A 57,671-nucleotide genomic window follows, 5' to 3' on the forward strand; every position below is an offset into this window, starting at 1 on the left:
TTAAAATCGCTTGGATAAATTTTACGGATTCTTTTCATATATTAAAATTAAGGTTTTATGCTTAACTTTTACTCCCAACTAAGTTAGTATATCCATTAATACCAACTCCATCCTGTGCATAATTAAAGCTCAATCCAAAGAAAATTAAAAATATATTTATAAAGAAATTTTTCATTATTTTAACTATTTAGATAAGTTAGAGTTATACAATTAGTTCCATATCCTGTATATTCATTAGAGGCATTGTTTTCGTTACCTTTTTGTACAGTTACAGATATTATATCTCCTTTTTTTAATTCAATTAAACTACTTGTAGAAACACTAGCAGCAGCGGCAGAACTATTAGGTATAGAGCTTGATGTTTGCATATATTCTACCTCATTTTTCATTACTCTGTACGTGTATGTTGCTCTGTATGTAGGGCTTGATGCAGGTTTTTTTAAAGAAGACGAAAAGCTTATATGATATTTTCCTGTTTTTCCAATTGTTATTTTATTGTCTTTTACTAAAAAATTAGTTAAATCAGCAGCAGTCATTACATCAAATAAAACATCTCTTTTACTAACATCACCAGTACCTGAGTAACCTAATCCAGTAAATATATAGATAGAACTATCGGATGATCTGTCATATTTATCAATAATGAAGGATTCCCAATTAATACCATCCCAATAATAAAAACCATCCGCTAGACTAGGATTATTTTCAATAAATATCATATGACCTTTTTTTGTAGGATTAGTAGGAAAATCATTTGATTTTGGAATTAATATTCCATCTTTTTGTGATGGATTAGTTATAGAATAAGGTTCTATATGTAGCGTAGCTTTTGGATCATCTATGTTAATACCAACTTGGGAAAATAAAAAGCTTGAGATGAAAAATTGTATTAATAAAATTTTATTCATTGTATATATTTATGAGAAGTATAGTTGTATATGTTTTTTGAAATTGTAGTTTTTAAAAAAATAGGTAGAATAATTTTATTCTACCTAATAAGTATTTTTCATAGGTTAATTATGAATGTAGTAGAGGTTGCAAACTTCTATATTTATTGACAATACAACAAGAAAATAGGGATATTAATAGGTGTCTATTTTGTATCTATTTTTTTAATTTACTCAAAAAGAGTTTTTTATATATCAATAATGTAATTAAACCATATATACTAAATAGATTAAGAAGTTAAAATGGATATAAGATTTAACCATATAGGAGATAGAAGTACTATAGAAAAGTAAATTTCTATCCATATAATATTAAGCTAAACGATAAAAAAGTAAATAACCAAGCATACAAAAGTCATCCTTTGTCTTCTAAAAATAATTGTAAGTTTGTCAAGTGAAACTTTGGGCGACAAAATTAATTATATTTTTATACCTAACAACTTCAACACAATTCTCGCAATTGTATAAGTTGCCCATATTTGTGTCTCATTTTATCGAACACGCTCAGAGTGACGATTTAATTGATGAAATGGTTATATTTATTGTGCATCATTACGGTGGACACGAAGTTGATGAAGATTGGCAAACAGATCAAAAATTACCTTTTATAAACATAGAAATTGCACATATCGATCACAGTTATTTGCCAATTGTAATAGTAGAAATTCCTAAAATAGATAAAAAAGTTCTTCACGAACCTATTTCTTCATTTAATGAAGATCAAATCTACTCTTATTATTTAAATTCAATTTGGCAACCGCCAAAACAAGCGTAATATTTTAAACGATACATTTTTAAAACTGAGAATGCTCTAAATATTTTTATTTGGATCAGTTGCTTTATGCCTCATTTTTAGAATTAAAAATTATAGTTAATCATTTAAATTTTACGATGTTAAATAAAATCATTGATTTTTCAATCAAGAATAAATTCATCGTGGGCTTATTTACGTTTGCACTAATTCTTTTTGGTGCTTACGAAGTAACGCAATTGCCCATAGATGCACAACCTGATATTACATCCAATCAGGTTCAAATAATTACTGTAGCACCATCGTTCAGTGCAGAAGATATCGAACGATTGGTGACTTACCCTGTTGAGCAAGCAAACTCTAACATAGCCGGAATTACAGAAATACGAAGTTTTTCGCGCTTTGGTTTATCATTAGTAACAATTGTTTTTGATGATGATACAGACGTTTATTGGGCTAGACAACAAGTAAGTGAGCGTTTAACACAGGTAAAAGACGAAATACCAGATGGAATTGGACAACCACAATTAGGACCAATTTCTACAGGTTTAGGAGAAATTTATCAATATGTTGTACGTCCTGCCGAAGGCTACGAAGACCAATATGATGAAACCGAGCTGCGTACAATTCAAGATTGGATTGTTCGTCGTCAACTATTGGGAGTTCCTGGTGTTGCGGATGTGAGTAGTTTCGGCGGAAAATTAAAACAATATGAAATCGCTGTTGATCCACAACGATTGCACGCTTTTAATTTAACAGTAAATGATTTGTTTGACGCACTTTCATCAAACAATCAAAACACGGGTGGTGCATACATAGAAAAAGGTCCAACTTCTTTGTTTATTCGTTCCGAAGGCTTAATTGGTAAAGAGTCTGATATTGAAACTATTTTAGTAAAACGCTCTAAGAATGGAACACCAATTTTGATGAGAGATGTTGCTGAAATTAAGACTGGGCATGCTACGCGTTATGGCGCTATGACTTACAATGGAGAAGGAGAGGTTTCTGGTGCAATTGTAATGATGTTGAAAGGAGCAAATAGTAACGAAGTGGTAAAAAATGTTCAGCAACGCATCGAAGAAATTAAGAAAACATTGCCCGAAGGTGTTGTAATAGAACCTTTTTTGGACCGTAAAAAAATGGTTGATAATACCATTCACACAGTCGAAGTTAATCTTTTAGAAGGTGCTTTGATTGTTGTATTTATTTTGGTGTTATTTCTAGGAAATTTACGTGCAGGATTTATTGTTGCATCTATTATTCCGTTGTCTTTACTTTTTGCCATTATCATGATGAATCTTTTTGGTGTTGGCGGAAATTTGATGAGTTTAGGAGCTTTAGATTTTGGTTTAATTGTAGATGGCGCAGTTATTATTGTAGAAGCTGTAATGCATCAATTGGCACACAGTAAAAAATTTGGCTTAAACAATAAATTGACTCAAAACGAAATGGATAAAACCGTTGGTTCATCAGCAAAAAAGATGGTTAATTCTGCTGTTTTTGGACAAATTATCATTTTGATTGTTTATTTACCAATTTTCACTTTACAAGGAATCGAAGGGAAGATGTTTAAACCAATGGCACAAACAGTTGCTTTTGCTTTGATTGGAGCTTTTATTCTCTCATTAACGTATGTTCCAATGATGAGTAGTTTATTTTTGAGCAAAAAGAAAAAACTAAAAGAAAATATTTCAGATCGTGTAATGACGAAACTTGAAATTTTTCATCAAAAATATTTAATTAAAGCTTTAAAAGTTCGTGCCATTATTTTAGTTGTAGTGATGGCTCTTTTTGTATTCTCTGTGTTTGTAATGACGCGTTTGGGTGGTGAATTTATTCCTGCCTTAGAAGAAGGTGATTTTGCGGTTGAAGCACGAATATTACCAGGAAGTAATTTAACAACAACTATAGAGTATACAAATAAAGCAGCTAAAATCTTAAAAGAACGTTTTCCAGAAGTTGAAATGGTTGTTACAAAAATTGGTTCAGGTGAAATACCAACAGAACCAATGCCAATGGATGCAGGAGATATGATTATAGTGTTGAAACCTAAGAAAGAGTGGACGTCGGTAACTAATTTTCCTGAATTGGCGGATAAGATGACCAAAGAGTTAGAAAATATTCCAGGACTTTCTACAGGTTTTCAATTTCCGGTTCAAATGCGTTTTAATGAATTGATGACGGGTGCGCGACAAGATGTTGTTGTAAAAATATTTGGAGAAAATTTAGATAGTCTAGCTACAAATGCAGAAAAAATTGGAAAGATTATTAATACTGTAGAAGGTGCGCAAGATTTGTATATAGAACCAGTAAACGGAATACCGCAAGTCGTTATTGATTTTGACCGTGCACAATTGGCGCAATATGGTTTGTCTATTGGAGAAGCAAATCAAATTATAAACATGGCTTTTGCAGGACAATCAACAGGAAAAGTTTTTGAAGGAGAAAAACGCTTTGATTTAGTTGTTCGATTAGCAGATGATAAACGTGCTAATATTGATGATATTAAAAATCTTTTAATTTCTACGCCTTCAGGAACTCAAATCCCATTGCATCAAATTGCGAATGTTGCTTATAAAAATACACCAAATCAAATACAAAGAGAAGATGCAAAACGACGTATTGTTGTAGGTTTTAATGTGAAAAATAGAGATGTAGAAAGTGTTGTAAATGAATTACAACAAAAGGTAGATGCACAAATTAAATTACCTACTGGCTATTATACAACATACGGCGGTGCTTTTGAAAATTTAAATGAAGCCAAATCTCGTTTAGGTATTGCAGTTCCTGTGGCATTGATTCTCATTTTTGTTTTATTGTATTTTGCTTTTCATTCAATCAAAGAAAGTCTACTTATTTATACAGCGATTCCTTTGTCATCAATCGGTGGAATTTTATTTTTAGCTGCTCGAGATTTACCTTTTAGTATTAGTGCAGGTGTAGGGTTTATAGCTCTATTTGGAATTGCAGTGCTAAATGGAATTGTATTAATTTCAGAATATAATCGTTTGCGCAGCAACGGAATCAAAAACACAACCCGAATTGTTATTATGGGTACTCGAACGCGTTTGCGACCAGTTTTAATGACTGCCGCAGTAGCTTCTTTAGGTTTCCTACCAATGGCTTTAAGCAACGGTTCGGGTGCAGAAGTTCAGCGTCCTTTGGCAACTGTTGTTATTGGCGGATTGATGGGCGCAACACTTTTAACTTTATTTGTTTTACCAATATTATACGTTATGTTTGAACATATTCATATCAAGAAGCGTCGAAAAAAATCAACGCTTCCAACAACATTTATTTTAATTTTATTCTTAATTGGTTCTTTTACTCAAGCACAAGAACGTTTAACATTTGACGCTGTTCTTAAGTTAGCCGAAAACAATAATTTGGAAGTGAAACAAGCAGAATTAAATACACTTTATTATCAGAAAAATGTATTTTCAAATCGTTCGATTGGACCAACAGAAATCTCGACAGAATTTGGTCAAGTAAATTCAAATGAGTTTGATGAAAAAATATCGATTTCTCAATCGTTTCAATTTCCGATTGTTTTTAAACGTCAAAAGGCATTAAACGAACAATTTATAAAAGTATCTCAATCAAACGAACAATTAACCAAGAAAGAAATTAAACAACGTTTAGCTTCTGTTTATGTTTTGATGCAAAATTTAGAAGCTAAAACAGATTTATTAAAAGAAAATCAAGCAATTTATCAGCAATTTTTAGCAAAAGCTAATTTGCGTTTACAAAAAGGAGAATCAAATAAAAGTGAAGTTTCGACAGCAATTATTCAATTAAAATCAATTGAAAATCAATTAAAATTAGGAGAAACTGAAATTGAGAATGCGGCGCGCCAAATTCAGTATTTAACAAATTCTCCCACAAAAATTTATTCGGTAAAAGAACCAATTGATTGGAAACTTTTAAATGATTCAAATATTTCAACACAACATCCACTTTTGCAATTAGCAGAAGAAAATATCGAAACATCTTATCTTGAAGTTGAAGTGGAAAAATCGAAGAAAAGCCCAACTTTATCAGTTGGTTATTCAAATCAAAGCTTTTCTGATTTAGATAAAAATCGATACAATTCGTTTCAAGTTGGTTTGCAATTGCCTTTGTTTAATAGAGGAATTAATTCGACAATTGATGCCGCTAAAGTAAAAGTTGACTTGGCAAAACAAGCTTATCAAATTCAGACTTCAAAAATGCAGCAAGATTATGATATGCTGCGTAATCTAATTGTAACGTACGATGAAGTGGTAAATGATTTTGAACAAACACAACTTCCGGCAAGTGAAGATTTGCAAAAAACGATTAATAGACAATTGATTGAAGGTGAAATTAATTTTTTGGATTGGGTTATTTTGAATAATCAAATTATTGAAGTGAAATCAACTTATTTACAAGCCAAAAATCAACGCGAGCAAGCGTATGCATCAATTTCTTATTACATATCAGAATAACATGAAAAAATATAGTATAGTTCTTATTATAAGCTTATTTTTAGTAAGTTGTAGTAAAGATGAAAAACAAATAGAAGATCAGAAAACTGAAGAAACTTCTTCATCAATCTTAAAATTAACAGACTCGCAATTGAAAAATATGGCGATTGATACGGTTAGTTTTCGAAATGCGGTTTTGCCAACAACAATTCGTTTAAACGCAAAAACCGAAGTTACGCCACAAAATACTGTTTCTATTACAAATGCATTTGGTGGTTATGTAAAACGAATTGCTTTAATTCCGGGTAATTATGTCAAAAAAGGACAAGTTGTTGTGGTTTTAGAAGATCCACAATACATTCAAATGCAAGAAGATTATTTGACGACAAAAGCTTTATTAGAACAAGCAAATGCGGATTATTCGCGTCAAAAAGATTTGAATATAGAAAAAGCAGCAAGCGATAAAACGATGCAACAAGCAAAAGCATCTAAACAAACTTTATTTGTAAAAATGCGTGCATTAGAAGAAAAATTGAGACTTATGAATATTAATCCATCTTCTGTTTCGTTGAATAATATTCGTAGAACAATCAATGTTTATGCACCAATGAGCGGAATGGTGAGTGAAGTTTTTACCAATACAGGACAATATGTTTCTCCTGCGGACGCAATGTTAGAAATTATCAATCCATCAAGTTCTTTGCTTAATGTAAAAGTTTTTGAGAAAGATTTAGGCAATATACAAGTTGGACAAATTTTAAATGCATTTACTAATTCTAATCCAAATCAGAAATTGAATGCGCAAATTTCTGCAATCTCAAATGAAGTGAACGAAGATGGAACAGTGGATGTTTATGCTAAAATTACAAATTTGAATGGTATTCGTTTAGCGGCTAATATGTATTTTAATATAGAGTTAATTATAAATCAGCTTCGTGCAAATGTATTACCAGAAGAAGCTGTGGTTCATTTTGAAGGAAAAGATTATATTTTTGAACGAATGAATAAAAATCAATTCAAAATGATATTGGTTGAGGTTGGAGTTTCTTCTAATAAAATGGTTGAAATAAAAACAACAGTTAATACGAATAAAATTTATATTTCAAAAGGTGCTTACAATCTTTTAACTGCATTAAAAAATAGTGGAGAAGAATAAAAGAAAAATTGATTTTAATATGCAAAACAGCAACTCGTATGAGTTGTTGTTTTATTTTAAACTAAATAGGTACTTTTGTTGACAGTCTTTCTTCCTAAAAAATAAGCCTCCAATTAGAGGCTTATTTTAGGTTAATATGAAATTACTTTTCTAATACTTCTCCTTTAATTCTTAGAGATATATAATCATTTTCGGCGTTTACAGCATCTGTGTCAACAAGAAATGTTTTGCGAATAAGTCCAACAGTCATTTTGTATTTTACCACGATTTTACCTCTTTTACCAGGCATAATAGGATAATCTGGCTTAGTAAAAACTAAACAACCACAAGTAGATTTTACATTTTTAATAATCAAAGGTTGGTCACCTGTGTTTTCAAACTCAAATACACGAACTCCATCATCTTCTCCTTTTTTAATAAGTCCGTAATCGATGGTGTTGTCCTTTGCCATGAATTTTATTTTAGGACCTATTTGAGCAAAGCTTAATGTGGTTGATAATAGAAAAATAAAAACAGCTATTAATTTTTTCATTTTATAATTATTGATATTTAATATAAGGACGCAATTTATGAAAAAGTAAGTAAATTTTATCGATTACTTAAACTAATAAGTGGTATTGGTTTTTATTCATCCATCTATAAATGCAGTATTCAAGATATTTGAATACATATTTGCACTATAAATTTCTAACAGAAACAACATCATTAATTTTTTAAATTAGTATTCTATTTATTTTGAAGATATTCAGCAAGACGTTTTCGGGGCTTAGTTTAGGTACAAATAAAAATTTAACAGAAGAACTACCATTGAACTTTGTAGTTTCGCATCACTATTACAAAATCGTTTTTAACTGCTATTAGTAAATTAATGACCATTTCGTTTCAAGTATTTTTTTGGCGCATTATCAGTCAACCAAACACCATTGTCTGAAATGAGAAACTCGAAATTGTCGTTATACATTTTTTCAGCAAGTACATTAAATATAAAAGGTTTACCATGTCTTTGTGCAACCTTAATTGCTATTTTAATATCGCTTGATTGCTGGAAATAAATCGTAAAACTATTCTTCTTTTAGATTTTCTAAAATAAGAATAGTTTTATGAAGAAGTTTTATTTTTTAGATGGACGATCAAAACCAAATGTTTCGAGGCGATTATCTTTTTTATCTAAAATGATATTTTTTAAAATTTCAGCAGCAACCATAGAAAATGTAATTCCATTTCCACCATATCCCAAAGCAAATAATTTCTTTTCGCCTTTTTTCCAAGGTCCAATGTAAGGTAAGCCATCATTTGTGGAACTAAATGTTCCGCACCACGCCATTTCTGTTACAAAATCAATGTTTGGGTAAATATTTTTGAATTTTCTTTCAAGGATTTTTACTTTTTCTCGCAATAAATGATCTCTTTTTACGGGATCTTGAAAATCTTCATCTTCACCACCTACAATTAATCTGTTATCTTTTGTGGTACGCATATACAAATAAGGCTCCGCAGTTTCCCAAATCAAACTCTGATGTGGCCATACCATATTTTTATCGACAGGCGCAGATGCAATTGCATAAGTAGAAAGTAAATTCATTACTTTTTTTGGTAAAAACTGTCCTGCTTCAAAACCATTTGCGATAATAACATACTTACAAGACACAGTATGATTATGTTCGGTTAGTAGTTCGTAGCCATTTTTGGATTCTTGTATTTTTTCAATTTTAGTGTGCGTATAAATTTTAAGTTGATTTTTGGATTGATGATACTTTAATAAATTAATAGCGGCTTTATAAGCATCCATTTGTGCAGAAGTATCATTTTGTAAAGCTGCAATTCCGTCAATATTTTGATATTCTTTTAGTTGTTTTGCATCTAAAAAATTAATTGGTAACCCAACATCTTTTCGTATTTCATATTCTTTTTCTAAAAGTTCAACGCCTTGTTTATTGCTTGCTAAAAAAACGGTTGGGACACGCGTAAAATCAGCATCTAACTTTGTTTTTTTGAATACATTTTCAATTGTTGTAATTGCTTCTAAACAATTAAAATACGCATCAACTGCAATTTTTTCTGGCACAATATGTATTAGTTTTGATAAAGGTGTATCAATTTCATATTGTAATTGTGCAGTACTAGCAGCGGAACTACCTGTGGCAATCGTACGTTTATCAAATATGGTACAACTAATTCCAGCTTCGCACAATTCATGAGCAACCAAAGCACCTGTAATACCAGATCCAATTATAGCCACATCAGTTTTATAATTTTCTTGAAGCGGATGATAAAGATCAAAAAATTCATTTTTAACAATCCAAAAAGGTAAACCAGAATGTAAATCCATTTTTAAGTGTTTAGAAACTAAATATAATCAAATTAATTATTGATTATGAGTGGTTTGGTTTTTATTTGATCAAAACTTTAGGTTTTTGAAAACAGTCTTTTTGGTCTAAAATGAGTAGATTTAAGATATAATAGTAAAAACTAAAAACTACAATTATGGCAAAGTTAAAACGAAATGGTTACAAATTGAATTATGTAGATTATGGAAATAAAAATGGACAAGCCGTTATTTTGATTCACGGCTGGCCATTGAGTTTACAATCGTGGGAATACCAAATACCTAAAATTGTAGAAGCAGGTTTTCGTTGTATTGCGTATGATCGCAAAGGTTTTGGAAAATCTTGTGCCACATGGGATAATTATGATTATGATGATTTAGCTGAAGATTTAGCTGCTTTAATCACTGAATTAGAATTGAAAAATGTAGTATTGGTTGGATTTTCGATGGGTGGAGGAGAAGTAATACGTTATATTTCAAATTATGGTAACGATAATGTTGCAAAAATAGCTTTGATAAGTTCTATAATTCCATTGGTTAAACAACATGATGACAACAAAGATGGTGTTCCTCAAAAAAATTTAGATCAAATTTTGGATCAACTTCAAAATAACCGATTAGATTTTCTTCAAACTTTTCATAAAGGATTTTATAATTACTCATTACTGCATAAATCAGTTAATCAAGCCCAATTAGATTTTGATTTTTCAGTTGCATCTTCTGCTTCGCCAAATGCAACAATAAAAGCAGCATTGGCATGGATGGATACAGATTTTAGAGAAGAATGTAAAAACATTGATGTACCAACTCTAATTATTCATGGAAAAGCTGATCAAACTGTTCCAATTAGTACAGCAGGAAATCAAGCAGCTGAGTTAATTAAAAACAATATATACATCGTTTATGATGATGCGCCACATGGTTTAAACATAACACACAAAGACCAGTTGAATAAGGATTTGGTCGAATTTTTACTTTCTATATAAAATTAAGATTAGTAATAAGAAACAAGATAGATGATGAAAAAGAATAATAAAATAGTAACAAGTTTAGCTTTGGCTGGTTTGGGAGGACTTTTCTATTTATGTTTAAATAAAAGGAAAGTTAAAATACCTAATTATGTAGAAGTAATAGAAGATTTTGATACAGAAAAATACATGGGAAAATGGTACGAAATAGCCCGAATAGATTTTAAGTATGAAAAGAATTTGAAAAACGTGTCTGCTACTTATTTACTTAATAAAAATGGAATAATAGAAGTACATAATCTTGGATTTGATTATATAAATAATAAATGGAAAGATGCAAATGGTAAAGCAAATTTCAATGGAGAGATGGATAAAGGAGCGCTAAAAGTTTCCTTTTTCGGACCATTTTTCTCAGGATATAATATTGTTATGATGGAGCCTGATTATGGAACAGCATTAGTTTTTGGAGAAAATCATGATTATTTATGGATTCTTTCACGAGAAAAAACAATATCTACAGACATAAAACAAAAATACTTGAATTATGCACAAGAAAAAGGCTATAATACAGCTAATCTAACGTGGACTATCCATGATTAAAATAATGATAAACTATAATATTTGAGAAAGGTTATTTAATTTTAAATAACCTTTTTTATATGCAAATAATTCTATTATTTTCGAGTAGATTTAATTGCCAAGGCAATTAACACAGGTTGAAAAAATAAGCGTAGTAAACGTTTATTATCTGTATTTAATCCAAAACCATTGCGGCGATTTTTATATTGCGCCCAATTGCCTGGGAATACAGCTCCAAAAAAAGTAGCAGTAATATTTCCTACAATTTCTTTGTCCTTTTCAGGCGTTAAAATCAGCGAACTACCCAAAACAATTTCCGCAATACCAGAATAAACAACCGTATCATCTTTATCTAAAGGCACCCAATTAGGAACTTGTGCTTTAAATTCTTTTCTCGCGAATGTTAAATGGCTTATTCCTGCTAGTACAAGAAAACCTCCTAATGTATATCGTGCTATATTTTTTGATTTTTCTGTCATGATTAAATTTTTTATGGTTAATTATAATCATGAAGAGAAATTACCATACCAAACATTTTTTCAGTATGTTAATAATTTTTAAAAGAGTTTTATTTCAGTTAATAGATTCGTTTTTGATTGGATAAAACTAAATCTAGTTCTAAAAATTTTTCTTTCATTGTGCTTAATGCGAATGCCGCCGCAGAAGCAGTAAAAACAGAAAAATCAAAAGTTGCTTTAATACCCGTAGAAAAAGTCATAGATAAGGCAAAAATTAATAGTAGAAAACCACTAATTTTAGCAAAGGTTTCGGTTTTGTATCCTATCAAAAGAAAAACTGGTAAAACTATCTCGGCTACAGTTGCTATAATACCGACAGGTTCTATTAAGTTTTCGGGAATTACGGGATTTATTATTTTTGTATAATCTAAAAAGTTTTCCCAATTTCCCCATACGGCAACTTCTTTATTCCACATTCCAAATCGATCTGCTACAGCTGATAGAAATCCGATTGAAATAGAAAGGCGTAAAAAAAGTTTGATTATTTTTTTGCTCATCTTGATAGTTCTAATTGTTTTTTAAAGATAATATTTTATAAAAACAAAATGCACTTCTATTGAAGTGCATTTTTATTCTATTTTTAGAAATTTACTATATTACCATGGTAACATGCATTGTATATATCTTTCAGCTCTTGTACTGTTGGCGTTCTTGGATTAAAACCAGTACATGGATCTAGAAAAGCATTGTTTGCAATGTAATCTAAATTTTTATCCCAATCTTCTAAAGTAATTCCAAAATCCTTTATAGTAGCATAATTATTTACATCAGATCTTAAAGTTTCAACTGCTTGAGCTAAATCTTCGGCAGTTTCTTTTCCAATTACTTTTGCAAGATCTGGGAAACGTTTTGAAACTTTTTCATTATAACGAATCACATTTGGTAAGAAAATAGCATTAGACGCACCGTGAGGAATACCATAAAGTGCACCAACTTGATGAGATAATGAATGAACAATTCCTAACCAAGCATTATTGAATGCTAAACCAGCCATAAAAGAAGCATCGTGCATGTTTTGTCTTGCATTGATGTTTGTAGGATTTTTTACAACTTCTTTTAAGTTGTTAAAAACGATTTCTAGTCCTCCTTTTGCTAAAGCATCAGCATAATTATTTTCGATATTAGATACATAAGCTTCAACACAATGTGTTAAAACATCAAGACCAGTATTCGAAGTTACATGTGCAGGCATAGAAGCACAAATTTCACCATCTACAATTGCAATATCTGGCGTCAATTCATACGATACAATAGGATATTTAACTCCTTTCTCTCTGTCAGTAATTACAGCTAATCCTGTTGTTTCTGTACCAGTACCACTAGTTGAAGGTATTGCTATAAATTTTGCTTTGTTACGTAAAGTAGGTACAGTAAATGGTTTGATCATTTTTTCAAAATCCGCGTCAGGATATTCATAAAAAACCCACATTATTTTTGCTGCATCAATTGCAGAACAACCACCTAAACCAATTATCCAATCTGGTTGAAAATCTTGCATTAATTTTGCTCCTTTAAAACAAGTTGCAGATGAAGGATCTTCTTCAACTCCATCAAAAATAGCTGATTCTATTCCTGCTTCTTTAAGAAAATTTACTGTTTTGTCTAAAGTTCCATTATTACGCATAGAGCTACCACCAGTAACAATTACGGCTTTTTTACCATTAACGTTTTTTAATTCTTCTAAGCATCCTATTCCGTGAAATACTTCTCCTGCTATAAATAATTTACTCATTTTATTTTATTAATTTATATTGCAAAATTAGATGAGTAGAATGATGTATAGATTATAAATATAGGCCTATTGCTTGTAAATTTGAGAAAGCTCTTCTTTCAATTCGCTTGGTGTTTCTTTTAGTTTTGTATTTACAAACTTGTTTAGAGCAGATGGAGAATCGAAGCCTAAATCAAAAGCAATTTCTTTGTGATTTTTTCCAGAAAAGACAAGAAGTCGCTTAATTTCTGTCAAAAGTCTTTCGTGTATAATATTTAGTGCAGTTTTAGATGTTTTGCTTTTACAAATACTATTCAGTTTTTTAGTTGTTATATTTAATGCATTTGCATAATATGTTACGGTTCTTTTTGTTTTATAATCAGCTTCTATTAATGTTTTGAATCGTACAAAGTAATCCAGTTGATTTGTTGTTTGAGAAGTATCAATTGTTTGATGCGCCATTTCAATAATTTCCAATAACATTATTTTAATATAAAAACGTATTTGTTCTTTTTTAATGGCAGATAATTCCTTATAAAAATTCACAATTTGAATAGCGTAATCCAAAATTTTTGCATGTGCTGTATCGCTTAATTTTACATGATTTAATTTGTTAATCAAATCATCATTATAAGCAATTAATTCGTTTTTTAATAGATCTGAACAAAACAAAACTTCGTCAAATTGTATCACAATTCCCTCTGTATCTTTATTTATTGTCATTGCATTTATCTGATGAAGAAAAATTACTGATAGATAATTGGAAGTTAAATTTGTTGTTTTATGCTCTATTTGCTGAGTTAATGTTCCTTTTGTTAGAATAATAACTTGAAAATAATCACTTCTATGTAGTTTTTCTTCTTCTACACAATGTTCGCCTTGTTGTAATTCGTAAATATTAAAAGATAAACATGGACTATTTTTGGTTTTGAAATATTTTTTTAGCGAGTAGTCTAAAATTTCCATATTATTTTCTTATAAAAGTTAATTACAAAAATAGACGAAAATTAATTAATGTCTTTTTTTAATTAATACATGATAATTTTTGAAAGTGTAATATTGCTTAAACAATCAAACTGAATTTATATGATGATTTTATATTTGTTTTAATTCTTATTCATAAATGGATTGTCGGTTCTGTCGTGATTTACCCAAATTAATTTTGACGTGTCGTAACCAATTTCTGTTGCTAGTTTTAAATATTTGGTTTTAATGTCATTAGGAATTTCTTTTGTTCGAGATAAAATCCAAATATAATCTAGATTTTTACCAGCAATCAAAGCATATTGATAATTTCCGTCCAATGAAATCACATTATAACCCGAATAAAATGGTCCAAAAAAACTTACTTTTAATTCAGCGGTATTCTTATCGCCTCTGAATTTAGCAATACCTTCCGCTTTCGTCCATTCTTTTTTAATGAAATTGTAACCGCTATTTAATACGTTTACATTTCCTTTTTCGTTCAAACTATATTGAGCCGAAACATTATCCAAATCTTTCTCAAAACGGAAGTCAAACCGAGCGATTTCGTACCAAGTTCCGAGATATTGATTGACATCAAAGTTCTCAACTCCTTTTGTTTTTTTTGGAATGGAACTGCATGAATTTAAAAGAGCTACTATTCCAATTGAAAGGACTGTTATTGAAATTATATTTATTGTTTTCATGATTTGTTTGTTTTAATTTTTTTGAAAAAATAGATGACTAACAAAAATTGAGTATAACCATAGACTGCATCTTCAATAGGAATGGTTAATAGTCTAATTCCTGAAAAATCTTTGGGATTATAATTCACAATAGGTGACTCCAAACCTGTACCTGTTAATACACCATTTACAGGAAAAAAACCGAGCATCAAAACGGTATAAATAAGTGAGGCTTTGCTGATCCAATCTGCTCTGGCAATAAAATGTAAATAAATCACTGTCAACATCGTAGCTAACGCGGTTACTAATGTATATATTTTGTCGTGATGAAGTAATGCTACAAGCGCACAAACGATTACGGTCGCAAAAACAATCATATTATTAAAACCTGAAAGCCAATCTAATTTGAAAAATTTATCAAAGCAATAATACGTGAACACACACGAAAATGGAATACAGATGAAAAATAACCATTCTTCAATCGGTAATCCTGCGATCACAATTCCAAGTGTATAATCTGTATTAAACCACCAAACGCCTTTTGATGTAAACCAAACATCCCAAGCGATGAACGGAATTGCAACCAAAATGGCAGCTTTGATAAACGCTCCAAAATGTTGATTGAAAAGCAAACGTTTGTCAAATGAAGCGATGAAGCAAATGATAATGGTGAAAAACAATATCAAAGTGTAAGTATATTGAATCATTTTTTATCGGGATTAAAATACATTTTAAAATATTTGATTGGTACATATAAAAAACCAAAACATTCACCTTGTTCTTTCGTAATATGCTTGTGATGTTGCTTGTGCGCTCTTCTCAATGCTAAGAAATAAGGGTTTTTCGTTTTCGTGAAAATCTTAATTCGTTGATGAATAAAAATATCGTGAATAAAAAAATAAGCCATTCCGTAAAGCATAATTCCCAATCCTATGAAAAATATATAATTGAAGTTTTCTAACGACCCAAAATACATTAATGCAATCGTAGGAAGCGCAAAAATGACGAAGAAATAATCATTCTTTTCAAGCTCGCCTTCTTTGCTGTGATCATGATGATCTTTGTGCAAAAACCATAACAAACCATGCATAATGTACTTATGAATGAGCCAAGTAGCGCCTTCCATCAGTAAAAATGTAATTATTGTGATTAAAAAATTCATTTTATTTTTTAATAGTGTTAAACATTTTTTCTAAAACGGAATATCGAAAATCAAAAATAGCGACTAGTTTTTTGTGAACAAAAACGCGATGTGCAATGTCACCAATCATTCCAAAAGGTAATTCATAATCAACCGTATCCTTTATTAATACGCCTTTTTCATTAGGAATAAATTCATGAAAATGATTCCAATATTTATAAGGGCCTTTTTCCTGAAAATCTGTAAAACTCTTTCCTTCATCCACCTGACTGATTCTTGTTTTCCATTTCATCGGAATATTTAATATTGGAGAAACAGTATAATCTATCATCATTCCTTCAAAAATTTCTTTATCATCAACATTTGATAATACCGTAAAAGCCATGTCTGGTGGTGTTATTTTTGAGAGATTTTTGGGAGATGAGAAGAAATGCCATGCAGTTTCTACATCACAATTTAATTGTTGTTCTCTATATAATTGATAAATCATTTGTTTGATTTTAAAAGTGCATCTATATTTTTTTCTAAAATATCAGAATTAATTTTGAGTCTATTTTTTTCGATAAATGCAATATCTTCATTGATATTAGATTTATAGCCTAAAAAATGCGGAATATTTTTTTGAATAGAAAGTCTGATAAATCTTAATTCTATATTATTAGGTTCTAAAAGAATAGCTTGTTCAATGTTTTTCTTTCCTTTTTTGAATGTGCTAAATTTATTAATCGGACTAAAAACATGATTCGCCCAAATGGTTTGCACGCCGCCTAAATAAGCTAAATGAGTGGGCGAATTGTTTTTTGTTTTGACTAATTCGCTCATCATTTTTTTGCAAATTTCCTTATCTGACATGGCTTTGCTATAATTTTCTCTCAACAAATTTAAATCTGGAGTGATAAAACTTGCCATGAAAAAAAATAACAATATGCCTGAACCAAAGGATTTGATCATAAATAAGCTGTTTTGTACCTCACATAACTTTTTAAAGCCACAAATGCTTTTTCAGAATTAGGAATACGAACTCTATTAGTTAAGATATCATTTGATGATTTTCGTTTTATTTTTTGAAATAAAGACAGGTAATATTTATAGGCTAAATAGACTCCAAACATAGACGAATTTGGGAGTTTCTTAATCCCTATTAGTGCTTCTTTAAATTCTAGTTCTATTTCCTTTTCAATTTGTTTTTTTACATCATTATCAAATACACCCATATTGATATTCGGAAAATAAGTACGACCCAAAACTTTGTAATCATCTTTCAAATCTCTAAGAAAATTAATTTTCTGAAAAGCTGAACCTAATTTCATTGCATAAGGTTTTAGTTTTTCATATTTTTCCATATTTCCGTTCGTAAAAACCTGCAAACACATCAAGCCAACAACTTCGGCCGAACCAAATATGTACTCTTTATATAAATCTGAATTATAATCTATTTGGTGTAAATCCATCTCCATACTATGCAAAAACTTATGAATAAGCGTTTTGTCAATTTTGTATTGAAGTACCGTTTGTTGAAAAGAATTTAGAATTGGGTTGAGTGAAATTCCTTCTTTCAAAGCATCTTCTGTTTCTTCTTTTAGTCTATTAAGTAAGTTTTCTTTATCGTATCCATGAAAACTATCCACGATTTCATCAGCCAATCTTACATATCCATAAATCGCATAAATCGCAGTACGAATAGACGGACTTAGCGCTAGAATACCTAGGGAAAAACTTGTACTATATTTTTGTGTTGTAATCTTACTTACTGCGTAAGAAAGTTCGTCGAATAGATGCTTCATGATACTTATTTTTTACGTTTACTTATTTTGAGATTTCGTTTGCTACAATTTTACCCGATATGATGGATGGAGGCACTCCAGGTCCAGGAACAGTTAATTGACCTGTATAGAATAAGTTTTTTAATTTTTGGTTTCTTATTTTTGGTTTCAAAACAGCAGTTTGATTTAGTGTATTCGCTAATCCGTATGCATTACCAGCATAGGCGTTATAATCTGAACTAAAATCACTAACACAATAACTTCTTTTATATTCAATCATAGAAACCAAATCGTTTACACCAATTTGTTTTCCGAGTCTAGAAAGCATTTCTGCCAGATATTTTTCTCGAACAGCTTCTTCATCGTTTATTCCGGTTGCCAAAGGCATCAAGAGAAATAAGTTTTCTTTGCCTTTTGGTGCCACATTATCATCAGTTTTTGAAGGACAACAAACATAGAACAATGGTTTTTCTGGCCATTTTTTATCTTCATAAATACAATCGATATGATCGTCCAAGTCATTTTCGAAGAAAAGTGTATGATGTTTTAAATTGGGAAGCGTTTGGTTGATTCCTAAATAATAAATCAAACTTGAAGGCGCAAATGTTTTACTTTCCCAATATGCTTCTGTATAATTACGATGTTCTTTATTTAAAAGCGTTTCTGTATGATGATAATCTGAAGATGCAATTATGGTATCAAATTCATGAATATTTCCATTGATTGTTAAAGATTTAACTTTATCTTTTTCTGTATTTATATTTTCAATTGTGTGATTAAAATGAAAAATAACACCTTGTTTTTCAGCAACATTTTTCATTGCTAAAACCAATTGATAAAATCCTCCTTTTGGATAATGTGTGCCCAAAGCATAACCACCATAATTCATCAAACTATATAATGCCGGAATGTTTTTTGGAGAAGCGCCTAAAAATATGACAGGAAATTCCATCAATGTTCTCAGTTTTTCATTCTTGAAATATTTGCCTACATAACTTCTGAAATTTGATAATAAATCTAATTTTAATACATTTTTAGCTATTTTAGGAGAAATAAATTCAGACCAATTGTGGCAAGGTTTGTTCACGAAATCTTGCATTCCAACTTCATATTTGAACTTAGCAGATTTCATGAATTTATCTAATTGTAAACCTGCACCTTCTTCGGTTTCTTCAAATAAAATTTTTAAATCGGATAAATTTTCAGGTACAGCAATTTTTTCATCCTCAAAAATCATTTCGAACTGAGGGTTTAGTGAAATTAATTCAAAAAAATCAGCAGTTTTATACCCGAAATCAGTAAAAAAATTTTCTATAATATCTGGCATCCAATACCAACTTGGGCCCATGTCAAAAACAAAACCTTCGTCTGTTGTAAATTGTCTTGCTCTTCCTCCAGGTTGATTATGTTTTTCAAAAACATGTACTTCATGTCCATCTTTTGCAGCATAAGCGGCAGCAGATATACCAGAGAAACCTGAACCTATTATTGCTACTTTTTTTGTCATTTCAGCTAATTAATTTCCTCTATATGTAGAATATCCGAATGGAGATATTGTGATGGGTACATGAAAATGTTCTTGACCTTTAATAGAAAAAACGACTTCTACAAAGGGATAAAAACTGTCTACTTTTTTCTTTTCAAAATAAGGGTAGGTTTCAAATGTTAGTTTATAAATTCCATCATTATCCATTTTTGCGTAAGGTAAAAAATCAGTTACTCTTCCGTTTTTGTCCGTTTTATGCGTGCTAACAATTGTCCACGACTTGTCTTTATTCATTTTATGTAATGTTATCGAAACATCTGGTGCGGCAGTTCCTGTAGAAATATCAAGTATGTGACTAGATAATTGATACGATTTTGTTTGTGCAAACGAAATTGATGTAAATAGGAAAAAACTAAGGATATAAATTATATTTTTCATGATGTTGTTATTTTATATTTTTAGAAGCTACAGTTAATAAGTCTTCTGGTTCAATATTCATATTATAAATTGGTTGATGGAAATTGTCAAGTTTTTGAAGTAATCTGATTAATTCCATCTTTTCATTTTGTGTTAAATCACCACTAACAACTTCAGTTGCTTTTCTAATTTTATTCATTTGATTGTCTAAAACTTCAATGCCTTTCTTGTTGATTTTTATAACTTTACTTCTTTTATCAACTTCGGAATCGGTTTGATCAATCCAATCTTTTGCAATCAAACGATTAATAATTTGCATTCCGACAGGTTTTTCATGCACATTTTTTTTAATCAAATCCATTTTAGACATTTCTCCAAATGCTTTTAAATTTATTAGATAAATAAAATCTTCTTGTGAAGTAAAATCTGAGTCGAAAATTGCGGACCTAGAATATGTCTTCGCATATCTGTTCATGTGAACGAGCAATGTACTTATGACACTTTCTGGACTTCGATTATTTTCTTTTCCGCTCCAATTAGGCTCGTTTGCTTCATTAATATTATTATTCGATACAATCCAAGTTTTGAAATCATCAATAGAAACTTCAGATTTATTTAAACTTTGGTTTTCAAATTCTTCTATTAAATCAATTACATTTTTGATTAATTTAAAATTCATTCTACAAATATTAGTATACAAATATACTTTATTAAATTAAAATAAGTATTATTTTATACTAAAATTTATATTAAAATTTGAAAAATATATTAGAGGATTTTTTAAATAAAAACAATTAGTAGCTGATTTTTAAATAGATATATTTATTTTGGTTAGAAGAAATGTATCTAAAATTGAAGTCGTTTTGAATTAGATAATTTAGTTTTTAGTACTATTCTGAACTATTTATGAAAACTATAATTCGAAAATTAGTTTTTTTCTGTAATCATCTTATATATTAAAATAGCGATTTAAGCCTAAACTTTAACCGCTATTATATTAACAAAATATCTAGAAATCCTCATACAAATAAGTACTTACAGTATTATAATTACTACTGTATTTATGTTTATAGTTTTATGATTTCACCATCTTCAGGAATAATTAGTTTATCATCAGTTATTTGTAATACTTCAGCTTTATTCTTTAAAATAGTTCTAGTTGTAAAGCAATGGTCTAATGCGTCCATATGAACAGCTATTATTTTTGCTTTTCCACTTGCACCTATTAAAGCCATTGTTTGGTCTTCATCTAAAATAATTGGAATATTACCGAAGCTTCTTAACATTGCGCCACCAGAATTAACAATAATATAGTCTGGATTAAACTTTTTGATAACGTTTAAAATATTTTCTGTTAGTACCGTATCTCCAACAAGATACACAGTAGGTTGGTTTTTTGCCTGTAATACAAAACCAGAAGTTTCACCCATCTGTTTAAGAACCTCACCAGTACCATGTTGTCCATCTACACGAGTAATTTTAATATCATTCCATACTTTTTCATCTTCCAAAACGGTTGCATTTATAAAACCTTCTTTTTTAAAGAAACCCTTATCTGCAGGTTGTATAATTAATTCTGTTAATTTGTTAAGTGCTAAACTTGCTGGTTTATCAAAATGATCCTCATGCGTATGCGTTACAATAACTAAATCTACATCTTTAACAATTTCTTCTACAGGCATTTTCAATTCAACTGTTGGATTTTTTGCGATTCCAGCCCAAGAATCTATAGCTCCTTTTGGAGATAACATTGGATCTATCAGTATCTTTTTACCTGCATAATCTATAACTAATGTAGCATTTCTAACCAACTGTAATTTTGCTTCGTTTGATTTTATTTGGCCAAAAGACAAGATAGAAGACAGTGTAAATACCATCATTAAAACAACTTTTTTCATACTATTTTATTCTTTAATTAATAGTACAAATTTCAGTATTTAAGTCTGCTTATTAAATACCATTATGTAGTTAATAGATGTCATTTTGATAACTAGTAAATTTATTTTTACATTTTATTTTTAATATTATCGAAACAATTCGCCTTTGCTAAAATTTGCTTTGAGGTGTTTTATAGAATTTAAAAATATAAAAAAGACAGACTTAATAATTTTAAGTCTGTCTTTTTTATGAAAATTTCTATCTTTTTAATTCAATATAAGAAAACTGTAATACAGTAATATTGTACATCGTCTGCTTTAACTATTTTTCCGTGATTTCTTAATCTCTCGATACCGCGTCATCATCAAAAGAATTAAGACCTACCGTTTTGATAATCTATTAAAAATTCAGTGGTTGTTATACCTGTCTGATTTTTAAAAAAACGCATCAAGTGATTTGGTTCTGAAAAATTTAATTCGAATGCAATTTCATAAACTGTCATTTCTGAATGGATGAGAAAATTCTTAATTTCGAAAAGCAAACGCTGTTTAAGCAAATGAGTAGCAGTAACATTAAAATGTGCTTTAACTGCTTTGTTTAGTGTAATTCGGCTCACATTTAGCTGATCCGTATAAAATTTAATTCTTTGTTGTGTCTTAATGTGTTTTTCTAAAAGTTGTTTAAACAGAAAAGCATAATTGCCTTCGTTTTTTTCTAATGAAAGTTGATATTGTTCTGCGTATTGTCTATTTAATTTTTGTAATAAATAATAAACCAATGAACGAATAATATGTACACTATCTGGTTTTGTAGTATACAATTCAGTTTTAATTTCTGTAAGTAGTTCACAATATTTTGCAATAATTTCAGCTGTGGCTATAAAATATAATGGACATTCTAACTGATAAAAGTAAAGCAAACGGTAAGTGAATAATTTATCTGCAAAAAAATCATTCATAAATTCTTCTTGAAATACGAGAATAGTAAAATCATTACTATCGCCTTCTAATTTCCATTGTCGTTTTTGAAATGGTGAAATAAAAACAATAATATTATTCGAAATTTCAATCCGTTGTTGATTTAAAATCAAGCTTCCTTTCCCTTTTTTGAATATAATAATTTCAAAATAATCTGTATTATATGCTTCTGAATTAATATAATTATCCTTAATTCCTTCAGAAGACAATACGTTTAGAAGAAAGTCTACACCACATTCTGTTTTATGAAATTTAATTATTTTCATTGCTATTTATTATTCTTAAGCTTATCTTTTTTATTTTAAAACAGACCAACTAATAACACAATCAAGATATGAAAAATACACTTTATATTATCAATTAAATATTAATCAAATTATTTTGTTGTTGTTATTCCAAGTTCAGTTATAGCAGCAGATTTTGCTATTAAATCGTCATTTTCTGGACTTCCTCCTCCAGATACACCAATACTACCAATGATATTTCCTTTGTACCAAATCGGAACTCCTCCGCTAAGTAGCAATAATTCTGGCAAACTATTTAAGTTTTTTGTGTCTAGATTAGCATCTGCATTTCGCAACAATTCTAGAGTAGGAGTTTTTGTAGATAAAGCAGTAAAAGCTTTTCTTCTAGATGCTTCGGTATTGTGAGGACCAACTTGATCGCCGCGTGTTATCAAAATAGTAGTTCCAGAAGCATCTAGAATTGCTATGGATACGTTTTTGTGAAAAGAATTTGCAGTTTGGTTCGCACGTTTCGTTAACTCAAAGGCTGCATCTAGTGTTAAATTATCAACTGATTTCACATAATTGTCAATTGAAGGTTTCGATTTTTTTATTTCAATATTATTTTGACCATAACTAAAAGTTGAAAGAGTCATCATAAATAAGAATATAGTTTTCATGAAAAATTATTTTCGATAAAGTTAGTCCATGTATCATCATAAATAGTTGACCTATGTTAACGATTTAATAGGCGTGGAGGTAATAATTAACGAAAATCATTTTCTATTAATCAGCTTTTTTTATAAAGCTTAATAATATTTATTGATTTTAAGTATCATGCTTGAGCGTTAATATTATCATAAATCATTTTTTGTCCATTTTATTAACAATAAATTTGCAAAAAATATAATTTTGAGAAAGTATATAAGTGTAATGTTTTTAGTTGCGATTGTTGCAACTACTTTCGGACAGGGGAAAAATAATAAAGGTAAATTTTATATTTATTGGGGATGGAATCACGCGCAATATACAAAATCGGATATTCAATTTAAAGGTGATAATTACGATTTTACATTAGATAATGTAGTGGCACACGACCGTCAAACATCATTTGGATTAAAATATTTTAACCCAAGTAAAATGACAATTCCACAATATAATTTTAGATTAGGTTACTTTGTTTCGGACAATTGGAATATATCTTTTGGTATTGATCACATGAAATATGTAATGGATCAAGATCAAGTTGTAAAAATGAATGGAAACATCAATACAGGTTCTGAGTTTGATGGTACGTATAATAATCAAGACATGAAATTAACAGATGATTTCTTAACTTTTGAGCATACAGACGGTTTAAACTATGCAAATTTAGAAGTTCGTCGTTTTGATAATATTTTACATTTACCAATTACAAAAAACGGAAAAGGAATTGATGTTAACGTAACAGAAGGTATTGGAGCAGGGATTTTGTATCCACGTTCTAACGTAAAATTAATGGGTAACGAGCGTTATGATGAATTTCATTTAGCTGGTTTTGCAACCGCGGCAATGGTTGGTATTAACTTTACATTCTGGGATTATTTCTTTGTACAAGCCGAATTAAAAGGTGGTTTTGCAAATCTTAGCGACATTCGTACAACAGAAAATAAAGCAGATAAAGCAAAACAGAATATTGTCTTCTCTCAACAAAACATTGTTTTTGGAGCAATCATTCCAGTTTTTACTCATAAAAATAAGTTAAACTTTTAATTAACTCATTAAAATTAAAATAATTAGCCTAATTTTAAGAATCGATTAGACGTTTTAAAAAATTATTGGCGGAGACATCATTTATCTACAAATTGTAATAAGTGATGTCTTTTTTTATGCTCAAAATTTTCATTTACTCGACAAAGAATCCTATTTTTACAACAATTTCGAACAAAATTAACATGAATAGATTTACTATACTGGTCGCAAGTATTTTGATGACGACAACAGCAATGGGACAAAAAGTAATGACGCCTGAGTTATTATGGCAGGTAAAAAAAGTTTCTCCAATTGGAGTTACAAAAGATCAAAAGAATTTGATTTATAAAGTAACTTCAACTAACGTGAAAACGCAAGAAGATACATCTAAAACATTTATGATTTCTTTGGCAGGTGGTAAAGCTGCTGAAATTACAGATTATAAAATACTTTTGGCTGATGAATCTTTAAATAAAGATCAAAAATACAAAGCAGAAACGGAGAAAGTAAAACTTCAAAAAGTTTTTGGATCAGATTATTATCCGGAAATGGATAAATCAAATGTTCAGATTTATAATGAATTAAATTATAGACATTGGGACACTTGGAATGATGGAAATTTTGATCATTTATTGGTTTCAGAAAACAAAGAAAATTCAACTAAAATTGATGTTCTAAAAGATGAACCATATAGCGTTTCCGAATTTGTTTGGGCGCCAGATGGTAAAAAAGTATTGTATGTTTCGAAAAAGAAATTTGGTACAGATTGGGCTTTAAGCACAAATACAGACATTTTTCAGTATGATTTAGATACAAAGCAAACAACCAATATTACCGAAGGAAAAATGGGCTACGACAATACGCCAAGTTTTTCTACGCAAGGAGATTTTGCTTTTTTAAGTATGGAGCGTGATGGTTATGAAGCTGATAAAAATGACTTAATTGTTCGTCGCGGAACTGTAGAATTAAATCTTACAAAACATTGGGATGGTACTGTACAAGGTTATAAATGGAGTAATGACGGAAACAAAATTTACTTTAATGCGCCTGTAGGAGGAACAATTCAATTATTTGAAGTTGATGTTAACTTCAAAATGAAGAAAATGCCAACAATCAAACAACTTACAAAAGGTGATTTTGATATTGCTGATATCAAAGAAATTGTAGGAGGTAAGGCGATTGTAACAAAAACAGATATTAACCATGCTGCAGAAATTTATGTAGTCGATTTAAAATCTGGTGCGTTAACACAAATCACAAACGAAAACAAAGCTATTTTTGATAACATTGCGTTGAGTGATGTAAAAGCAAGAACAATCAAAACAACAGATGGTAAAGATATGTTGGCTTGGGTGGTTTATCCTCCAAATTTTGATCCAACTAAAAAATATCCAACATTATTATATTGTCAAGGTGGACCACAATCTGCTTTAACACAATTTTATTCTCCACGTTGGAATTTACAATTAATGGCTGCAGAAGGTTACATTGTAATTGCACCAAACCGTAGAGGAATGCCAGGACATGGAGTAGAATGGAACGAGCAAATTTCGAAAGATTGGGGTGGACAAGTAATGAAAGATTATTTATCTGCGATTGATGATATTTCGAAAGAATCTTATGTAGATAAAGATCGTCGTGGCGCTGTTGGTGCTTCTTACGGAGGATATTCTGTGTATTATTTAGCAGGAATTCACGAAGGTCGTTTTAAATCATTTATTGCACATAATGGTGTTTTTGATTTAAAATCGATGTACGGAACAACAGAAGAAATTTTCTTCACAAATTGGGACGCAGGTGGTGCTTGGTGGGATACAAACAACAAAGCAGCGCAAAAAACGTATTCGCAATTTGACCCAAGTAGTCCAGCATTGGTTAACAAATGGAAAACGCCTATGTTAATTTATGTTGGTGGTCACGATTTCCGCGTGCCAATGGGACAAGGACAAGAAGCGTATCAAATTTTACAATTGAAAGGAATTAAATCTAGATTCATTTATTTTCCAGAAGAAAATCACTGGGTTTTAGGACCTCAAAATTCTATTATTTGGCACACAGAATTCTTTAAATGGTTAAAAGAAACCTTATAAATAATTAATAACCAAAATATAAAAGTGCAACTTGTAAAAAGTTGCACTTTTTTTATTTCTTTGAGTATCAATGCTAATAATCAATAATAGAAATGCATTAATTTTTTAAATTTTGTAGAGTAGAATAATCGTTGTAAATTCATAAACGGAAGTCAAAACCAATTTATGAGTAAGGATAATAACAAAATATATTTTTCGAATAGCCCATTTGCAAACGGTCATAAAGTAATAGATTTTGTTTGGAGCGCTCGCTTAGATAAAAAATTCAATCTTTGGATGGATTTTCATTTAGAGACCGATAAATACGATGAAGAAGAGGAGTACAAAGATGCTTTAGATGAGATTGATGACATTTCGCAAGAAAATGCAGAACGCTCTTTATGGATAAATTATGATCATTGTATCATATCAAGTACATATTGGCACAATAAAGGAATAAAGATTGAAAATGATTCAAAATTAGATTTTGCAGATCTTAATCAAAAAACATTCGAAGTAGATCCAATTCCTGTTGATTTTGACCACGAAGAAGAATTAGCTTTCGGAATTTCGATGTTAGGAAACGACACAGTTGCGCAACACGAAATTACGTTTTTAGATAGCGAAGAATTTGGTGTTTTTGACATCAAATGGAAAGGTAAAATTGCCAATACATATTTAGGCGAAACAGAATTTAATTACGATTTTTATGTTTACATGAAGAACATAAAATTTAACGGAATTAAGATTGATTCATCTTTAGAAAAAGATAAAGTAATCGAGTTTTTTAAAACTAAATTAGTTCATTTTGATGATTTCGAATTGATTGAAACCGATGATTTAGAGTTAGAAGATTACATCTTAAAAATCAGAAAACAAGAAGATTAAATAACAGTTTGTTATAATTTATATTCAACTTCAAGAGCAATCTTGGGAAAAGTTTATTTGCGTATGAATAAGAAGATGATTGAGGAATGTCATGAAGAAAAAATTCAATATTTTAACGAGATTCAACCATTTGGATACTTGATTGGAATTGATATTTCGACGCTCAAAATTGAATTTGTTTCTGATAATATTTCACTTCTTTTTTTTGAAAATGCAGTTAATTTAATCGGTAAAAAAATAACAGATTATTTAGCAATTGATATAGATTTCGATAAAATATTATCTTTAGATGAAGGCGAATTTGATCGTGATTCTATTCAAATTAATTCGCAAACATATCATCTTACAACCTACCATAATTCGCAAATAATTTATCTCGAATTAGAGAATTTAATTGTTGTAGAAAATCGTTCATCTTATCACTATGATTCCGAACAATTGCTGTATACAAAGTCAATTGAGGATAATTGGACGTTATTAATTAATTCGATAAAAGGATTAATTGGTTATGATCGCGTGATGATTTATCAGTTTTTAGAAGACAATAGCGGAGTTGTTGTTGCTGAAAATGTAGATGCAGGTATGGATTCGTACTTAGGATTACGTTTTCCAGAATTTGATATTCCAAAACAAGCCCGTTTGTTGTATATCAAGAAGAAAAGCCGCATGGTTGCTGATATTGATGAGGAAAGAATTGGTGTAATAAGTCGGGATAATAAACCTGTCGATTTAACATATACCTCGATTAGAGCTTTTTCTTCAGCGCATTTAGAATATTTACGAAATGCAAAAGCGTTTGGTAGTTTTTCAGTTTCTATTGTGATAAATGACCGCCTTTGGGGATTGGTTGCGTGTCAAAATTCGACACCAAAATATATTCCAAATCAGGTTAGATTACAAGCAGAATTGTTAACTAGACTTGCGCGTTTAACCTATGTTAACTTTAAATCGAATGAAAGATTGCAGTTCCAAAATCATTTTAATGAAATTGCGATGCGTCTTAAAGAAAATTTGTTGGTAGAAGACAGTTTACAAAACTCTATTCACAACAATATTCACGAAATTCAAGATTTAACTGATGCAGACGGAATTGCGTTAGTAGCGCATGAAAATATATTTACGCACGGAAATACACCAGAAATTGAGGAGATTTTTAGAATTAAAAAATGGGCAAAAGAGAATGAAATAACGACTTTATTTTGTTCAAATTCATTTTTAATTGATTACGAAGAAATGCTTAATTTAACATCGGCTTCGGCTGGAGTGATGTTTTCTTTTTTAGATCAACATTATCAACATTTTATAATTTGGTTTAAAAAAGAGGAAATTTACAATGTAAATTGGGCTGGAAAACCAACTAAATTTGAGAATACAAAAATTATTGATGAGGTAGAAACTTTGTATTTTTCTCCACGTAAATCTTTTCAAATTTGGGAGCAAGAAATTGGTCGAAAGTCTTTTGTTTGGAAAGAAAAAGAAATTTTTGTAGCCAAAGAAGTGTTGAAATTAATTGTAGAAACACTTCATATTCAATCATTCAAAATTCATAGTTTGTATGAGCAATTACAAGAAATTAATGAAGAATTAGATTCGTTTTCATACACAATTTCCCACGATTTACGTACACCATTAACCGTGATGAAATTGAATTGTCAGATTTTACAAAGAACTTTAGGCGACACTGAAATGAAAGCTGATCGATTGAAAAGTGTGATTTCTGAAATTGATAGAATGACAGAAATGATGCAAGAAATTTTGACTTTAAGTAAAGCTAAAAAATCTGAAATTATTTTAAAAGAGATAGAAACTCGTCCAATAATTGATAAAATTGTACAAGATGTTTTGATGTATTATAGTGCAGAAGAAACGAATGTAGAAATTGAGAATATTGAGCATGTTTTTGCAGATAAAACAATGGTTTTCGAGGTTTTTCAGAATGTTATTGGGAATGCAGTTAAATATTCTTCAACTCAAGAATTTCCAAAAGTTTCGATAAAATCAGAGATTGTAGATGATCAAGTTATTTACCAAATTTCAGATAATGGAATTGGAATTAAAAAAGATGATCACGATAAGATGTTTAAACTTTTTAGTAGAATGTCCAATACTGGGAATATACAAGGAAATGGCGTTGGTTTATCGATTGCGCTTCGAATGATGAATCGTATGGATGGTGATATAAATTTTGAAAGTAAAGAAGGAGAAGGAACGACTTTTGTATTAAGTTTTAAAAAACCGTAACTATGTTATCAAACTATTTAAAAGAGAAAACAGCAAATTATCATAACGAAATTGAAACTAAATTAGAATCAAATAAATTGTTTGATGGCACTTTTTCTGATGGAAATTATTATAAAATGTTGCAAGTAAATCATCAGTTTTTAAAGGTTTATGAAAACGCAATTAAAAACTTTTTGACAACCAAAGATATAGATGTTTTAGCGCAAACAAATTTTGATAAAACAGCTTTAATTGAAAAGGATTTACAAGAACTTAATTTGAATAATTTAACATTCGAAACAGAAGCTAATCTTAGTAATAGAGCTGAAGCGTTTGGTGCTTTGTATGTGATAGAAGGATCGATGTTAGGCGGAAATGTAATTGCGAAAACGCTTAAAAAATACCCGAATTTAGAACATAAAAGTTTCAATTATTTTGGACATTATGGCGAAAATTTAGGTCAAAGCTGGAAAACTTTCTTGGCTTATATTAATGAAGAATTTACAACTGAAGAAGAATTAAATCAAGTATTTGAAGGAGCTAAAAAAGCTTACGAAGATTTGATAAGTTTTGCTTAGAATTATAAAAAATATATACATAAAAAAGCCTCACAAATCGTGAGGCTTTTTTTGATTTTATGTAAAATGAATTTACTTTTTATTGTCTTGTAATCTTACATAAGAGTTAATCTAAAAAAATTGAGAAAATAATAAATCACTAATTTTTGATCTTATATTAATGTAGAATATCTTCAAATCTTCCTAAATTTGGAACATGAAAAAATTAGTACTTAGTTTATTTTCTGTACTTGTATTGGCAGGTTCTGTTACTACAAATGCGCAAGAAATCGAAAATCAAATTGTGGTAGAAAATCGTGTAAATGATCCGAAGCAGTTTGATAAACCTTATGTTATTTTAATTTCTGCAGATGGTTTTCGTTATGATTATGCGAAAAAATATGAAGCAACAAATTTGCTGAATTTTGCTAAAAGTGGAATAGAAGCAAAGGCAATGTATCCATCTTTTCCTTCAATTACTTTTCCAAATCATTATACAATTGTAACAGGAATGTATCCTATTCATCACGGTTTGGTAGGAAATTCTATGTTAGATGTTGCAACTGGCGAACGTTATTCTTTGGGAAATGCAAAAGCGGTTACAAATGCGAAATGGTACGGAGGAACGCCAATTTGGAATCTTGCAGAAAAAAATAAAATGATTTCTGCTTGTTATTATTGGCCAGGTTCAGAAGCGCCGATTAACGGTATTTTACCAACTTATTCGTACAAATATTCTGAAAAATCGCCTATTGATTTTCGTATTCAACAAGTGGTAAATTGGTTAGAATTACCCGAAGACAAACGACCACATTTGATTACATTTTATTTTCCAGAAGTAGATCATGCCGGACATTCTTTTGGACCAGATTCTCAAGAAACGAAAGAAGCCGTTCATTTTATCGATCAATCAATCAAAAAATTGAATGATGAAGTTGCTAAAACAGGACTTAATGTCAATTTTGTTTTTGTATCCGATCATGGTATGACGAGAATTGATGATGAAAATCCATTAAAATTACCAATCAAAATTGATGACACAAAAGTGCAAGTGGTTTACAACGGTTCTTACGTTAGTTTATTTATAAAAGACAAAACAGATGTTGACTCGGTATATAATCAATTAAAAGTAGTTAAAACCAATCAATTTGAGGTATATAAAACGACAGATGTTCCAGCAAAATATAATTTTAATGCAAAAGATGATCGTTTAGGTAGAATTGGAGAAATTATTTTGATTGCGCATGCACCAAATTATTTTTCAAATCATACTGCTCCAAAAGGTTCGCACGGATTTTTTGTAAAAGAAACACCAGAAATGAAAGCGACTTTTATGGCTTGGGGACCAAATTTTAAGAGTGGAAAAGTGATTAAACCATTCGAAAATATACAGATTTATCCAATGTTAGCAAAAATATTAGGTTTGCCAATTGAGGATAAAATTGATGGAAATAATCAATTAGCCAATAAAATTTTGAAGAAATAAATTACATAAAATTAAAAAAAGGTGAGTAGAAATACTCACCTTTTATATTTGAAAAATAACGAATGTTATGATTTCTTAAAATTTATATTTGATATAATAATTGCAAATATAATAACCGCTATTCCTGCCCATTGTATTGCTAATACCTGTTCTTGTAAAACGATAAATGCAAGGGTTACAGAAACGGGTAATTCTAATGATGATACAATACTTCCTAAACCTAAACCTGTGTGCGGAAATCCTTTGTTTAGTAGGATAGGAGGTAATACTGTTCCGAATAAAGAAAGCATTAATCCCCATGTATAAAATATGCTCCAATTAAATGGATGAATACCGGTTACATCATCCGAAAAGTTTTTGTATAAACTTAATAATCCATCAAAATAATATGGACCAATTTGACTAAGAAATACAAATATTGCAACTACAATTCCACCTCCGTACAACATCCACAAACTTTTTTTGTAAGCTGGTAAATAATTTGCCATACTGTTTGATGTAAACATTGTTGTGGTAAAAGAGCAAGCAGCTAAAAATCCCCAGAATAAACCTTTTCCGTTTAATTCTGCATCTTGGTTAATTAAATTTGTAGCCAATACAGTTCCAAATAATACGAGAACCATAGCGATTAATTTTTTAGCCGAAGGGAATTTTCTACTCAATACACTTTCTACTAAAATACTAATCCAAACTGTTTGCATCAAAAGCACAATTGCAATTGAAACATTGATGTATTGTACCGCCAAATAATAAAACAAACTTGTAAAGCCTAAAGAAGTTCCTGCAACAATTAATTTTTTCTTGTCTTGAGGTTTAACTTCGGGTAAGTTTTTATTTTTTTGATGCATGATAAAATTAATGACCAATAAAGCCAAAATTCCTAAAACAAACTGCGAAGCTGTAACTTCTGCAGTCGTGTAGCCTTGGTCGTAAGCAACTTTAACAAAAGTGGCAAGCATTCCGTAGAAACTTGCGCCCATTGCAACGAACAAAACACCCTTCAACATATTTTTATTTTCCATATTATTTTCCATAAAAAAGGCTTGATTCATTTTCAATCAAGCCGTGCAAGTTAATCTATTTTTTAGGAACTAAAAAAGCCCATTTATTTCAGCCTCTATCTTATTAAAAATAGAACCTAAATCTTCTTTATTTTCAACAAAATCTAAATTGTCAACGTCAATTACTAACACTTTTCCTTCTTTGTAATTCGAAATCCATTTATCATATTTATCATTTAATCGGCTTAAATAATCAATACTAATTGAGTTTTCGTAATCACGACCACGTTTCTGAATTTGAGCAACCAAAGTAGGAATAGAAGCTTTTAAATAGATTAATAAATCTGGAGCTTCTACAAAACTTGTCATTAAATTAAAAACGCGCAAATAGTTGTTGTAGTCACGTGTAGACAAAAGTCCCATATCATTTAGATTGCTCGCAAAAATATGCGCATCCTCATAAATAGTACGGTCTTGGATAATATTTTTACCACTTTCTCTGATTTCTTTAACCTGATTGAAACGGCTTCCTAAGAAATAAATCTGAAGATTAAAAGCCCATTTCTCCATATCATTATAAAAATCATCTAGATAAGGGTTTGTTTCAACATCTTCAAACTGAGCTGTCCAGTTATATTGTTTTGCTAAAAGATTTGTTAGAGTAGTTTTACCTGCTCCAATATTTCCGGCGATGGCGATATGCATTTTTCCAATTATTTTAACGTCTGCAAATATACACAACCTAAAATTTCAAAACAAAATTTGGAGCGAAGCTTCATAGAAAAATCTTTTTTAGAATAAAAATTATTTGGATTCAAATCTGAATCAATAAATTATTTAGAATGAATTTTTAATTGCTTATTTTTAGATATAATAATAAAAATAAATGATTTAAGTTTTTGAATATCAGAATAAAATAATTATTTAATTCCGTAAACGTAAATATAATTGTTAGTTAAGGTGAATAAATTAGTTTCATTAAAAGCAATACTTTTTACATCAACCAAATCTAAAAAAGGTGTAGTTTGTTGATTTTCTAAATTTATAGAAAACAGTTTATTGTTTTTTATGTAAAAAAGTGCATTTTTATAAAAATGAAACGGTGAATTTTCAGTTTCTAACATAAAATTAGTTTTGAAATTTCCGTAATCATCATACACATAGATTGTTTTCGGAGCTTTTAGAAATACTAAGTTTTTGTAAACATGAATATTTTCTATGGATTGATCATTATTCTTTAAATAAACTGATTTTGAGTTTAAAATGGGTTTTTGAAGTTGATAATTGTAATAAACTAGCTTATTTCCGATAATATCATAAAACCAACAAAATTGATTGTCTACAACTTTTAGCGCTGCTGGCATAAAATCTGTAGACGAAATTGTAATTGGATCTTGAATTGGATTAAGTTGTTCATCCAAAATATCCAAACGATTAAAATTAGAATAAATATACAAACGCAATGGATTACTAGAATCTATCGAAGAAATAATATTTCTAGAATTGTACGTTTTTGTTTTTTTATTGGAAAATATCTTCTCAATTTTTGTTTCGGAAATTAAATAAAGTGATTGATTAAGATCCGTATCAATTTTTTTGATAACCTTATTTTCAATCGAAATTGAATCTTCTAAGACAAATGTTTGTGCATAAGAAAATTGTAGAAAAAATAGGTAAATAAGAAGATAAAAAATTGATTTCATTTATTTGAAAATTACTTCGTAACCAAATCTACAAATTGATAAAAGGATTACCAAAATAAATATGTAACGAATAAACTTATTTCCTTTATTTATAGCAACTTTAGCACCAATATAACCGCCAAGTGCATTAAAAAATGCCATAGGTAGAGCAATTGACCAAATTATTTTTCCTTTTATAAGAAACAAACAAATCGAACCAAAATTGGTTGCCAAGTTGATTAGTTTTGCATTGGTATTTGCTTTTAAAAAATCCATTCCTAAAAGTGTAACGAATCCTAAAATAAAAAAAGTTCCCGTTGCTGGACCTATAAAACCATCGTAAAAACCAACCACAATACTAACTATACAGCCATTGATTAAAGCAATATTGTACGGAATATCTTTCTCTTTTGCTTGACCAAAATCTTTTTTGAAAATAGTATAAATAGCCAAAGTAATTAGAATAAATAGCAAAACAGGTTTCATAAAATCATTACTAACAATAGTTAATAAATGAGAACCTAAAAATGCAGAAACAAAAGATAATGAGGCCATTATTGCAAAAAGTTTCCAATCTATTTTTACTTTTTTCAGGTATTGTATTGTAGCTAAGGCAGTTCCGCTAAATGCAGGGATTTTTAATGTTCCAATTACAGTAGAAACTGGTAATTGTGGTAAAAATGCGAGTGCTAATGGTGTTTGTATAAGTCCGCCACCGCCAACAATAGAGTCTATAAAACCTGCACAAAATGCGGCAGAGCATAAATAAAATAAAAGTTCGGTTTCCAAAAAATCTAAATTTCGGCAAAGGTAGAAAATAGAAAAGGACAAAGCTATGCTTTGTCCTTTTTATAATTATAATTTTAGTCTAAAATTATTTGATAATAAATTTAACTGTTCCAAATGCTCCGTCTGCGTAAGCTACACGAGCATAATAAACTCCTGGTTTTAAGTTTGAAACATTTACATTTTTAGAATTAACTTCAGTTAATTTTCTACCTGTCATGTCACCAACTAAAACACTTTTAACTTCTTTACTAGCAATAATATTTAAAGTATTTGCGTTAACAACTGCTTTTAATTCAACTTTAGATAAAACTTGGTCATTAACTGCTAATGAACAATTAGGTACACCACCATCTAATTTTAATAAACCACCTGTACCAGCTGCATCAGAAGTAAATTGACCAGCCCAAACTGTATTACAATCATAAGCGCCAAGAGTACCAGTTTGTGTACCAGACTCTATCACTGTCCAATTTTGTCCACCATCATTAGAATAAGCTGAACCTGTTCCTAAAGATGAACTACCATTGATACCTGTTGATATGAATGTATTAGTTGAACCAGGTACGTATTTAATATCTCCATCAAAATAACTATCAGAAGCTTTTATGTCCCAATTTTGACCTCCATCTTCAGTAAACCATAATGTTGAGCTATTGTCCACTATTAAACCGTAAGTAGCACTAGAAAATGACATACTACCATTTACTTCTTCCCCCTCAAAATCATCAATAGGTGCAAAATAAGATTTCCAAGTTAAACCTCTATCTGCTGTATGTAAAATTTTACCAGTGTTTGAAGTTAACCACATGTTTTCTCCGAAAACAACTTTTCCTCCAACATATCCATAATCATCATTTGTTTGAGAAGGAGCAGTTGTTAAAACAGACCAAGAGTTTCCACCATCAGTTGTTTTGTACATTTCATATTTACCATTTACAGGGTCACCAATAACAATTCCGTTGTTTGTGTCCCAAAAATATACAATGTTTCCAAAAGATGCATTAGAAAATACTCCAGTTACTTTAGTCCAAGATGTACCTCCGTTTTCTGTTTTCCATAACCCATTTGCAGCTCCAGAACCACTTTCTGGTGCTGTAACAATAAATGCTTTTTGTGAATCAATAGTTTGAATATCTGAGATAAGTGCATTAGTAGGAAGATTAGAAACTAATTTACTTGTCCAAGTTGTTCCTCCATTAGCAGTAACGCTAACATATTTTAAATATTGACTTGGAGCACCTGGATTTCCATTATAAAAAGATGCCCATGCAATATTTGCATCTTTAATAGATATTCTACTTAAACCTGCTCCAGAAACTGGAACTTTAGAGTTTTGTGTAGTCCATGATTGACCAAAAGAAATTGATACTATCGCTAACGATAATAAAGTTAGTAATTGTTTTTTCATAATATGTGTTAATTAATTATAACACTAAACTAAGAAAAAAAAACTAAAAAAATGAATAAAAGTGATTATAATGAGTACTCTATCGAACTTCTAGAAAAACTATTCTTATGATGTTAAGAATAAAAAAAGATAAATTAATGCATTTATTTTCAATACATTAAGTCTTGGTTGTGTGAAATTTATTAGCTTAAATTTTGAATAAAATATTTTGAAAAGAATTTTAATGAAATAGAACGTAATCAAGAAAAAACATTTTATTTATTGAAATTAGGTATCCAAATTTATTTGAAAATATATTATTTAACGTAATAGATTGATATTGTAGAGTTATTAATTGTTTTTTAAACAAAGAATTGACAAATAAATAAAGTTAGGAGAGTTTTTTATTTGTGACCATAATGAGTTATCTACCGAACACTTTGAAATAATTTTTCAGTGGATTAATCGAGTTTGTGAGTCTGCTTAAAGTATAAAATAAAACCTCATAAGTATGAGGTTTTATTTTAGTAGTTATTTTTTAAAATATAATCTTTTGATTTAAGGATATCAGTATACGTTATTTTAGTTTTTATTTTATTCATTTCTGTGATTATTCTATTCATTGCATTTTGAATATTTTCTTCTGAATAATTAAAATTTGAGCTTTCATCAACAGTTAGCCACATTAATTCTATTTTACTGTTTGAAGGTATTGAAATTCCATCTGATATGTTATTACTTCTAAGTAAAGGTTTTAAATTTGATATACTTAAATTATCTTCAATAAGCGTTCTTATATTGTTATAAGATTTGTTATTTAATTCAAAATTTGTGTTTTTTATTATCATTGGACCGATACCATTATTATGAATTTCAAGTAGTATATAATTATTAGTTAAACTATGAAATGATATAATTACACCTAAAGGTTTTACAGATTGAATTTGATTTTGTTTATTTCTTTTCTCTTCTAAATTATAAATAGTAAATGATATTTTTAGTAAAAAGAATAAGTTTGCAGCACCAAAAATTAGAGTACTAAATCCTCCTATAAAACTTCCAAAATCAGACCAAGTTTTTGTTTCTATTGATAATCCATGTTTTGCAAAAACAATTATATAAGTAATTAGAGGGAGTAAGAATAGAATGATAATCCAAATGGTATATTTTTGTAATTCTTTTTTTAGTTTTTTCTTCATTTCTTCAAAATTTATCAAATTTAGTTATTAATTACTAAAATGTCATATTGTAAATTGTATTAAAGTTTATTCGATTTTGCACAATTATTATATACCGAACACCTTTTTATTAATTCTTTATTTATATCTAATATTTTGATTTTGAATGGGGAAAATCCATTGGGTATATAAAGAAAAATGAGGATTAATTAAAATCCTCATTGTGGTGACCACGATGGGACTCGAACCCATATTATCAGAACCGGAATCTGATATTCTATCCATTAAATTACGCAGCCTAAAAAGTTTAGTAAATATAGGTAAATAGAAGGGTTTTAAGAAAATGTTTGTCTGAAATTTCGGTGTTGAGTTGCTGTAAAAAAATCTCTAAAAATTTGATTAATTTCTTCATTTAACTTTGAAGCTCTAATTCCAAGTTGTGGATAAATTTCAAGAATATAAGTTGTAAGTGCTGAAACAGTTTCTGTTCCAAATTGATGAATTTCTTCTAGAAAATCATCCTCAATAGTATGATTTTTAAGCAATAAATCTTCCACTTGTTTTGCATAATCTAAAAGTTGAAGCGTTGTTTTGTTTAAAAAAAGCTGAAGTTTTTCTTTAATTGAAAAAGTAATTATTTCTAAACTTTTTTCTAAAAAATGCTCAGTCATTCCAATATAATTAACCAATAATGTTAAATCAGCAAAAACCCGAAACGGAATTTTATCTACCAAATCATCGCTAAAAAAAGTATTGTAAACAAAACTATAATCTTGATGTACGGTTTGATTAACAACTTCAAAACTATGAGAGGATGTTGCAATCATACCCATAGATTTCCATGTTGAAATCAATTTTACTTGAGATTTGTCTAGAATAAAAGATAAAATTTTTGGTTGATTATTTTCGTCAACCAATGGTTGTCCATTTTCTAAAACCTGTGCATTAAGTGTAAAATGAGTTAAATATGGCGCGCCAGTTGCGTAATGCCATAAACCATTTATAAGATAAGTATCGTTTATTTTTTCGGCAGTTCCGCCAATCATTCCACTTCCTCCGAAGCATGTTTTTTGATTCGAAAATAGTTCGAATGCAACAGAGGGAATTAAGTTCCTCGAAAAGTAATTTGCACCACTACATAAAGTCACAAACCAGCCTAAACTTCCATCTATTTTAGATATGGTTTGTAAAATTTTGAGTCCTTCGGAAAAAGTTAAACCTAAACCATTGTATTGTTTCGGAACCCAAATATTTAACCAATTATTAGTTGCTATTAATTCGATTATTTCTGGATTAAATAACTCTACATTTAATAAATTTTCTCGAATAGATTGTACGTTATGCATTTTGGCGATTATTTAAAATTTTTCTCCAATTTAGATAACCAGAAATTGCGACACAAAATAAGATAATTGATAGAATTGCATATAAATAGAGGTCTTTATGAATCATTAATGGAATAGAGATAATGTTGCTAATGTTTAATAAAACCCAGTTTTCTAGTTTTCGTTTTGCCATTAACCACATTCCAGCCCATGCAAATGCGCTAACAATAGAATCCCAAATAGGCACATCAGAATCGGTGAAATTTGATAAAGAAAAGTAAAAGATAATAAAACTTGATAAGACAATTAAACTAACAATTCCCCATTCTTTTGTATTGGTTTTTGATATTTCGATTTCATCTTTATGTTGTCCATATTTCCAATACAATAAACCATAAATACTCATAACTAAATAGTAAATATTTAATGTAAATTCTGCATAAAGTTTAGAATTAAACATGACAACTAGCGTAAGTAAAATACCTGCAATCCCGAAAAAATAATTCTTCGGATTATTGTATCGCGCTAAAACCACTTGAAAAATTGAAAAAACCACACCTAGCCATTCTTGCCAAGTTGTTTGTAAAATAATTTCCTTCATCATTTTTATTTTTTTTGATGAGGAGATAGAAGTTATAATTAACATCAATCCCTCCGCCAGCATTATCTGGATCAGGTGTAGAACAAAATTGTTCTTGGGTATATTCTCAGCCAAAAATTAGCACCCCATTCGGTTTCAAATATCAATAGATATATCGAAATATCCTAAAAAAAATGAATAAAGTTGATTTTTTCTTTCCAATTAATAGGTTTAATTTTAATCTCAATTTTATCACATCATTCATAAAAATACAAAAGCGAAACTTGTTTAGGTTTCGCTTTTTTGAATTTATTTTATCAATCCAAATTGCTTGAAATGATGTGTAAAATGTTTTTTATGAAATCTTTTCCAATCGCTGTAATCAATTTCATCTAAAACAGGATTAACGATTTTTGCATCAGGATTATTCTCAAAAAATTGATGAAATTTATCTATTTCACTTTCTAATTTTTCTATCGCAGCTTCTAAAGATGGATAACGTAAATCTAACAAACCTTCCATACCACCAGCTTTTATTCCACGATCCATTTCTGCATCCGCATCAAGAAAAAAAGCTCTATATTTTGGCAAATGTTCTTTTGGTGTTCTGCATGGAATTACAAATCCACCGTTCGACATTTTAGTCGAAACAATCAAATGTTCTACCATATGTTGCGGTGTCATAATTCCCCATTCTGGCTGTTGGTCTACGTTTAAAGTCTGTAAACGAGCAATTAAATCTGTTTTATTTTCAAAATCTAAAAACATCTTCTCTTCTTTTATAATTTGGATGAAGTTAATTCATTTATTTTGTTAATTGATAAAACCAAACAATATAAGCATCAACAAATTTTTGTATAAAACCATACGTTCCTTTGTCTTTAAACAGACCATTTTCGTCAAAAGATTCAGTATTCAAATGCCCTAAATAAGCTTCTGGTTGTTGCATAGTTGGGATATTTACAAAAGTTAATGATTGACGTAAATGATGATTTGCCGCAAAACCAGCAATCGCACCCGACGAACTACTAATAACCGCACCTGGTTTAGCATTCCAAACATTTTTACCATACGGACGAGAGGCAACATCAATTGCATTTTTGATAACAGCTGGCACAGAGCGATTATATTCTGGCGTAATAAAAATAACACCATCTAAGTTTTCTACCTCATTTCTGAAAGTTGTATACGACGCAGGAACTTCGTTATCATCATCAAAATCTTGGTTATATAAAGGTAATTCACCAATTTCGATCACTTTAAACTCGAAATCTTCTGGTGCCATTTTAATTAAATTTTTAGCAATTTTCTTAGAATTTGCATCTTTTCGTAAACTTCCGACAAAAAGTCCTATTGTTTTTTTAGCCATATTGGGTTGATTTTAATTCTACTAAAGTTAAGTTTTTTTGTATAAAAAGAATAAAATAAAATATTAAATTTGATACAACAAACCAATCACTTATGTTAAAGATTCTATATTTTTTCTTTGCAATTATTTCGCTATTTTCTTGTGTTTCTCAGCATAATAAGAATATGAACGAAAATATTTTAACCTTAAAAGACAGTTATTGTAAAGCGCCATATCATTATAATTATGAGAATAAATTACCTTCTTATAATTCAGATTCTATTTTGACTGCGAACAATCATCTCAAGAATAATTTTTCTGATCAAAGTATTTTAATTCTCAATGCTTTAGGAAATATTGATGAGGTTGATGAAATAATTAAACTGAAAAAGGATTCGACAATCAATTCAAGATTAAAAGTTTTAGAGCTTAAAAATTCGATAAATAGTAAAATTACAATTGCTTTAACCGAGCTAGATGCTGTTGCGGCCGAGTTTGATTGCGAAGGAGAACGTGTGGCACAAATGGCAAATTTTGTTGATAATATAAATGATAATCGTACCAATAAACTGGTTATTTATTCTATTGTGGCTGGTGCTGCGGCGTCTATTGCGAGTGGAATTATAAAAAGCGATAGTTGGGGAAGTGCGGTAGATATTAGCGGTGGTGTGCTTGGTGCAGGTTTAGGATTTGCGACTTTAAACCCGAAAGGTAAAAAAGTTGAGTTTATACATAGTCGTAATTTATTACGAGATGTTTGGAATCAAAAGTTAGAATCCGAGAACTTTCCGCCATTTGTTTGGTACATGTATACCGAGAAAAAGTTTTCTAATTACAAGGGAGGTTTATCGGTTATTGCAAATATTAAACAACGTTGGCTGAATCTTAATTTTGATAATAATATTGAAGAAGCAAATAAATCGGTCAATTTTAGTAGTGGTGGAGAATATATTGCAGAAGATTTACACAATCGTACATTAATGTTAAATCAAATGCAATCGGCAACGCGTATAATTAATCAAAATATTAATTATTTATTGTTGGATTTAGATAAGTTGGTTTTAAATTAATTCAAAAGATTAATGATAATTTAATAAAAACGTATTTTTTGTAATGATACTTTAAATTTAATACAATTAAATAGCTGTAAAATTTACTTTTTTAAATTATTTTGTTTGAATGATTGATAAAAAAACAATTAATAAATTACATATCTAATAGTAAAATAGATTTCTTTTTGGTTAGAATTCAATGAAATAATTATTTTGAAGAGTTGAGGTAAAATATAAACAAAATCACATTACATTTTTTATAATAAAAACTACTTTTACTGAAGTTTTCATAATAATTAATGAGTAACATTACATTAAACCCAATTTACGAAAAGATAATTGATGATTTATTGAATCAGAAATATTCTATTTCAGACTTTTTTTTCTCTTCAGAAGAAACCAAAGAACTTCGGAATCATGTGATTCTTCAAAATACACAACAAGATTTTCATCAAGCTGCGATAGGAAACGCAGTAAACGAGCAGATTGTAAAGTCTATTCGTGGTGATAAAATTCGTTGGATTGACGAAAGTAAAAAGACCAAAATAGAAGAAATTTTCTTCGAAAAAATAAATGATTTCATTCTTTATCTTAACCAAACTTGTTATTTGGGAATAGAAGAAAGCGAGTTTCATTACGCAGTTTATCCAGAAGGAACCTTTTATCAACGCCATATTGATGCGTTTAAAAATGATGATAGACGAACGCTTTCTATCGTTTTATATTTGAATGATGAAGAATGGAATGATGATTTCGGAGGGCAATTAGCACTTTATTTACCAAACGAAAATGGTACGGAAAATGAACTAAATATTTTGCCTTTGGCTGGTCGTTTAGCCATTTTTGATAGTAAAACTATTCCGCACGAAGTAAAAAAAGTAAATAAACCGCGATATAGTATTACCGGTTGGTTAAAAACAAGATCCACAACAAGTGTTATATAACTTAAAGGCTTTTATTAAGCCTTTTTTTGTATATTAAAATTACATTAGAAAATTCAAAATCAATCGAATAGTGAAGTTTAATTTCTATTTTTGTAAAAATTACTTTTTAAATGCAAATACTTGTTATTGAGGATGATAAACGAATTAGCGACTTCTTAATCAAAGGATTAGAAGAAAATAATCATTTGGTAACCTTATGTAAAAATGCTGAATCGGTGTTGGAAAATTACTTGAACATTCAATTCGATTTAATAATCTGCGATATTATGTTACCCGGAATGGACGGAATTCAGTTGGTACAAACACTTCGTTTCAAAAAAATATTTGCACCTATTCTAATGTTAAGCGCTCTAAATTCGGTTCAAGATAAAGTTTCTGCTTTGGATTATGGTGCCGACGATTACATTACAAAACCTTTTCATTTTGATGAATTATTATCGCGAATTAAAGCCTTAACACGTCGAAATCAGTTTCGCCAAAACGAAACAATTTCTAATGTTTTGACTTTTGGCGCATTAGAAATCGATCTTAATCAATATAAAGTTTCTATTAATGAAGAAGAAATTGAATTGTCGCCGCGCGAGTTTAAATTACTGAATTATTTGATCGAAAATATAGATAAAACCGTAACACGAATTCAAATTTTAAATGCAGTTTGGGGCATCACTTTTGACAATCATACCAATGTTGTGGACGTTTATATTTCGTATTTGCGCAATAAAATAGAGAAGAATAATAGCAAATATATTTACACGGTAAAAGGTGTTGGTTATATGTTTAAAGCCTAAATTATGAAGTTAAAACATCGCCTTTCGCTGTATTCAATCATTATTTTTAGCGTTGTTATTTTAATTGTTTCTACGGTTATTTATTTCTCGTTTTACACGCAAATGGAGAAAAAAGAGATTCAATCTTTAGAAAGTAAATCGCTTTTGGCTGCAGTTTATTATTTGGAACAAGATGAATTGCCAACGTTGGAACATGAAAATATAAAAAGTCAAATGTTAAAGTCGATTTCTCGAAAAAATATTGTGATTTATGATGCATTAAACCAAAAGTTTAATGGTAATATGGATGTTGATGCAAACATTTCTCCAAAATTTTTGAACAATGTTCGTATCAATAAAAATGATTTTTTTACTTCAGAACATTTTTTTTATAACGGTATTTTTTACCATGATAATCAAGGTGATTTTGTTGTGATTACGCGTCAATCAAAAGACGAATTTAACGAGCAAATGCAGTCGTTGTTGCATATTTTAATCATCGTTTCAATCATCGGTTTGTTGTTTATTTATCTATTTTCGCAATATTTAGGTTACATTGCTTACGAGCCAATTACCAAAATTATTGAGCAAATAAAAGAACGTGATACCAAAAATTTTAACGAGCCTTTGGTCTTAAAAAAATCGTATTCAGAGATTGAAGATTTGGTCAAAACATACAATCATTTTATAGATCGGATTGCGCAAACTTTCAATGTTCAAAAGAATTTTATTGATTATGTTTCGCACGAATTACGTACGCCAATTACGGCTTTATTGGGAACTTTAGAAGTTACAAATCATAAAAAACGCACATCTGAAGAATATGAATTGGTGCTTTTGCAATTGAAACAATATACCAATGATTTGCAGGAAACTTTGGATCAAATGATGTTGCTTTCTGGTGCTAAAACTAGTTTTGAATTTAAAACGATTCGTATTGACGAGATTGTTTGGCAAGTGATAGAAAACGCTGTTTTGTACCACAATGCTAAAATAAATGTGGATATAAAAGTAGTAAATAATCAATTATTAAGCATTCAAGGAAACGAAAAATTATTGGAAGTTGCGTTGAATAATTTAATCGGAAATGCAATAAAATATTCAGATAATCAACAGATTATGATTCAGTTTTTAGAAGTGAATCAACAACTTCAAATTCATATAATCGATCAAGGAATTGGAATTTTAGAAAATGATCTTGCAAAAATTAAACAGAACTTTTTTCGAGGTCAAAACACACAATCTTATCAAGGAAAAGGCATCGGACTTTCGATGGCAAATATTATTTTTACTTTTCATCAAATTGATTTAAAAATCGAACAAAATCAACCTAAAGGCACGATTGTAAAGTTGAGTTTTAAATAAAATTTGATTATTATTTCTGTCATTCCTAATAAAAAATCTTCCCGAAAGTAACTCTAATCTACTTTTAATCTAGTTCAAAATTTACCTTAATCTTCAGTTACTAATTTTGAAATTCAAAAAAGTATTGAAGTGAAAACATTCTATTTATCGGCAATTGCCGTTTGCATGGTGTCAACTTTGCAAGCGCAATCGTACACAATTCAGGATTTAGAAACTCAATTTCTTCAGAAGAATTATTTATTGATCGCAAATAAGTTCAATATTGATAAAGCTGATGCAGAAATTGTGCAAGAAAAACTGTGGAACAATCCTACGCTTAGCATTTCTGAAGTAAATCTTTGGAAAACGTATCAAATTGAAGAGCAACCTTATTTATTCGGAAAATACGGTAAAAATCAGCAGATTTCTGTGGAATTAGAACAATTGATAGAAACTGCTGGCAAACGAAAAAAGCGTGTTGCGATTAAACAATTAGAAAAAAACAATGCGTTGTTTGATTATGAAGAATTGTTGCGCGAACTAAAAAAAGAATTGCGCCAATCGTTTTACTCGCTTTCACGTATCAATCAAGAAGAAAATCAACTTCAAAATATGCTGAATTTGTTTACGCAAATGAGCAATCAATACGAGCGACAATCGAATTTACAGAACGTACCGAAAGCTGATTTTTATAGAATTCAGACAGAATTATTGGGTTTGCAAAAAGAAGCTGTTTTACTTGAAAATGAAAAAATGGAAGTCTTGAGTAAATTGCAATTATTAACTCAAAATTCAGATTTAAAAATAGATCAACTTCAATTTTTAACTTCAAAAAAATTGCATAATCAACTTCCGTTTGATTTAAAAAATAGTGCTAAAAATCAAAATATTGGACTGAAAAGACAAGAAAATGAGTTGAATTTAGCCAAAAATCAATTGATTTTAGAAAAAGCGCAACGAACGCCCGATTTAACTTTTCAGCTAAATTATGACCGTGGCGGAAACATTATGCGCGATTTTTTTGGCGTAGGCGTTAGCGTTGATTTACCCGTTTTTAATACGAATAAAGGAAATATAAAAGCAGCGCAAATTTCGATTGAGCAGCAATTAACAAATCAAAATGCCTATCAATTAGAATTGAATCAATCGATTGATCGTTTGCAAAATCAATTAAAAAAATTAGAAGAAGGTTTGACTTTTTGGTCGTCAGAAAAAAAGGAAGAACAACTTTTAATGGTTGATAATTATAAGAAGCATTTGCAAAATAAGCAAGTCACTTTAATCGAATTTATTGATTTTACGCAGGCTTATCGCGAAGCACAACAAGCTTATTTGGAGTTGCAAGAAACGTATGAACACACGTACGAAGAGTTACAATATATCGTAGGAAAAGATTTTTAAGACATGAAAAAAAGTATTTATTTTTTAGCCATTTACAGTTTATTTTTCACAAGTTGTCAGAAAAATAAGGAAGAAAATGTTGATGAAAAGCAAACCGAAAAAACGTTTTGTATGAATGATCAGTTGAAAAAATCAACCGAGATTGTTCGTATTTCAGAGCAACCTATTTACGAACAATTAGCGTTGTCTGGTAAAATTGAGTACAACGAAAATGATTTGGTCGCCTTCAAAAGTTTATTGCAAGGTGTTGTAGATCGTGTAAATTTTGAGTTGGGCGATTTCGTAAATCAAGGTCAAGTTTTGGGCGTTGTAAAATCGACAGAAGTACAAGATTTAATGCAACAAAAACGATATCATCAAAGTCAGATTGATTTATTTCGAAAGCAAATCAAAACTAAAAAAGAATTATTGAATGACGGAATGGCGTCTTTACCCGAACTTTCGGAAGCCGAACATGAATTGCAAGCTGCACAAATAGAGTTGGATAAAATCAATACAACTTTAAAAATGTATCGCGCGGTTGGTAACGGTCAATTTCAAATTTTGGCACCAAAAAACGGTTACATTGTTCAAAAAAATATGAGCGTTGGGCAATCTATTACTTCTGATAATGACGATGCTTTGTTTTCTATTTCTAACCTAAAACAGGTGTGGGTAATGGTTAATATTTATGCGAGTAATTTGCAATATGTTAAGAAAGGCGATTTTGTAAAAGTGCGCACTGTAGCTTATCCAGACCGTATGTATGCTGGTAAAATTGATAAAATATACAATGTTTTTGACGATAATGAACACGTTTTGAAAGCACGTGTTGTGTTAGAAAACCAAGATTTAAACTTAATGCCAGGTTTAAGTGCCGACATTATTATTGATAAAAATACCACGGCAGGTAAAGCGTTTGCGATTCCAAATAATGCCAAAGTTTTTGAGAATAATAAAGAATATGTTGTGGTTTATACTTCGGATTGTAAGATGGAAACACGTAAAATAACGCCTATTGCAAGCAACGAAGAATATACATTTGTTAGCGAAAAATTTGCACCAAATGAACAAATTATCACGAAAAATGCATTGGTTATTTATGAAGAATTAAACAAATAAGAAGATGAAAAAGTTAGTACAAGCAGTCGTAACTTTTTCGTTACGCAATACAACCTTCATACTTTTTGCCACATTTGCGTTACTTTTTGGTGGAATTTATGCGTTGAAACACACTCCCATTGAAGCTTTTCCGGATGTTACCAATACGCGTGCTCGGATTATTACGCAATGGCCCGGACGAAGCGCCGAAGAAATGGAAAAATTGGTCACTTTACCCGTTTCTAAAGTAATGAATAGCATTCCGCATAAAGCAAATATTCGGTCAATTTCGTTGTTTGGTTTGTCGGTTGTAACGGTTCAGTTTGAAGATGGCGTAGATGATTTTTATGCTCAACAATATGTGTCGAATAAGTTAAGCGGAGTTGATTTACCAGATGGTGCAGATGCGGATATTGAGCCACCTTCGGGTGCAACTGGCGAAATTTATCGTTATGTGATTAAAAGTGATTTGCCGATAAAAGAAGTTACGGCGATACAAGATTGGGTTATTGAGCGCGAATTGCTTTCTGTGCCTGGCGTTGCCGATGTGGTTAGTTTTGGTGGAGAAGAAAAAACCTATGAAATAAAAATCAATCCAACAGAACTTAAAAATTATGATTTATCGTCTTTAGATGTTTACGAAGCGGTTTCAAAATCTAATATTAATGTGGGTGGAGATGTGATAGAGCAAGGCGATCAGGCGTATGTAGTGCGTGGAGTTGGTTTGTTGGATAAGATTGAAGATATCGGAAATATCACGATAAAATTAAATGGTTCAACACCTATTTTGATTAAAAATGTTGCAGATGTAGTGGTTTCAAATAAACCTCGTTTGGGGCAAGTTGGTTACAATGAACAACATGATTTGGTAGAAGGAATTGTGATTATGCTTCGAGGTGAAAATCCATCCGAAGTAATTGGAAATTTGAAGTCAAAAATTGAAGAATTAAATACGCGAACTCTTCCAGATAATGTAAAAATAGAAACGGTTGTAGATCGTACAAAATTAGTCGATAACACGGTGCATACGGTTTCTAAGAATATTGTAGAAGGAATTTTGCTGGTTTCGCTAATCGTTTTTGTGTTTTTATACAATTGGAAATCTACATTTATCGTAGCATCGGTTATTCCGTTGGCGTTTTTATTCGCGATTATTGTTCTGAAAATTCAAGGCTTACCAGCAAATTTAATTTCGATGGGATCGTTGGATTTCGGTTTGTTACTCGAAGGAACTTTGGTTATCGTAGAAACCGTTTTTGTCGCGTTGGCAACTATGCAACATCGAGTAGGAGCAGAACGTTTTGCGAAAATGAGTAAAATGGGAATCATCAAAAAAAGTGCAGGAAGCGTGGCATCGTACATTTTCTTCGCTCTAATTATTTTGATTGTTGCGTTATTACCTATTTTTTCGTTTCAAAAAGTAGAAGGAAAAATGTTTACGCCTTTAGCATTTACACTGGGTTACGCCTTGTTAGGTTCATTGATTTTGAGTTTAACTTACGTGCCCGCAATGTGTAAATTGTTGTTCACTAAAAATATTGAAGAAAAAGAAAATTTTGTAACACGTTTTTTTCAGAAAACCATTTATGGAATGTATGCGGTGGCTTTTCGTTACAAAAAAATAACGATTGCACTATTTTTAGGAATCTTGGCTTTGTGTCTTTTTAAATTCATGAATTATGGATCCGAATTTTTACCAAAGCTAAACGAAGGTGCAATTTATGTGCGCGCAACCTTGCCAAATAGTGTGAATTTGAAAGAATCTACGCGATTGACGAAAGAAATGAAAGAAATGTTGCAAAAAGATTGTGACGAAATTGATTTTATTTTAACGCAAACCGGTCGTCCAAACGATGGAACCGATCCTACAGGATTTTTTAATATCGAATTTAATATTCAATTAAAAGATGAAAAAGATTGGAATCGAAAAGTTTCTAAAGACGATATCATTCAAGAAATGCGAACTAAATTGAACAATTATCCCGGAATTAATTTTGGATTTAGTCAACCCATTCAAGATAATGTGGAAGAATATGTGGCTGGTGTAAAAAGCTCGTTAGTGATAAAAATTTTTGGAGATGATTTGTACGATTTAGAAAAATATGCCAATAAAGTAGCCGAATCTATCAATAAAGTAAACGGAATTACAGATATCAATGTGTATAAAAATATTGGTTTACCCGAATTGAAAATTCAATTGCATGATAATAAAATGGCGAAATATGGCATTAATACAGCCGATGTACAAGCGGTTATAGAAATGACAATTGGTGGACAAACAGCCACAAAATTCTATGAAAACGATCGTCAATTTGATGTAATTCTTCGTTTTCAAGAAGCTTATCGTGATACGCCCGAAAAAATTGCAAATATTTTAATTCCGACCAGTAACGGACAAAATATTCCGTTGCAAGAAATCGCAACAATTGGCTATCAAACAGGGCCAGCATTTATTTACCGAGAAGGAAACAGCCGATATATTGGTGTTGGTTTTAGTATTGAAGGGCGCGATTTGGGAAGTACAATTGCCGAAGCAAAAAAAGTGGTTGAAAAAGAAATAAAATTACCGAAAGATAATTATATGGAATGGGCGGGCGAATTTGAAAGCAAAGAGCGTGCAGCACAGCAATTGGCAATGGTTGTACCTATTTCTTTAGTCCTGATTTTATTGTTGTTGTATTTCAATTTTGGAAACATGAAAGATACCGCAATTGGTGCATTAACACTGGCTTTTGCTTTTATTGGCGGTTTTATTTCGCTATGGGCAACAGGAACTATTTTCGGAATTTCGGCCGGTATTGGCTTTATTATTTTATTTGGAGTTGCAACCATCGACGGAATCGTATTGATTGGTGTGATACGCGACAATTTAAAATATAAAATGAATTTGAAAAAAGCAATCGAAAGCGGCATACGAAGCCGAATAAGACCTGTAGTTATGATTGCATTAATGGGATCTATGGGATTATTGCCCGCAGCATTATCTACCGGAATGGGTTCTGAAATTCAGAAACCATTAGCCATTATGATTGTTGGTGGATTAATTATTTGTTTAATCTTATCGTTTACTATTCTACCTATTGTTTTTTACTTGGTTCATAAAAAAGAGTATGAAAGGTAGTTTTTTATCTACTTGTTTTAATTTGTTCCTGAAATGATAAATATACAAGTAGATGTTAATGGTCGGAAGAGAAATCTTCCGACTTTTTTATTGGATTGATTTAGGTTTTTATATTTAATTGAAATATATTATCTTGGCTTATAATCAAATTGTTATATATGACTATAAAGAATTTATTTGCTATAATTCTGAAATTAACAGGATTTTTTTTCATTATTAAAATTTTTACAATTGTAATTCCAGAACAAATTACATTGTTGTTAAATTATGATATAATTTTTCCAAGCGATATCACTTCTCAAGAAATTATTCCTTTACCTATTATATCAATTTCTGTAATTTTAATTGTTCTTTTATTTGTCTATTACATTTCGATTTATAAAACAGAAATATTGATGAAATTTCTTAGAATTGAAAACTATTTTGGAGATACGAGAATAGAAAATATAAATATTCCGATTGAAAAATACGTGCAAATTTCAATTTTAGTTATTTCAATTATTTTATTGATTTTTAATATTCCAGAACTTATAATTTCTATAAATACCTATTTTGGGATAAATAAAAATTTTGAAATAAATTTAATACCTAATCTAATTTCAAGTATCTCGATTTCTTTGTTTGCGATTATTTTAATATTATTTAGTGATAAAATTTCGAGATTGATTATTAAATAGAAATTGTGGAAAATTAGTAATATTATTCAAAAAAACTAATCCAATAACTCAGGACGTTTCGATTTTGGTAGAGTCAAAATAACAAGATTATACGAATCTTTTATCCAAGTTTTTATCAAATCATCTTTCGCATCATCGTTTATTGTAACCGTATTCCAATGCTTTTTATTCATGTGATAACCGGGATTTACAGCGTTGTAAGTTGCGCGTAATTCGAGTGCATTATCGGGATCACATTTTACATTTACAGAATTAAATTGATTGATATTTGTCAAACAAAACATTTTTCCGGCAATGAAAAAAACCAAATTAACTTGATCAAAAGGAAATTTTTCTTCGACCAAAGGCAATGATAAACAATAATCGCGTAATTCTTCGATATGCATTTTACTATTTTTATTTGACTAAATATAGAAATAAAAAAATAGTTCGGAATCAATAATTCCGAACTATAATATGAAAACATTTTATTTTTGATTCTTTTACGTAGTAAATTTTACCAGATCTGACATAAGCTTTCAAAACATTTTCTAACATTTTTTCTAGTTTAGAATCTGTTCTAATCTTTTGATTAAATCTGACATAAGAAATATCAAACGCAGCACCATAATTGTGCGAACTATCATTAGAAGAGGCATTGCTATTAACTCCTCGCAATCTGTTTTGATCACTTAATGTTCGCGTTAAAGAGGTTACAACAAAAAAATTCTGTCCAGTTTCCTTTACAAAATCATTTGCAATACTTCTCATCACATCGCGTCCTTTTGGAACTAAATATGAATGGCTGTGCGATAAATCACCAATTCGCCAACCGTAACCACGCTGTTTTATTTTTACTAATTTACCTTGATTGATGTATTTATTTAAATGCTTATCATTTTTAATCAATTCAAGATTATGCGATTTTGCAGAATTCAAATGCTGAATATATTCTTTAGACGGCTCTATAACTGCTCTTTTTTGAGCAAAACCATGTAAAGAATTACAAAATAACAATATGATTAGTAAATTTCTCATGTTTGAATTTCTTCTCTGCAAAAATAGAAAAGAAGTTCCGATTTTACATCGTTGTTGACTTAAATTGTTCTGGATTACGAACAGTTACGTGAAAACAGTGTTGTTTGTACTCTTTTATATAATAAATTTTACCATCTTCTTGCAATTCTTTCAAAATAGCTTCTAGCTTTTCGCGTTGACTTGCGCTGTAAGTATATTTATCATTAAATTTTGTGTAAGACAAATCGAAAGAAGCACCGTAATTATGAGAGCTTTCGCCTTTGGCTGCATTACTGTTTACACGGCGTAAACTGGCTTGACTTTCTTCTGAACGTGTTAACGAAGTTACCGTAATTGTGGCATTATTTTCTTCAAGAAATTTGCCTGCAATTTTTTCTAAAACGGTTTTAGCTCTTGGATTTAAAAAAGCTTTGCTGTGTGTAAGTTTTTCTATCGTATAGCCGTTTCCTTCTTCAGGAACTGCGACTAATTTTTTCAAAATAACATAACCATCAATGTCATCAAAGCTTTCTATAGCTGACATGCTAAATGATTGAGCCGCCATTAAATGGTCGTCGTACGTTACTTTTTTGGTTGCGATAGAAAAAGAAGATTTCGCAGTGTTTTCTGCTAAAGTGTAACTTTCTTGACTTTGTGCTGAACCAAATATTCCGCAAAAAAGACAAGAAAGTGCAATTAATTTTTTCATTTTTCAATATTATTACGCTGCAAAATTATAGGTTACAATTTAATAAAGACTTGTTAAAAATTATAATGTTTAGGTAAATATTATTTAAAGTTTTCTTAAAATATCAGCAGAAGTGGCATTTTTAGATAGATAATAAGGTGATTGTTTTATTTAGATACTTGGATAAAATCGTTTAAAAATTTACTTGTATTCTGTTTATCTTTTGTTTTTCCTTATTTTTGTAACACTTATTAATAATTTTTTAGACCTATTTGTAAAATGGCAAAAGTTAAAGTTGGTTTAGTACAAATGACTTGTACAAATAACAAACAAGAAAATTTAGATAAAGCGATAGCACAAGTTAAAGTTGCAGCAGCAAAAGGCGCTCAAATCGTATGTTTACAAGAATTATTTACATCATTATATTTTTGTGATGTAGAAGATTATGACAATTTTGATTTGGCAGAAGCAGTTCCAGGACCTTCTACAGATGCGTTGTCTGTTGTGGCAAAAGAATTGGGTGTTGTTATTATCGCTTCATTATTCGAGAAACGCGCACAAGGATTATATCACAATACAACAGCTATTTTAGATGCTGATGGACAATATTTAGGAAAATACCGTAAAATGCACATTCCAGATGATCCTGCGTTTTACGAGAAATTCTATTTTACACCAGGCGATTTAGGATACAAAGTTTTTGATACTAAATTTGGTAAAATTGGTGTCTTAATTTGTTGGGATCAATGGTATCCAGAAGCTTCTCGTATTACGGCTTTGATGGGTGCTGATATCTTATTTTATCCAACAGCTATTGGTTGGGATACAACGCAAGACGAGGAAACTAACGAAGATCAATACAATGCTTGGCAAACTATTCAGCGTTCGCATGCAGTTGCAAATGGTGTTCCTGTGGTTTCTGTAAACCGTGTAGGTTTTGAGCAAGATGGCGCAATGAAATTTTGGGGTGGATCTTTTGCTACAAATGCGCAAGGTAAATTGTTGTATTTAGCAACACACGATAAAGAAGAAACTGAAGTAATTGAATTAGATTTAAACGAAACAGATTTCTTCCGTAAACATTGGCCTTTTTTAAGAGATCGCAGAATTGATTCTTATCAACCAATAACAAAGCGTTTTATTGATGAAGATTAATTTAAAATATACAAATTTTAAGATGTATTGGATAGGATTATTTTTCTTATTCAGTACATTTTCTATGGCGCAAGAATCTCCATTAAAAATTGAACAAATCAACCCGAAATTATTTGTTTACACAACATACAATACATTTGATGGACAAAAATATGCAGCAAATGCAGTGTATTTAGTTACAAAAAAAGGAGTTGTAATTTTTGATACACCTTGGGATAAAACACAATATCAACCCTTGTTAGATTCTATTCAAGCAAAACATAATTTGCCTGTTTTAGCCATTTTTACATCACATTGGCACGAAGATAGAGCAGGAGGTTTTGATTTTTATAACAAAAAAGGAATTCCAACTTATGCAACAGCTCAAACAAATTCAATTTTAAAAGCAAATAATAAAGCAACTTCTACACATGAAATTGTTTTGAATAAATTATATAAAATTGGTGGAGAAAAATTTAAGATAGAATATTTTGGAGAAGGACATTCGTTGGATAATACAACAGTTTGGTTTCCGAAATACGAAATCTTGAATGGCGGTTGTTTAGTAAAAAGTGCAGAAGCTAATGATATTGGTTTTATTGGCGATGGTAATGTAAAAGAATGGCCAACTACAATTAATAAATTAGAGCAAGCACATCCAGCTATAAAAAGAGTGATTCCTGGACATGATGAGTGGAAAAATGGTGATCATCTGAAACGAACTAAAGAAATAATTAAGCAATAATTTTGAAGAATCTTTCTGATAAAATAGTTTATCTAGTAGGAATTTTATTTACAATTGGTTCTCTAATTGTCTTAAAAAGTAGATACCAATCAGGTAGATTATCAGAAACTTTACAAGAACCTGAAAGTTATATTGGTCTTGGATTCGGAATAATGGCTGTTTGCTATTATTTATTAAAAAGAAAGAATACAAAAAACTCTAACGAGCCAACAATCAATAAACAAAAAATTATAGCAATTATAATCATATCTATAATGTTTGTAGGTTTTGGGTTTTTCTTATTAAACACAGATATTTCTTATAATAGTAAGATTTCTAATCTCTATGTAAAATATATTATTGGTTGGTTAAGTATTATTTTTTTTGGTTTGATAATGGTTTTGAGTTTCCGAACACTTTGGATTATTTCATTTAAAAAATTAAGTTTTTATTATTTTGATAAAGATTATTTTTGCTTCTATAATCAGCTAACTGCGCGATATATTAAGATTCCTATTGATAAAATTGAGCAATTTGAAACCATCAATTATTTAAATAATAAATTTGTTTTGGTTATTGTTGATGATGAAGGAAATCATTTAAATAAAGTAGAAAAATTTTTATCTAAATGGAACAAAAATAACTTTGGAACCTATTGTTGTTTTAATCTAAATGGAACAAGTTTAGACGAAAGTAATGCTTCAAGAGAATTGAATAAAGAATTAAAAAATAAAAAAATTGAACACAATAAATACATCAAAATTCCCTAAAGATTTAGGATATAGATTTCCAGCAGAGTGGGAAGAGCACGAAGCAACTTGGTTATCTTGGCCGCACAAAGAAGAATCTTGGCCAGATCGTATTCAGTTAATATATCCTGCGTATGCGGAGTTTATTGCAGAATTATCAAAAGGCGAAAAAGTTCGTATTAATGTAAAAGATGAAGAAATGAAAGCTTTTGCATTGTCTTTTATCGAAAAAACAGATGCAGATTTAGCGCAAGTTGAGTTTTACTTTTTCGAGACAAATGATGCTTGGTGTCGCGATCATGGACCAGCGTTTTTAGTAAATACACAAAATACAGAAACGCCAAAGGTTATTGTAGATTGGGGATTTAATGCGTGGGGAGGAAAATATCCACCATTTGAAAACGATGATGTTATTCCAACAAAAATTGGAGAAGCGTTTAATTTACCAGTATTTCATTCAGGAATTATTATGGAAGGAGGTTCGGTAGAATTTAACGGAAAAAATACGGTATTAACGTCTAAATCTTGTTTATTAAATGAGAATCGTAATCCAGAATATTCGCAAGAGCAAATCGAAGAGTTTTTAAGAAATTACTATGGAATTTCTCAAGTTCTTTGGGTTGAAGATGGTATTGTTGGCGATGATACAGATGGTCATATTGATGATACGATTCGTTTTGTAAACGAAAATACAGTTTTAACAGTTGTTGAGGTTGATGAAACGGATGATAATTACGAATTATTACAAGTAAATCTTCGTCAATTACAAGAAATGCGCTTAGAAGATGGTCGTCCTTTAAACATTATTGAGTTGCCAATGCCAGATGCTGTTTATTGCGAAGGTGAACGTTTGCCGGCTTCTTATGCTAATTTTTATATTGCTAATAAATCGGTAATTGTACCAACTTATAATTGTGCAAAAGACGCAATTGCGTTAGATATTATTCAGAAATGTTTTCCAGATCGTAAAGTTGTCGGAATAGATTCTACAGATATTATTTGGGGATTAGGGTCTTTTCATTGTTTGAGTCAGCAAGAACCAAAAATATAAATTGAATTAAATATTTTGTGCTCGTAAAACGTTAGTTGTAATCTAGTAAAAATCATGATAGAAATTGAAAGCTTCCAAAATCAAGAAATAATAATTGAAGATTATTTGAAGTCAATAAAAGTTGTTACAACTGAATAAAATTATAAAAATAAAACCGAATCAATTTGATTCGGTTCTTTTTTTATAATTAACTTACGTTTTTATAGTATTGATAATGAGAAATAATATTTTTTTACTTTTTATAGCTATTGTTTTAGTTTCGTGTAATTCAGATCCATCAAGTAAATGGGCTGGTAAGTGGAATTATTCATCGTATAGTGCAAAAGATATTCGTGTTTTGTATGCTTATTTTAATATTAAGAAAAGTGGAGAAATTGACGAATACTTAATGCCTTTAATAGGTGTTGATTATTTGATGGTTAATGATGGAAAAGCGACTAACCTATCTGGATTAGAGTATGTGTCGGGGAATTTTACAGCAGATGATAAATATATTTCGATTAATGGTGAAAAAATCTATGAAATCATCGAATATAAAAGAAGTACTGTAAAGCTAAAACCATTGAAATTACAATTTAATCTCGATAAGAATCCCGAAAATGACATTACCTTAACTTTTGAACGAGATAAGCTTTATAAAATAGATTCTTTAGATTATACAGCGCCAAAATATAACAAATGGCGAAAACTTGCAGTAGATAAAGAAGATTCGCAAGTGATTATTAATCGATTAGCGCAACAAGTAGAATATGCAAGAGTATATTTT

General features: G+C 30.0%; 57 protein-coding genes and 1 tRNA gene (1 of these 58 running past the window's edge). 24 read left to right on the forward strand and 34 right to left on the reverse strand.

Annotated features, from left to right (window positions below):
- Nucleotides 1–179 precede the first annotated feature (179 nt).
- Nucleotides 180–908, reverse strand: coding sequence for a hypothetical protein (locus BM072_RS13760; RefSeq protein ID WP_092909646.1), 729 nt, complete (start codon nt 906–908; stop codon nt 180–182).
- A gap of 520 nt (nt 909–1,428) precedes the next feature.
- On the opposite strand from BM072_RS13760, the gene BM072_RS13765 reads away from it, so the two are divergent.
- From BM072_RS13765 to BM072_RS13775, 3 genes are all read left to right on the forward strand, one after another.
- Entirely contained in the window at nt 1,429–1,722 is a 294-nt protein-coding gene (locus BM072_RS13765) for a hypothetical protein (RefSeq protein WP_092909652.1), read from the forward strand.
- Between the two features lie 116 nt (nt 1,723–1,838).
- The gene (locus BM072_RS13770; RefSeq protein ID WP_092909893.1) at nt 1,839–6,164 is read left to right on the forward strand and encodes a CusA/CzcA family heavy metal efflux RND transporter; all 4,326 of its coding nucleotides are present in this window, start codon (nt 1,839–1,841) and stop codon (nt 6,162–6,164) included.
- A gap of 1 nt (nt 6,165) precedes the next feature.
- Nucleotides 6,166–7,299 carry an efflux RND transporter periplasmic adaptor subunit gene (locus BM072_RS13775; RefSeq protein WP_177190323.1) on the forward strand — a complete coding sequence of 378 codons (1,134 nt, stop codon included), beginning with the start codon at nt 6,166–6,168 and terminating at the stop codon, nt 7,297–7,299.
- 142 nt (nt 7,300–7,441) lie between these two features.
- Here BM072_RS13775 and BM072_RS13780 read toward each other — a convergent pair whose 3' ends face one another.
- The 3 genes from BM072_RS13780 to BM072_RS13790 all read right to left on the reverse strand — a co-directional run bounded on the left by BM072_RS13780 (nt 7,442) and on the right by BM072_RS13790 (nt 9,628).
- Nucleotides 7,442–7,750 carry a DUF1573 domain-containing protein gene (locus BM072_RS13780; RefSeq protein ID WP_338061016.1) on the reverse strand — a complete coding sequence of 103 codons (309 nt, stop codon included), beginning with the start codon at nt 7,748–7,750 and terminating at the stop codon, nt 7,442–7,444.
- A gap of 414 nt (nt 7,751–8,164) precedes the next feature.
- The gene (locus tag BM072_RS15620) at nt 8,165–8,353 is read right to left on the reverse strand and encodes an RNA 2'-phosphotransferase (RefSeq protein WP_338061017.1); all 189 of its coding nucleotides are present in this window, start codon (nt 8,351–8,353) and stop codon (nt 8,165–8,167) included.
- A 57-nt stretch (nt 8,354–8,410) separates the two neighbouring features.
- Nucleotides 8,411–9,628: an NAD(P)/FAD-dependent oxidoreductase gene (locus tag BM072_RS13790; RefSeq protein WP_092909664.1), complete on the reverse strand. Its 1,218-nt coding sequence runs from the start codon at nt 9,626–9,628 to the stop codon at nt 8,411–8,413.
- 155 nt (nt 9,629–9,783) lie between these two features.
- Here BM072_RS13790 and BM072_RS13795 point away from each other — a divergent pair, with 155 nt between their 5' ends.
- Nucleotides 9,784–10,611, forward strand: a complete 828-nt coding sequence (locus BM072_RS13795; protein ID WP_092909668.1) for an alpha/beta fold hydrolase — start codon at nt 9,784–9,786, stop codon at nt 10,609–10,611.
- 33 nt (nt 10,612–10,644) lie between these two features.
- Entirely contained in the window at nt 10,645–11,193 is a 549-nt protein-coding gene (locus tag BM072_RS13800) for a lipocalin family protein (protein WP_092909899.1), read from the forward strand.
- 74 nt (nt 11,194–11,267) lie between these two features.
- Here the strand turns inward: BM072_RS13800 and BM072_RS13805 are convergent, their stop codons facing one another.
- From BM072_RS13805 to BM072_RS13880, 16 genes are all read right to left on the reverse strand, one after another.
- Nucleotides 11,268–11,651, reverse strand: coding sequence for a DoxX family protein (locus BM072_RS13805; protein WP_092909673.1), 384 nt, complete (start codon nt 11,649–11,651; stop codon nt 11,268–11,270).
- A gap of 98 nt (nt 11,652–11,749) precedes the next feature.
- Nucleotides 11,750–12,187: a DoxX family protein gene (locus BM072_RS13810; RefSeq protein WP_092909675.1), complete on the reverse strand. Its 438-nt coding sequence runs from the start codon at nt 12,185–12,187 to the stop codon at nt 11,750–11,752.
- A gap of 83 nt (nt 12,188–12,270) precedes the next feature.
- On the reverse strand, nt 12,271–13,422 hold the full coding sequence (locus BM072_RS13815) for an iron-containing alcohol dehydrogenase (RefSeq protein WP_092909679.1): 1,152 nt from the start codon (nt 13,420–13,422) through the stop codon (nt 12,271–12,273).
- 66 nt (nt 13,423–13,488) lie between these two features.
- Complete coding sequence (locus BM072_RS13820; RefSeq protein ID WP_092909684.1) at nt 13,489–14,367, reverse strand: helix-turn-helix domain-containing protein; 879 nt, start codon at nt 14,365–14,367, stop codon at nt 13,489–13,491.
- 140 nt (nt 14,368–14,507) lie between these two features.
- Nucleotides 14,508–15,071 (reverse strand): lipocalin family protein, encoded by a 564-nt coding sequence (locus tag BM072_RS13825; protein WP_092909687.1) that lies wholly within the window; start codon nt 15,069–15,071, stop codon nt 14,508–14,510.
- The gene (locus tag BM072_RS13830; protein ID WP_092909690.1) at nt 15,068–15,757 is read right to left on the reverse strand and encodes a lycopene cyclase domain-containing protein; all 690 of its coding nucleotides are present in this window, start codon (nt 15,755–15,757) and stop codon (nt 15,068–15,070) included. The genes BM072_RS13825 and BM072_RS13830 overlap by 4 nt, the downstream gene beginning before the upstream one ends.
- The gene (locus BM072_RS13835; protein ID WP_092909694.1) at nt 15,754–16,212 is read right to left on the reverse strand and encodes a sterol desaturase family protein; all 459 of its coding nucleotides are present in this window, start codon (nt 16,210–16,212) and stop codon (nt 15,754–15,756) included. Before BM072_RS13835 ends, BM072_RS13830 begins: the two co-directional genes overlap by 4 nt.
- Nucleotide 16,213: 1 nt before the next feature.
- Nucleotides 16,214–16,681: an SRPBCC family protein gene (locus BM072_RS13840; RefSeq protein ID WP_092909701.1), complete on the reverse strand. Its 468-nt coding sequence runs from the start codon at nt 16,679–16,681 to the stop codon at nt 16,214–16,216.
- Complete coding sequence (locus BM072_RS13845) at nt 16,678–17,142, reverse strand: hypothetical protein (protein WP_092909705.1); 465 nt, start codon at nt 17,140–17,142, stop codon at nt 16,678–16,680. The genes BM072_RS13840 and BM072_RS13845 overlap by 4 nt, the downstream gene beginning before the upstream one ends.
- Nucleotides 17,139–17,975, reverse strand: coding sequence for a phytoene/squalene synthase family protein (locus BM072_RS13850; RefSeq protein WP_092909710.1), 837 nt, complete (start codon nt 17,973–17,975; stop codon nt 17,139–17,141). Before BM072_RS13850 ends, BM072_RS13845 begins: the two co-directional genes overlap by 4 nt.
- A 22-nt stretch (nt 17,976–17,997) precedes the next feature.
- On the reverse strand, nt 17,998–19,461 hold the full coding sequence (locus tag BM072_RS13855) for a phytoene desaturase family protein (RefSeq protein ID WP_092909714.1): 1,464 nt from the start codon (nt 19,459–19,461) through the stop codon (nt 17,998–18,000).
- Between the two features lie 9 nt (nt 19,462–19,470).
- The gene (gene uraH, locus BM072_RS13860; protein WP_092909717.1) at nt 19,471–19,878 is read right to left on the reverse strand and encodes a hydroxyisourate hydrolase; all 408 of its coding nucleotides are present in this window, start codon (nt 19,876–19,878) and stop codon (nt 19,471–19,473) included.
- Nucleotides 19,879–19,885: 7 nt separating this feature from the next.
- Entirely contained in the window at nt 19,886–20,536 is a 651-nt protein-coding gene (locus tag BM072_RS13865) for a MarR family winged helix-turn-helix transcriptional regulator (protein WP_092909721.1), read from the reverse strand.
- A 388-nt stretch (nt 20,537–20,924) separates the two neighbouring features.
- Nucleotides 20,925–21,737, reverse strand: a complete 813-nt coding sequence (locus tag BM072_RS13870; protein ID WP_221405178.1) for an MBL fold metallo-hydrolase — start codon at nt 21,735–21,737, stop codon at nt 20,925–20,927.
- A 371-nt stretch (nt 21,738–22,108) separates the two neighbouring features.
- Nucleotides 22,109–22,978, reverse strand: a complete 870-nt coding sequence (locus BM072_RS13875; protein ID WP_092909729.1) for an AraC family transcriptional regulator — start codon at nt 22,976–22,978, stop codon at nt 22,109–22,111.
- A 110-nt stretch (nt 22,979–23,088) separates the two neighbouring features.
- Entirely contained in the window at nt 23,089–23,616 is a 528-nt protein-coding gene (locus BM072_RS13880) for a heme-binding protein (RefSeq protein WP_092909732.1), read from the reverse strand.
- Between the two features lie 253 nt (nt 23,617–23,869).
- Here BM072_RS13880 and BM072_RS13885 point away from each other — a divergent pair, with 253 nt between their 5' ends.
- The 6 genes from BM072_RS13885 to BM072_RS13910 all read left to right on the forward strand — a co-directional run bounded on the left by BM072_RS13885 (nt 23,870) and on the right by BM072_RS13910 (nt 31,887).
- Entirely contained in the window at nt 23,870–24,688 is an 819-nt protein-coding gene (locus BM072_RS13885) for a hypothetical protein (protein WP_092909735.1), read from the forward strand.
- A gap of 182 nt (nt 24,689–24,870) precedes the next feature.
- Nucleotides 24,871–26,757: a S9 family peptidase gene (locus BM072_RS13890; RefSeq protein ID WP_177190324.1), complete on the forward strand. Its 1,887-nt coding sequence runs from the start codon at nt 24,871–24,873 to the stop codon at nt 26,755–26,757.
- Between the two features lie 165 nt (nt 26,758–26,922).
- Complete coding sequence (locus BM072_RS13895; protein WP_092909745.1) at nt 26,923–27,624, forward strand: hypothetical protein; 702 nt, start codon at nt 26,923–26,925, stop codon at nt 27,622–27,624.
- Nucleotides 27,625–27,687: 63 nt separating this feature from the next.
- Complete coding sequence (locus BM072_RS13900) at nt 27,688–29,865, forward strand: ATP-binding protein (RefSeq protein ID WP_143080491.1); 2,178 nt, start codon at nt 27,688–27,690, stop codon at nt 29,863–29,865.
- 2 nt (nt 29,866–29,867) lie between these two features.
- On the forward strand, nt 29,868–30,422 hold the full coding sequence (locus BM072_RS13905) for a biliverdin-producing heme oxygenase (RefSeq protein ID WP_092909753.1): 555 nt from the start codon (nt 29,868–29,870) through the stop codon (nt 30,420–30,422).
- Nucleotides 30,423–30,618: 196 nt separating this feature from the next.
- Nucleotides 30,619–31,887 carry an alkaline phosphatase family protein gene (locus tag BM072_RS13910; RefSeq protein ID WP_092909756.1) on the forward strand — a complete coding sequence of 423 codons (1,269 nt, stop codon included), beginning with the start codon at nt 30,619–30,621 and terminating at the stop codon, nt 31,885–31,887.
- Between the two features lie 65 nt (nt 31,888–31,952).
- On the opposite strand, the gene BM072_RS13915 is transcribed toward BM072_RS13910, so the two are convergent.
- From BM072_RS13915 to BM072_RS13965, 11 genes are all read right to left on the reverse strand, one after another.
- A complete protein-coding gene (locus BM072_RS13915; protein WP_092909904.1) occupies nt 31,953–32,909 on the reverse strand; it encodes a DMT family transporter in 957 nt (318 codons plus the stop codon).
- A 69-nt stretch (nt 32,910–32,978) separates the two neighbouring features.
- Complete coding sequence (locus BM072_RS13920) at nt 32,979–33,593, reverse strand: deoxynucleoside kinase (protein ID WP_092909760.1); 615 nt, start codon at nt 33,591–33,593, stop codon at nt 32,979–32,981.
- A 215-nt stretch (nt 33,594–33,808) separates the two neighbouring features.
- Entirely contained in the window at nt 33,809–34,591 is a 783-nt protein-coding gene (locus BM072_RS13925; RefSeq protein ID WP_092909765.1) for a hypothetical protein, read from the reverse strand.
- Complete coding sequence (locus BM072_RS13930; RefSeq protein ID WP_092909770.1) at nt 34,592–35,359, reverse strand: sulfite exporter TauE/SafE family protein; 768 nt, start codon at nt 35,357–35,359, stop codon at nt 34,592–34,594.
- An 85-nt stretch (nt 35,360–35,444) separates the two neighbouring features.
- Nucleotides 35,445–36,767 (reverse strand): T9SS type A sorting domain-containing protein, encoded by a 1,323-nt coding sequence (locus BM072_RS13935; RefSeq protein ID WP_092909774.1) that lies wholly within the window; start codon nt 36,765–36,767, stop codon nt 35,445–35,447.
- Between the two features lie 503 nt (nt 36,768–37,270).
- Nucleotides 37,271–37,945 (reverse strand): hypothetical protein, encoded by a 675-nt coding sequence (locus BM072_RS13940; RefSeq protein ID WP_092909777.1) that lies wholly within the window; start codon nt 37,943–37,945, stop codon nt 37,271–37,273.
- A gap of 203 nt (nt 37,946–38,148) precedes the next feature.
- Nucleotides 38,149–38,223, reverse strand: a tRNA-Arg gene (locus BM072_RS13945).
- A 36-nt stretch (nt 38,224–38,259) separates the two neighbouring features.
- Nucleotides 38,260–39,270, reverse strand: a complete 1,011-nt coding sequence (locus tag BM072_RS13950; RefSeq protein WP_245752208.1) for an acyl-CoA dehydrogenase family protein — start codon at nt 39,268–39,270, stop codon at nt 38,260–38,262.
- Nucleotides 39,263–39,853 (reverse strand): nicotinamide riboside transporter PnuC, encoded by a 591-nt coding sequence (gene pnuC / locus BM072_RS13955; RefSeq protein ID WP_092909782.1) that lies wholly within the window; start codon nt 39,851–39,853, stop codon nt 39,263–39,265. Before pnuC ends, BM072_RS13950 begins: the two co-directional genes overlap by 8 nt.
- Nucleotides 39,854–40,138: 285 nt before the next feature.
- Nucleotides 40,139–40,597: a DUF1569 domain-containing protein gene (locus BM072_RS13960; RefSeq protein WP_092909787.1), complete on the reverse strand. Its 459-nt coding sequence runs from the start codon at nt 40,595–40,597 to the stop codon at nt 40,139–40,141.
- A gap of 37 nt (nt 40,598–40,634) precedes the next feature.
- The gene (locus BM072_RS13965; RefSeq protein WP_092909791.1) at nt 40,635–41,198 is read right to left on the reverse strand and encodes an NADPH-dependent FMN reductase; all 564 of its coding nucleotides are present in this window, start codon (nt 41,196–41,198) and stop codon (nt 40,635–40,637) included.
- 92 nt (nt 41,199–41,290) lie between these two features.
- On the opposite strand from BM072_RS13965, the gene BM072_RS13970 reads away from it, so the two are divergent.
- The 8 genes from BM072_RS13970 (at nt 41,291) to BM072_RS14005 (ending at nt 51,563) form a co-directional block, all read left to right on the forward strand.
- Nucleotides 41,291–42,247, forward strand: coding sequence for a hypothetical protein (locus BM072_RS13970; protein ID WP_092909796.1), 957 nt, complete (start codon nt 41,291–41,293; stop codon nt 42,245–42,247).
- A gap of 281 nt (nt 42,248–42,528) precedes the next feature.
- Nucleotides 42,529–43,173, forward strand: coding sequence for a 2OG-Fe(II) oxygenase (locus BM072_RS13975; RefSeq protein ID WP_092909801.1), 645 nt, complete (start codon nt 42,529–42,531; stop codon nt 43,171–43,173).
- Between the two features lie 110 nt (nt 43,174–43,283).
- On the forward strand, nt 43,284–43,961 hold the full coding sequence (locus BM072_RS13980; RefSeq protein WP_092909804.1) for a response regulator transcription factor: 678 nt from the start codon (nt 43,284–43,286) through the stop codon (nt 43,959–43,961).
- Between the two features lie 3 nt (nt 43,962–43,964).
- Nucleotides 43,965–45,305 carry a sensor histidine kinase gene (locus tag BM072_RS13985; RefSeq protein WP_245752210.1) on the forward strand — a complete coding sequence of 447 codons (1,341 nt, stop codon included), beginning with the start codon at nt 43,965–43,967 and terminating at the stop codon, nt 45,303–45,305.
- A 129-nt stretch (nt 45,306–45,434) separates the two neighbouring features.
- Nucleotides 45,435–46,685, forward strand: coding sequence for a TolC family protein (locus BM072_RS13990; RefSeq protein ID WP_125112997.1), 1,251 nt, complete (start codon nt 45,435–45,437; stop codon nt 46,683–46,685).
- 3 nt (nt 46,686–46,688) lie between these two features.
- The gene (locus BM072_RS13995) at nt 46,689–47,786 is read left to right on the forward strand and encodes an efflux RND transporter periplasmic adaptor subunit (protein ID WP_092909813.1); all 1,098 of its coding nucleotides are present in this window, start codon (nt 46,689–46,691) and stop codon (nt 47,784–47,786) included.
- Between the two features lie 4 nt (nt 47,787–47,790).
- The gene (locus BM072_RS14000; protein WP_092909820.1) at nt 47,791–50,886 is read left to right on the forward strand and encodes an efflux RND transporter permease subunit; all 3,096 of its coding nucleotides are present in this window, start codon (nt 47,791–47,793) and stop codon (nt 50,884–50,886) included.
- A 158-nt stretch (nt 50,887–51,044) separates the two neighbouring features.
- Nucleotides 51,045–51,563, forward strand: a complete 519-nt coding sequence (locus tag BM072_RS14005) for a hypothetical protein (protein ID WP_092909823.1) — start codon at nt 51,045–51,047, stop codon at nt 51,561–51,563.
- 35 nt (nt 51,564–51,598) lie between these two features.
- Here the strand turns inward: BM072_RS14005 and BM072_RS14010 are convergent, their stop codons facing one another.
- Genes BM072_RS14010 through BM072_RS14020 form a run of 3 tightly spaced genes read right to left on the reverse strand, consistent with a single transcriptional unit; the run spans nt 51,599 to nt 53,268 of the window.
- On the reverse strand, nt 51,599–51,949 hold the full coding sequence (locus BM072_RS14010; protein ID WP_092909826.1) for an MmcQ/YjbR family DNA-binding protein: 351 nt from the start codon (nt 51,947–51,949) through the stop codon (nt 51,599–51,601).
- A gap of 49 nt (nt 51,950–51,998) precedes the next feature.
- A complete protein-coding gene (locus BM072_RS14015; RefSeq protein WP_092909829.1) occupies nt 51,999–52,580 on the reverse strand; it encodes a DUF5715 family protein in 582 nt (193 codons plus the stop codon).
- Nucleotides 52,581–52,623: 43 nt separating this feature from the next.
- Nucleotides 52,624–53,268: a DUF5715 family protein gene (locus BM072_RS14020; RefSeq protein WP_092909832.1), complete on the reverse strand. Its 645-nt coding sequence runs from the start codon at nt 53,266–53,268 to the stop codon at nt 52,624–52,626.
- 258 nt (nt 53,269–53,526) lie between these two features.
- On the opposite strand from BM072_RS14020, the gene BM072_RS14025 reads away from it, so the two are divergent.
- The 5 genes from BM072_RS14025 to BM072_RS14045 form a co-directional block, all read left to right on the forward strand.
- Nucleotides 53,527–54,402, forward strand: a complete 876-nt coding sequence (locus BM072_RS14025; RefSeq protein WP_092909835.1) for a carbon-nitrogen hydrolase — start codon at nt 53,527–53,529, stop codon at nt 54,400–54,402.
- Nucleotides 54,392–55,126, forward strand: a complete 735-nt coding sequence (gene bla / locus BM072_RS14030) for a BlaB/IND/MUS family subclass B1 metallo-beta-lactamase (RefSeq protein ID WP_245752212.1) — start codon at nt 54,392–54,394, stop codon at nt 55,124–55,126. Before BM072_RS14025 ends, bla begins: the two co-directional genes overlap by 11 nt.
- Before the next feature lie 2 nt (nt 55,127–55,128).
- The gene (locus BM072_RS14035; protein WP_092909840.1) at nt 55,129–55,875 is read left to right on the forward strand and encodes an STM3941 family protein; all 747 of its coding nucleotides are present in this window, start codon (nt 55,129–55,131) and stop codon (nt 55,873–55,875) included.
- Entirely contained in the window at nt 55,844–56,905 is a 1,062-nt protein-coding gene (locus BM072_RS14040) for an agmatine deiminase family protein (protein WP_092909846.1), read from the forward strand. The genes BM072_RS14035 and BM072_RS14040 overlap by 32 nt, the downstream gene beginning before the upstream one ends.
- Nucleotides 56,906–57,119: 214 nt before the next feature.
- On the forward strand, nt 57,120–57,671 hold the 5' portion of the coding sequence (locus tag BM072_RS14045) for a hypothetical protein (RefSeq protein ID WP_092909854.1). Its footprint extends 288 nt past the window's final position; 552 of the gene's 840 nt are visible here — the first part of the coding sequence; its start codon is at nt 57,120–57,122; the stop codon falls past the right edge of the window.

The sequence above is a fragment of the Algoriella xinjiangensis genome (assembly GCF_900115015.1).
Lineage (GTDB): Bacteria > Bacteroidota > Bacteroidia > Flavobacteriales > Weeksellaceae > Empedobacter > Empedobacter xinjiangensis.

Bases quoted from the DNA above. Each gene is read 5' to 3' on its own strand.
- BM072_RS13760 (WP_092909646.1), bottom strand. From the start codon at position 908: ATGAATAAAATTTTATTAATACAATTTTTCATCTCAAGCTTTTTATTT.
- BM072_RS13770 (WP_092909893.1), top strand. From the start codon at position 1,839: ATGTTAAATAAAATCATTGATTTTTCAATCAAGAATAAATTCATCGTG.
- BM072_RS13775 (WP_177190323.1), top strand. From the start codon at position 6,166: ATGAAAAAATATAGTATAGTTCTTATTATAAGCTTATTTTTAGTAAGT.
- BM072_RS13780 (WP_338061016.1), bottom strand. From the start codon at position 7,750: ATGGCAAAGGACAACACCATCGATTACGGACTTATTAAAAAAGGAGAA.
- BM072_RS13790 (WP_092909664.1), bottom strand. From the start codon at position 9,628: ATGGATTTACATTCTGGTTTACCTTTTTGGATTGTTAAAAATGAATTT.
- BM072_RS13795 (WP_092909668.1), top strand. From the start codon at position 9,784: ATGGCAAAGTTAAAACGAAATGGTTACAAATTGAATTATGTAGATTAT.
- BM072_RS13800 (WP_092909899.1), top strand. From the start codon at position 10,645: ATGAAAAAGAATAATAAAATAGTAACAAGTTTAGCTTTGGCTGGTTTG.
- BM072_RS13805 (WP_092909673.1), bottom strand. From the start codon at position 11,651: ATGACAGAAAAATCAAAAAATATAGCACGATATACATTAGGAGGTTTT.
- BM072_RS13810 (WP_092909675.1), bottom strand. From the start codon at position 12,187: ATGAGCAAAAAAATAATCAAACTTTTTTTACGCCTTTCTATTTCAATC.
- BM072_RS13815 (WP_092909679.1), bottom strand. From the start codon at position 13,422: ATGAGTAAATTATTTATAGCAGGAGAAGTATTTCACGGAATAGGATGC.
- BM072_RS13820 (WP_092909684.1), bottom strand. From the start codon at position 14,367: ATGGAAATTTTAGACTACTCGCTAAAAAAATATTTCAAAACCAAAAAT.
- BM072_RS13825 (WP_092909687.1), bottom strand. From the start codon at position 15,071: ATGAAAACAATAAATATAATTTCAATAACAGTCCTTTCAATTGGAATA.
- BM072_RS13830 (WP_092909690.1), bottom strand. From the start codon at position 15,757: ATGATTCAATATACTTACACTTTGATATTGTTTTTCACCATTATCATT.
- BM072_RS13835 (WP_092909694.1), bottom strand. From the start codon at position 16,212: ATGAATTTTTTAATCACAATAATTACATTTTTACTGATGGAAGGCGCT.
- BM072_RS13840 (WP_092909701.1), bottom strand. From the start codon at position 16,681: ATGATTTATCAATTATATAGAGAACAACAATTAAATTGTGATGTAGAA.
- BM072_RS13845 (WP_092909705.1), bottom strand. From the start codon at position 17,142: ATGATCAAATCCTTTGGTTCAGGCATATTGTTATTTTTTTTCATGGCA.
- BM072_RS13850 (WP_092909710.1), bottom strand. From the start codon at position 17,975: ATGAAGCATCTATTCGACGAACTTTCTTACGCAGTAAGTAAGATTACA.
- BM072_RS13855 (WP_092909714.1), bottom strand. From the start codon at position 19,461: ATGACAAAAAAAGTAGCAATAATAGGTTCAGGTTTCTCTGGTATATCT.
- uraH (WP_092909717.1), bottom strand. From the start codon at position 19,878: ATGAAAAATATAATTTATATCCTTAGTTTTTTCCTATTTACATCAATT.
- BM072_RS13865 (WP_092909721.1), bottom strand. From the start codon at position 20,536: ATGAATTTTAAATTAATCAAAAATGTAATTGATTTAATAGAAGAATTT.
- BM072_RS13870 (WP_221405178.1), bottom strand. From the start codon at position 21,737: ATGATGGTATTTACACTGTCTTCTATCTTGTCTTTTGGCCAAATAAAA.
- BM072_RS13875 (WP_092909729.1), bottom strand. From the start codon at position 22,978: ATGAAAATAATTAAATTTCATAAAACAGAATGTGGTGTAGACTTTCTT.
- BM072_RS13880 (WP_092909732.1), bottom strand. From the start codon at position 23,616: ATGAAAACTATATTCTTATTTATGATGACTCTTTCAACTTTTAGTTAT.
- BM072_RS13885 (WP_092909735.1), top strand. From the start codon at position 23,870: ATGTTTTTAGTTGCGATTGTTGCAACTACTTTCGGACAGGGGAAAAAT.
- BM072_RS13890 (WP_177190324.1), top strand. From the start codon at position 24,871: ATGAATAGATTTACTATACTGGTCGCAAGTATTTTGATGACGACAACA.
- BM072_RS13895 (WP_092909745.1), top strand. From the start codon at position 26,923: ATGAGTAAGGATAATAACAAAATATATTTTTCGAATAGCCCATTTGCA.
- BM072_RS13900 (WP_143080491.1), top strand. From the start codon at position 27,688: ATGAATAAGAAGATGATTGAGGAATGTCATGAAGAAAAAATTCAATAT.
- BM072_RS13905 (WP_092909753.1), top strand. From the start codon at position 29,868: ATGTTATCAAACTATTTAAAAGAGAAAACAGCAAATTATCATAACGAA.
- BM072_RS13910 (WP_092909756.1), top strand. From the start codon at position 30,619: ATGAAAAAATTAGTACTTAGTTTATTTTCTGTACTTGTATTGGCAGGT.
- BM072_RS13915 (WP_092909904.1), bottom strand. From the start codon at position 32,909: ATGGAAAATAAAAATATGTTGAAGGGTGTTTTGTTCGTTGCAATGGGC.
- BM072_RS13920 (WP_092909760.1), bottom strand. From the start codon at position 33,593: ATGCATATCGCCATCGCCGGAAATATTGGAGCAGGTAAAACTACTCTA.
- BM072_RS13925 (WP_092909765.1), bottom strand. From the start codon at position 34,591: ATGAAATCAATTTTTTATCTTCTTATTTACCTATTTTTTCTACAATTT.
- BM072_RS13935 (WP_092909774.1), bottom strand. From the start codon at position 36,767: ATGAAAAAACAATTACTAACTTTATTATCGTTAGCGATAGTATCAATT.
- BM072_RS13940 (WP_092909777.1), bottom strand. From the start codon at position 37,945: ATGAAGAAAAAACTAAAAAAAGAATTACAAAAATATACCATTTGGATT.
- BM072_RS13950 (WP_245752208.1), bottom strand. From the start codon at position 39,270: ATGCATAACGTACAATCTATTCGAGAAAATTTATTAAATGTAGAGTTA.
- pnuC (WP_092909782.1), bottom strand. From the start codon at position 39,853: ATGATGAAGGAAATTATTTTACAAACAACTTGGCAAGAATGGCTAGGT.
- BM072_RS13960 (WP_092909787.1), bottom strand. From the start codon at position 40,597: ATGTTTTTAGATTTTGAAAATAAAACAGATTTAATTGCTCGTTTACAG.
- BM072_RS13965 (WP_092909791.1), bottom strand. From the start codon at position 41,198: ATGGCTAAAAAAACAATAGGACTTTTTGTCGGAAGTTTACGAAAAGAT.
- BM072_RS13970 (WP_092909796.1), top strand. From the start codon at position 41,291: ATGTTAAAGATTCTATATTTTTTCTTTGCAATTATTTCGCTATTTTCT.
- BM072_RS13975 (WP_092909801.1), top strand. From the start codon at position 42,529: ATGAGTAACATTACATTAAACCCAATTTACGAAAAGATAATTGATGAT.
- BM072_RS13980 (WP_092909804.1), top strand. From the start codon at position 43,284: ATGCAAATACTTGTTATTGAGGATGATAAACGAATTAGCGACTTCTTA.
- BM072_RS13985 (WP_245752210.1), top strand. From the start codon at position 43,965: ATGAAGTTAAAACATCGCCTTTCGCTGTATTCAATCATTATTTTTAGC.
- BM072_RS13995 (WP_092909813.1), top strand. From the start codon at position 46,689: ATGAAAAAAAGTATTTATTTTTTAGCCATTTACAGTTTATTTTTCACA.
- BM072_RS14000 (WP_092909820.1), top strand. From the start codon at position 47,791: ATGAAAAAGTTAGTACAAGCAGTCGTAACTTTTTCGTTACGCAATACA.
- BM072_RS14005 (WP_092909823.1), top strand. From the start codon at position 51,045: ATGACTATAAAGAATTTATTTGCTATAATTCTGAAATTAACAGGATTT.
- BM072_RS14010 (WP_092909826.1), bottom strand. From the start codon at position 51,949: ATGCATATCGAAGAATTACGCGATTATTGTTTATCATTGCCTTTGGTC.
- BM072_RS14015 (WP_092909829.1), bottom strand. From the start codon at position 52,580: ATGAGAAATTTACTAATCATATTGTTATTTTGTAATTCTTTACATGGT.
- BM072_RS14020 (WP_092909832.1), bottom strand. From the start codon at position 53,268: ATGAAAAAATTAATTGCACTTTCTTGTCTTTTTTGCGGAATATTTGGT.
- BM072_RS14025 (WP_092909835.1), top strand. From the start codon at position 53,527: ATGGCAAAAGTTAAAGTTGGTTTAGTACAAATGACTTGTACAAATAAC.
- bla (WP_245752212.1), top strand. From the start codon at position 54,392: ATGAAGATTAATTTAAAATATACAAATTTTAAGATGTATTGGATAGGA.